Source organism: Billgrantia gudaonensis (genome assembly GCF_900100195.1).
Lineage (GTDB): Bacteria > Pseudomonadota > Gammaproteobacteria > Pseudomonadales > Halomonadaceae > Halomonas > Halomonas gudaonensis.
The window spans coordinates 170,564-228,234 of sequence record NZ_FNES01000001.1 but is presented as its reverse complement, the minus strand read 5'-3'; the positions used below and the strand labels follow the sequence as shown (position 1 = coordinate 228,234).

48 protein-coding genes, 3 tRNA genes and 1 other RNA gene (1 of these 52 cut by a window edge) are annotated in these 57,671 nt (G+C 64.4%); 34 read left to right on the top strand and 18 right to left on the bottom strand.

Annotation, left to right across the window (positions count from 1 at the left end):
* A protein-coding gene (locus BLP96_RS01015; RefSeq protein WP_245682114.1) for a DNA recombination protein RmuC crosses the window boundary here: on the top strand, positions 1–1,256 show its 3' portion. 172 nt of this gene lie to the left of the window's left edge; 1,256 of the gene's 1,428 nt are visible here — the last part of the coding sequence; the start codon falls outside the window, past its left edge; the stop codon is at positions 1,254–1,256.
* A 9-nt stretch (positions 1,257–1,265) separates the two neighbouring features.
* Here the strand turns inward: BLP96_RS01015 and cysK are convergent, their stop codons facing one another.
* On the bottom strand, positions 1,266–2,237 hold the full coding sequence (cysK, locus tag BLP96_RS01010) for a cysteine synthase A (RefSeq protein WP_089682180.1): 972 nt from the start codon (positions 2,235–2,237) through the stop codon (positions 1,266–1,268).
* A 285-nt stretch (positions 2,238–2,522) separates the two neighbouring features.
* On the opposite strand from cysK, the gene BLP96_RS01005 reads away from it, so the two are divergent.
* A complete protein-coding gene (locus BLP96_RS01005; RefSeq protein ID WP_089682178.1) occupies positions 2,523–4,214 on the top strand; it encodes a methyl-accepting chemotaxis protein in 1,692 nt (563 codons plus the stop codon).
* 37 nt (positions 4,215–4,251) lie between these two features.
* On the opposite strand, the gene BLP96_RS01000 is transcribed toward BLP96_RS01005, so the two are convergent.
* Entirely contained in the window at positions 4,252–5,157 is a 906-nt protein-coding gene (locus BLP96_RS01000) for a LysR family transcriptional regulator (RefSeq protein ID WP_089682176.1), read from the bottom strand.
* A 121-nt stretch (positions 5,158–5,278) separates the two neighbouring features.
* Here BLP96_RS01000 and BLP96_RS00995 point away from each other — a divergent pair, with 121 nt between their 5' ends.
* The 9 genes from BLP96_RS00995 to BLP96_RS00955 all read left to right on the top strand — a co-directional run bounded on the left by BLP96_RS00995 (position 5,279) and on the right by BLP96_RS00955 (position 13,681).
* Entirely contained in the window at positions 5,279–6,637 is a 1,359-nt protein-coding gene (locus BLP96_RS00995) for an aminotransferase family protein (RefSeq protein WP_089682175.1), read from the top strand.
* 34 nt (positions 6,638–6,671) lie between these two features.
* Positions 6,672–7,373 (top strand): CoA transferase subunit A, encoded by a 702-nt coding sequence (locus BLP96_RS00990; protein ID WP_089682173.1) that lies wholly within the window; start codon positions 6,672–6,674, stop codon positions 7,371–7,373.
* A complete protein-coding gene (locus BLP96_RS00985) occupies positions 7,363–8,016 on the top strand; it encodes a 3-oxoacid CoA-transferase subunit B (RefSeq protein WP_089682171.1) in 654 nt (217 codons plus the stop codon). Before BLP96_RS00990 ends, BLP96_RS00985 begins: the two co-directional genes overlap by 11 nt.
* A complete protein-coding gene (locus tag BLP96_RS00980) occupies positions 8,016–9,299 on the top strand; it encodes an ArgE/DapE family deacylase (protein ID WP_089682167.1) in 1,284 nt (427 codons plus the stop codon). Before BLP96_RS00985 ends, BLP96_RS00980 begins: the two co-directional genes overlap by 1 nt.
* Positions 9,296–10,486 (top strand): acetyl-CoA C-acyltransferase, encoded by a 1,191-nt coding sequence (locus BLP96_RS00975; protein ID WP_089682166.1) that lies wholly within the window; start codon positions 9,296–9,298, stop codon positions 10,484–10,486. Before BLP96_RS00980 ends, BLP96_RS00975 begins: the two co-directional genes overlap by 4 nt.
* 175 nt (positions 10,487–10,661) lie before the next feature.
* Positions 10,662–11,465, top strand: coding sequence for a transporter substrate-binding domain-containing protein (locus BLP96_RS00970; RefSeq protein WP_089682164.1), 804 nt, complete (start codon positions 10,662–10,664; stop codon positions 11,463–11,465).
* 92 nt (positions 11,466–11,557) lie between these two features.
* Complete coding sequence (locus tag BLP96_RS00965; RefSeq protein WP_245682113.1) at positions 11,558–12,199, top strand: amino acid ABC transporter permease; 642 nt, start codon at positions 11,558–11,560, stop codon at positions 12,197–12,199.
* 36 nt (positions 12,200–12,235) lie between these two features.
* Complete coding sequence (locus BLP96_RS00960; protein ID WP_089682160.1) at positions 12,236–12,889, top strand: amino acid ABC transporter permease; 654 nt, start codon at positions 12,236–12,238, stop codon at positions 12,887–12,889.
* 12 nt (positions 12,890–12,901) lie between these two features.
* On the top strand, positions 12,902–13,681 hold the full coding sequence (locus tag BLP96_RS00955; RefSeq protein ID WP_479688544.1) for an amino acid ABC transporter ATP-binding protein: 780 nt from the start codon (positions 12,902–12,904) through the stop codon (positions 13,679–13,681).
* 64 nt (positions 13,682–13,745) lie between these two features.
* Here BLP96_RS00955 and BLP96_RS00950 read toward each other — a convergent pair whose 3' ends face one another.
* Positions 13,746–14,051, bottom strand: a complete 306-nt coding sequence (locus BLP96_RS00950) for a hypothetical protein (RefSeq protein WP_089682156.1) — start codon at positions 14,049–14,051, stop codon at positions 13,746–13,748.
* A 130-nt stretch (positions 14,052–14,181) separates the two neighbouring features.
* Positions 14,182–14,278: signal recognition particle sRNA small type (gene ffs, locus BLP96_RS00945), an RNA gene on the bottom strand.
* Positions 14,279–14,640: 362 nt separating this feature from the next.
* Between ffs and BLP96_RS00940 the strand changes: the two genes are divergently transcribed.
* Genes BLP96_RS00940 through BLP96_RS00925 form a run of 4 tightly spaced genes read left to right on the top strand, consistent with a single transcriptional unit; the run spans position 14,641 to position 16,849 of the window.
* The gene (locus tag BLP96_RS00940) at positions 14,641–15,192 is read left to right on the top strand and encodes a sigma-70 family RNA polymerase sigma factor (RefSeq protein WP_089682154.1); all 552 of its coding nucleotides are present in this window, start codon (positions 14,641–14,643) and stop codon (positions 15,190–15,192) included.
* Complete coding sequence (locus BLP96_RS00935) at positions 15,192–16,181, top strand: FecR domain-containing protein (protein WP_089682152.1); 990 nt, start codon at positions 15,192–15,194, stop codon at positions 16,179–16,181. The genes BLP96_RS00940 and BLP96_RS00935 overlap by 1 nt, the downstream gene beginning before the upstream one ends.
* Before the next feature lie 39 nt (positions 16,182–16,220).
* A complete protein-coding gene (locus BLP96_RS00930) occupies positions 16,221–16,478 on the top strand; it encodes a type II toxin-antitoxin system HicA family toxin (protein ID WP_089682150.1) in 258 nt (85 codons plus the stop codon).
* On the top strand, positions 16,475–16,849 hold the full coding sequence (locus BLP96_RS00925) for a type II toxin-antitoxin system HicB family antitoxin (RefSeq protein WP_089682148.1): 375 nt from the start codon (positions 16,475–16,477) through the stop codon (positions 16,847–16,849). The genes BLP96_RS00930 and BLP96_RS00925 overlap by 4 nt, the downstream gene beginning before the upstream one ends.
* A 214-nt stretch (positions 16,850–17,063) precedes the next feature.
* Here BLP96_RS00925 and BLP96_RS00920 read toward each other — a convergent pair whose 3' ends face one another.
* The gene (locus BLP96_RS00920; protein ID WP_089682146.1) at positions 17,064–17,501 is read right to left on the bottom strand and encodes a hypothetical protein; all 438 of its coding nucleotides are present in this window, start codon (positions 17,499–17,501) and stop codon (positions 17,064–17,066) included.
* A gap of 338 nt (positions 17,502–17,839) precedes the next feature.
* On the opposite strand from BLP96_RS00920, the gene BLP96_RS00915 reads away from it, so the two are divergent.
* From BLP96_RS00915 to BLP96_RS00895, 5 genes are all read left to right on the top strand, one after another.
* Complete coding sequence (locus tag BLP96_RS00915; RefSeq protein WP_089682144.1) at positions 17,840–21,352, top strand: TonB-dependent receptor; 3,513 nt, start codon at positions 17,840–17,842, stop codon at positions 21,350–21,352.
* 66 nt (positions 21,353–21,418) lie between these two features.
* Positions 21,419–22,354: a Slam-dependent surface lipoprotein gene (locus tag BLP96_RS00910; RefSeq protein WP_089682142.1), complete on the top strand. Its 936-nt coding sequence runs from the start codon at positions 21,419–21,421 to the stop codon at positions 22,352–22,354.
* A 144-nt stretch (positions 22,355–22,498) separates the two neighbouring features.
* On the top strand, positions 22,499–24,016 hold the full coding sequence (locus BLP96_RS00905; RefSeq protein WP_176761422.1) for a surface lipoprotein assembly modifier: 1,518 nt from the start codon (positions 22,499–22,501) through the stop codon (positions 24,014–24,016).
* A gap of 119 nt (positions 24,017–24,135) precedes the next feature.
* Positions 24,136–25,359: an ATP-grasp domain-containing protein gene (locus BLP96_RS00900; protein ID WP_089682138.1), complete on the top strand. Its 1,224-nt coding sequence runs from the start codon at positions 24,136–24,138 to the stop codon at positions 25,357–25,359.
* Positions 25,360–25,424: 65 nt separating this feature from the next.
* Positions 25,425–27,470 (top strand): transporter permease, encoded by a 2,046-nt coding sequence (locus tag BLP96_RS00895; protein WP_089682135.1) that lies wholly within the window; start codon positions 25,425–25,427, stop codon positions 27,468–27,470.
* Here BLP96_RS00895 and BLP96_RS00890 read toward each other — a convergent pair whose 3' ends face one another.
* Positions 27,471–28,490, bottom strand: a complete 1,020-nt coding sequence (locus BLP96_RS00890; RefSeq protein ID WP_089682563.1) for an AbrB family transcriptional regulator — start codon at positions 28,488–28,490, stop codon at positions 27,471–27,473. It lies immediately after the preceding gene.
* Positions 28,491–28,601: 111 nt separating this feature from the next.
* On the opposite strand from BLP96_RS00890, the gene BLP96_RS00885 reads away from it, so the two are divergent.
* Complete coding sequence (locus BLP96_RS00885; protein ID WP_089682133.1) at positions 28,602–29,369, top strand: TlyA family RNA methyltransferase; 768 nt, start codon at positions 28,602–28,604, stop codon at positions 29,367–29,369.
* Between the two features lie 83 nt (positions 29,370–29,452).
* Here the strand turns inward: BLP96_RS00885 and mscK are convergent, their stop codons facing one another.
* Entirely contained in the window at positions 29,453–32,854 is a 3,402-nt protein-coding gene (mscK, locus tag BLP96_RS00880; protein ID WP_089682132.1) for a mechanosensitive channel MscK, read from the bottom strand.
* Between the two features lie 143 nt (positions 32,855–32,997).
* Here mscK and BLP96_RS00875 point away from each other — a divergent pair, with 143 nt between their 5' ends.
* The 5 genes from BLP96_RS00875 (at position 32,998) to BLP96_RS00855 (ending at position 35,599) form a co-directional block, all read left to right on the top strand.
* Positions 32,998–34,020 (top strand): phospholipase A, encoded by a 1,023-nt coding sequence (locus BLP96_RS00875; RefSeq protein WP_422666795.1) that lies wholly within the window; start codon positions 32,998–33,000, stop codon positions 34,018–34,020.
* A 67-nt stretch (positions 34,021–34,087) separates the two neighbouring features.
* On the top strand, positions 34,088–34,420 hold the full coding sequence (locus BLP96_RS00870; RefSeq protein WP_089682130.1) for an ElaB/YgaM/YqjD family protein: 333 nt from the start codon (positions 34,088–34,090) through the stop codon (positions 34,418–34,420).
* Positions 34,420–34,824: a phage holin family protein gene (locus BLP96_RS00865; protein ID WP_089682128.1), complete on the top strand. Its 405-nt coding sequence runs from the start codon at positions 34,420–34,422 to the stop codon at positions 34,822–34,824. Before BLP96_RS00870 ends, BLP96_RS00865 begins: the two co-directional genes overlap by 1 nt.
* Complete coding sequence (locus BLP96_RS00860) at positions 34,802–35,125, top strand: YqjK-like family protein (RefSeq protein WP_176761421.1); 324 nt, start codon at positions 34,802–34,804, stop codon at positions 35,123–35,125. The genes BLP96_RS00865 and BLP96_RS00860 overlap by 23 nt, the downstream gene beginning before the upstream one ends.
* A gap of 18 nt (positions 35,126–35,143) precedes the next feature.
* A complete protein-coding gene (locus tag BLP96_RS00855) occupies positions 35,144–35,599 on the top strand; it encodes a CopD family protein (protein ID WP_089682124.1) in 456 nt (151 codons plus the stop codon).
* 28 nt (positions 35,600–35,627) lie between these two features.
* Here the strand turns inward: BLP96_RS00855 and BLP96_RS00850 are convergent, their stop codons facing one another.
* Complete coding sequence (locus tag BLP96_RS00850) at positions 35,628–36,281, bottom strand: TetR/AcrR family transcriptional regulator (RefSeq protein WP_089682122.1); 654 nt, start codon at positions 36,279–36,281, stop codon at positions 35,628–35,630.
* Positions 36,282–36,345: 64 nt separating this feature from the next.
* Positions 36,346–37,521, bottom strand: a complete 1,176-nt coding sequence (locus tag BLP96_RS00845) for a BaiN/RdsA family NAD(P)/FAD-dependent oxidoreductase (RefSeq protein ID WP_245682112.1) — start codon at positions 37,519–37,521, stop codon at positions 36,346–36,348.
* Between the two features lie 219 nt (positions 37,522–37,740).
* Here BLP96_RS00845 and BLP96_RS00840 point away from each other — a divergent pair, with 219 nt between their 5' ends.
* Together BLP96_RS00840 and BLP96_RS00835 are read left to right on the top strand one after the other, a co-directional pair.
* Positions 37,741–38,853, top strand: coding sequence for an efflux RND transporter periplasmic adaptor subunit (locus tag BLP96_RS00840; protein WP_089682118.1), 1,113 nt, complete (start codon positions 37,741–37,743; stop codon positions 38,851–38,853).
* A complete protein-coding gene (locus BLP96_RS00835; protein WP_089682117.1) occupies positions 38,853–41,966 on the top strand; it encodes an efflux RND transporter permease subunit in 3,114 nt (1,037 codons plus the stop codon). The genes BLP96_RS00840 and BLP96_RS00835 overlap by 1 nt, the downstream gene beginning before the upstream one ends.
* 27 nt (positions 41,967–41,993) lie before the next feature.
* On the opposite strand, the gene BLP96_RS00830 is transcribed toward BLP96_RS00835, so the two are convergent.
* The gene (locus BLP96_RS00830) at positions 41,994–44,534 is read right to left on the bottom strand and encodes an EAL domain-containing protein (protein WP_089682115.1); all 2,541 of its coding nucleotides are present in this window, start codon (positions 44,532–44,534) and stop codon (positions 41,994–41,996) included.
* 395 nt (positions 44,535–44,929) lie between these two features.
* Here BLP96_RS00830 and BLP96_RS00825 point away from each other — a divergent pair, with 395 nt between their 5' ends.
* From BLP96_RS00825 to nhaC, 6 genes are all read left to right on the top strand, one after another.
* Complete coding sequence (locus tag BLP96_RS00825) at positions 44,930–45,865, top strand: 4-hydroxyproline epimerase (RefSeq protein ID WP_089682113.1); 936 nt, start codon at positions 44,930–44,932, stop codon at positions 45,863–45,865.
* Positions 45,866–45,979: 114 nt separating this feature from the next.
* Positions 45,980–46,927, top strand: coding sequence for a dihydrodipicolinate synthase family protein (locus tag BLP96_RS00820; RefSeq protein ID WP_089682112.1), 948 nt, complete (start codon positions 45,980–45,982; stop codon positions 46,925–46,927).
* Positions 46,928–47,055: 128 nt separating this feature from the next.
* The gene (locus BLP96_RS00815) at positions 47,056–48,636 is read left to right on the top strand and encodes an aldehyde dehydrogenase (NADP(+)) (RefSeq protein ID WP_089682110.1); all 1,581 of its coding nucleotides are present in this window, start codon (positions 47,056–47,058) and stop codon (positions 48,634–48,636) included.
* 242 nt (positions 48,637–48,878) lie between these two features.
* Positions 48,879–49,553 (top strand): GntR family transcriptional regulator, encoded by a 675-nt coding sequence (locus BLP96_RS00810; protein WP_089682108.1) that lies wholly within the window; start codon positions 48,879–48,881, stop codon positions 49,551–49,553.
* 436 nt (positions 49,554–49,989) lie between these two features.
* The gene (locus BLP96_RS00805) at positions 49,990–51,306 is read left to right on the top strand and encodes an NAD(P)/FAD-dependent oxidoreductase (protein WP_089682106.1); all 1,317 of its coding nucleotides are present in this window, start codon (positions 49,990–49,992) and stop codon (positions 51,304–51,306) included.
* 43 nt (positions 51,307–51,349) lie between these two features.
* Positions 51,350–52,792 (top strand): Na+/H+ antiporter NhaC, encoded by a 1,443-nt coding sequence (gene nhaC / locus BLP96_RS00800; protein ID WP_089682104.1) that lies wholly within the window; start codon positions 51,350–51,352, stop codon positions 52,790–52,792.
* Between the two features lie 598 nt (positions 52,793–53,390).
* Here the strand turns inward: nhaC and BLP96_RS00795 are convergent.
* The 8 genes from BLP96_RS00795 to BLP96_RS00760 all read right to left on the bottom strand — a co-directional run bounded on the left by BLP96_RS00795 (position 53,391) and on the right by BLP96_RS00760 (position 57,671).
* Positions 53,391–53,478 (bottom strand) — tRNA-Ser (locus tag BLP96_RS00795).
* A 106-nt stretch (positions 53,479–53,584) separates the two neighbouring features.
* The gene (locus BLP96_RS00790) at positions 53,585–54,088 is read right to left on the bottom strand and encodes a YiiD C-terminal domain-containing protein (protein WP_089682102.1); all 504 of its coding nucleotides are present in this window, start codon (positions 54,086–54,088) and stop codon (positions 53,585–53,587) included.
* Positions 54,089–54,091: 3 nt separating this feature from the next.
* Positions 54,092–54,652 carry a nitroreductase family protein gene (locus tag BLP96_RS00785; RefSeq protein ID WP_089682100.1) on the bottom strand — a complete coding sequence of 187 codons (561 nt, stop codon included), beginning with the start codon at positions 54,650–54,652 and terminating at the stop codon, positions 54,092–54,094.
* 42 nt (positions 54,653–54,694) lie between these two features.
* The gene (gene queF / locus BLP96_RS00780; protein WP_089682099.1) at positions 54,695–55,531 is read right to left on the bottom strand and encodes an NADPH-dependent 7-cyano-7-deazaguanine reductase QueF; all 837 of its coding nucleotides are present in this window, start codon (positions 55,529–55,531) and stop codon (positions 54,695–54,697) included.
* Positions 55,532–55,534: 3 nt separating this feature from the next.
* Positions 55,535–56,308: an ABC transporter permease gene (locus BLP96_RS00775; protein WP_089682097.1), complete on the bottom strand. Its 774-nt coding sequence runs from the start codon at positions 56,306–56,308 to the stop codon at positions 55,535–55,537.
* Complete coding sequence (locus tag BLP96_RS00770) at positions 56,305–57,270, bottom strand: ABC transporter ATP-binding protein (protein ID WP_089682095.1); 966 nt, start codon at positions 57,268–57,270, stop codon at positions 56,305–56,307. Before BLP96_RS00770 ends, BLP96_RS00775 begins: the two co-directional genes overlap by 4 nt.
* 159 nt (positions 57,271–57,429) lie before the next feature.
* A tRNA-Glu gene (locus BLP96_RS00765) sits at positions 57,430–57,505 on the bottom strand.
* Between the two features lie 91 nt (positions 57,506–57,596).
* A tRNA-Gly gene (locus BLP96_RS00760) sits at positions 57,597–57,671 on the bottom strand.

Sequence of the window (57,671 nt, the reverse complement as noted above, 5' to 3'; positions counted from 1 at the left end):
CCGCCGCCCAGGCGCACCAGGAAGCCGCCCGGGAGACGCGTGACCGCTACCATCAGTGGTGGCAGGAAGAGAAAGCCGCTCGCGAACGGGTGGCGGCGGAACTCGGCGAGCTGAACGCCCGCCACGCCGAGCTCGCCACCACGCTCGAGCAGAAGCAGCACCACTTCGCCGAGCAGCTCAGGTTGCTACGCGAGAGTCGCGACCAGCTCAAGCAGGAGTTCGAAACTCTCGCCAACGATATCCTCGAACGCAAGGGCAAGGCGTTTTCCGAACAGTCGCAGCAGCACATCCAGGGGCTGCTGCAGCCGTTGCACAGCGAGGTCAAGGGCTTTCGTCAGCAAGTGGAGACGCTGCATCGTGCCGATACCGAACAGCGCGCCAGCCTGCGCACCGAACTCCAGCACCTGCAGGCACTCAATCGCGAGATCACCGACCAGGCAGGCCGACTCACCGAAGCCCTGCAGGGACAGAAGAAGATCCAGGGCAACTGGGGCGAGCTGATGCTCGAAAACGTGCTGGAAGGCTCCGGGCTACGCCCGGGCAAGGACTACCAGCGCGAGCCCAGCTTCGCCACCGATACCGGACGCCGGCGCCCCGATGCCATCGTCTACCTGCCCCAGGGCAAGCACCTGGTGATCGACGCCAAGACCTCGCTTGCCGCCTACGTGCGCTACGTCAATGCCGAAGACGAGGTAGAGCGCCACCGGGCATTGGCCGATCATGCCCGGGCAGTGAGCGAGCGCATCACCGAGCTGGCCGACAAGCACTACTACGCCCTGCCCGGCCTCAACTCGCCCGAAGTGGTGGTGATGTTCATCCCGGTGGAGTCGGCCTACGTCGAGGCGCTGAAGCACGACGAGACGCTCTACCAGCGCGCCATCGAGAGCAACGTGCTGGTCGCCACGCCCACCACCCTGCTGACCAGCCTCAACATCGTGCGCCAGCTGTGGCGCTTCGAGGATCAGAGCCGGCACAGCGCCGAACTCGCCGACCGTGCCGAGAGGGTCTACAACAAGCTGCGCCTGTTCGTGGAGAGCCTGCAGGAGGTGGGCAAGAAGCTCGACGGCGCCCGCGAAAGCTACGACGAGGCGATGAACCGCCTGGTCAGCGGCCGCGGCAACCTGATCAAGCAGGCCGCCGAGTTCCGGGAACTCGGCGTTGCCGTCAAGAAGGAACTGCCCGGCGAACTGGTGGAGCGCGCCGAGCTGGAGCTCGACACCCGCCGCGAGCGGGAGGCCTCGCGCGACGAGGAGTGACGCAAAGGCTCACTGCACCATTTCCTGCTCGCCGAAGCGACCCTCGAAGAGCGCCGTGGAGAGGTAACGCTCGGCGCTGTCGGGCAGGATCACCACGATGTTCTTGCCACGGTGCTCGGGCTGCCGACCCACGCGCACGGCAGCCACCACGGCAGCGCCGCAGGAAATGCCCGCCAGAATGCCCTCCTCCTGCATCAGGCGATGCGCCATGGCCATGGCCTCCTCGTTGCTCACCGTCTCGGCCTGGTCGACCAGCGACAGATCGAGGTTGGCGGGGATGAAGCCGGCGCCGATGCCCTGAATCTTGTGGGGTGCATGAGTCAGCGCTTCGCCCTTGCGCGTCTGGCTGATCAGCGGCGAGTCGCTGGGCTCGACCGCCACGGTGGTGATCGCCTTGCCCTGAGTGTGCTTGATGTAGCGCGAGACGCCGGTGAGCGTGCCCCCGGTGCCCACGCCGGACACCAGGATGTCCACCGCTCCGTCGCTGTCCGCCCAGATCTCCGGCCCGGTGGTGGTTTCGTGGATCCGCGGGTTGGCCGGATTCTCGAACTGCTGCGGCATGAAGTAGGTTTCCGGCGCGCTGGCGGCGATCTCTTCGGCCTTGGCGATGGCGCCCGGCATGCCCTTGGCCGGCTCGGTGAGCACCAGTTCGGCGCCCAGCGCCTTTAGCACCTTGCGCCGCTCCAGGCTCATCGAGGCGGGCATGGTCAGTACCAGCGGATAGCCCCGGGCCGCAGCCACGAAGGCCAAGGCGATGCCGGTGTTGCCGCTGGTGGGCTCGATGATGCGCATGCCGGGCCTCAGCACGCCGCGTTCCTCGGCGTCCCAGATCATCGCCGCGCCGATGCGGCACTTCACGGAGTAGGCCGGGTTGCGCCCCTCGATCTTGGCCCAGATGGTCGCCCCCTCGTTGACTCGATTGAGCTGGACCAGCGGCGTATTGCCGATGGAGCGGGAATTGTCGGAATGGATTCTTGCCATGAAAGTTCTCCAAGCGGAATTGGGGTGGGACCGAGCAGGCCATCGACGCCTGATGCGGCGATGGTAGCACTGGCTTTCGCCGCCTGCTCCGCCCGCCTGGCCATGCCCCATGCCCGGCAGGTGAGAGCTGGCGTTCGCGGCTGGCGAGCACTCACTCTAGCTAAAGAAAACCCGCCATTCGCCGAAGGAGGTATTGATGGCGCGCCCAGGCGTGCGTCGCACAACAAAGCAAGGGGTACCTCGATGCCCCCGACCGCACAAGACCGGACACGCAGAGGCCCACACATGCTCGAGAAACTGCACCGCATCAACGTCAAGTATACGCTGGCTTTCATCGGCGTCGCCGTGGCCCTGGTCATCGTCGTGATCGCCGATGCCCTGCTGGTAGGCAGCGTCCGACAACGCATGACCGAATTCAGCGGTGCCTTCAACCCGGCCGTCTCTGCCGTGCTCAACGCCGACCGCGACCTCTACCAGGCCCGCGTGGCCGAGTTCGCCGTGCTCGACGAAGAGCCGGGCAGCGACGCTGCCGAAGCGCACTATGCCGACTATCGGGAGAACGCCGAGCAGGCCTACGACCGCATGCACGACTTCATGTCCCATCTCGACGCCTACCCCGACGTCATGCAGGGGCTCGACGACTACGAGACACGCTTCGATAACTGGCGCTCCGCTTCGGAAGCGGTCTTCGAAAGGCATCGCGATGGCGATGTCGGAGCCGCCCAGGCACAGTTGATGGGCGAGTCGCAAGCCACCTTCGGTGCACTGCGCGACCTCTACGACATCGCCGGACAGAACGCCGACGCCAGCGGCGAGCGGCTGGAAGCGGACACCATCGCCACCGTTCGCGTGCAGCAACGCTGGGTATTCGGCTTCGTCGGCCTGGTTTTCATCACCGCCCTGGCCATCGCCCTGGTCGGCCCCAACCTGATGTCGCGCGCCCTGCGCCAGGTGAGCGGGCGCATCCGCGACATCACCGAGGGTGAAGGCGACCTGACCGCCCGCATCCACAGCCAGCGCAAGGACGAGATCGGCGAACTGGCCACCGAATTCGATGCCTTCATCGCGCGCATGGACCGCAGCTTCAGCGCGGTGAGCCGCAGCGCCCAGAGCGTACGCGTGGCCTCCCGCGAGATCGCCACCGGCAGCGAGGATCTCGCCTCGCGCACCGAGCAGCAGGCCTCGGCCCTGCAGCAGACGGCTTCCAGCATGGAAGAGATGTCCTCCATCGTGCGCCAGAACAGCGAATCGGCCTCTTCGGCCGACACCCTCTCCACCCAAGCCGCCGACCAGGCCGAATCGGGCACCAGAGAAGTACGCCGCACCGTGGAGCTGATGCGCGAACTCGAGGCCAACTCGCGCCAGGTGGCCGAGATCGTCGAAGTGATCGACGGCATCGCCTTCCAGACCAACATCCTGGCGCTCAACGCCTCGGTGGAGGCCGCCCGCGCCGGCGAACATGGCCGCGGCTTCGCCGTGGTCGCCGAGGAGGTGCGCAAGCTGTCCACCCGCACCACCGAGTCCTCCCAGCAGATTCGCACCATGATCGAGGGAATCACCCAGCGCATCGCCCAGGGTGCCGAGCAGGCCGTACGCAGCGGTGAAGGCATCGAGGAGACCGTCGAGGCCATCCGCCGGGTCTCCGGGCTGATGAACGAGATCTCCGCGGCGGTCAAGGAGCAGGAATCCGGCATCGATCAGGTGAGCACGGCCGTCAACCAGATGGACTCGGCCACCCAGCAGAACGTCTCGCTGGTGGAGGAAACCAGCGTCTCCGCCGCCTCGCTGCGCGAGGAGGCCGAGCGCCTGACCACCCTGGTACAGGCCTTCCGCCTCAGCGAGGGCCATGACGAGCGGGATCCGACCCCGCACACGGCGCGTGCCGCCAGGCCGCAACGCCAAGACGCGGCACGCCCTGCCAAGCCACGGCAGCTGAGCCACGCCGCCCAGGCAGAGGGCGAGTGGCAAGCCTTCTGAGGGTTCGCCGCCCGGGCCGCGCCATTCGGCGCGGCCCTCAATATCCTGCCAGCAAAGCCCGACCCCGATCGCGCACGAAATCGAGCACCCTGGCGTGCTTCCAGTTGTCGCGATACACCAGCCCGAAACGAAACGCCATGGCCGGCGCGAAGGGGCGCATGACCACCTCATCGTGCGGTGCGAGCTGATCCTTTGCAGTAATGGGGTTCATCACCGTGATGCCCACCCGGTTGGCCACCAGCGCCGCGATGGTACCGATGTTGGCCTCTGTCTTGCCGGCAATGTGCACGCCGTGCTGGGCGATGAGTTCGAGCAGCGGATTGTGACTCAAGCTCGGCTGGTTGCTGATCACCACGTGCTGCTCGGCAAGATCGGCCACCTCGATGCTCTCGCGCTCGGCCAGCGGATGTCCGCCGGGCAGCAGGCACACCGCCTCGGTTTCCAACCACGGCTCCACCCGTAGCACCGGCGAAGCCACCGGCAGGGTCACCAGACCGATGTCGGCGTGGCTCGACTCCACCGCCATCTGCACCTCATGACTCGAGAGCATGTCGAGGCTGACGCTGACGCTCGGATGAGTGGCCAGCAGCCCGGCCACCAGCCGCGGCACGAAACCGAACGACAGCCCGGGAATGGCCGCGATGCGCAGCCGCGAAGTGCCGAACTCCTTGAGCGCCAGCACGCTGTGACGCAACTCCTCGATGTTGCCCATCAGGCGCAGGATCTCCTCGTAGAGCTCCTTGGCCTCGGGCGTGGCGACCAGCCGATTCTTCTCGCGCAGGAAGAGCTGCAGCCCCAGGTTGTGCTCGAGCTGCGACAGCGAACGGCTCACCCCCGACTGGGTGATGCCCAGGATGCGCGCCGCCTGCGAAGCGCTGCCCGCCTCGTAAAGCGTCTTGAACACCGCCAGCGCCTTGAGCGAATGGATGTTGACGTCTGCCATGATCAAAAATCATCAAATTCGTAAAAAAGATCATATATTGAAATACACTGTCACCCCTACCTAGACTGCAGTCAACCGCACGGGATCGCTTCCCGACGATAACGACAACACGGACACTGCCATGAACCACTCCCCCCTGTTCTATCAGGCGGGCACGGCCCTGCCCGAAGTGAGCCATGCCGATGGCGTCAGGCTATGGGATGCCCACGGCCACGAGTATCTCGACGGCTGTGCCGGCGCCATCGCCTGCAACCTGGGCCACGGCCGACGCGACATCCGCGACGCCATGCTCGCCCAGTTGGACCGAGTCGCTTTCACCTACCGCACCCAGTTCGAGAACGCCCCGGCCGTGGCGCTGGGCCGGGCGCTGGTCGAACTCACCGCGGGCCAGCTCGACAAGGTGTTCTTCGTTTCCAGCGGCTCGGAGGCGGTGGAGTCGGCGCTCAAGCTCGCCCGCCAGTACTTCGTGGCTCGCGGCGAGACGCAGCGCCGGCGCTTCGTCTCGCTGCGCCCCTCCTATCACGGCAGCACCCTGGGCGCCCTGGGCGTGACCGGCTACCGGCCGCTCGAGGCCGCCTTCGACGCGCTCATCACAGCCTCGCTCAAGGTGGCCGGCCCCGACTTCTACCGCCACGGCGATGCGGACGACGCCAGCCATGTCGACCGCGTGCTGGCCGAGACCCGCCAGGCCATCGAAGCCGCCGGGCCCGAGTCGATCGTCGCCTTCGTACTGGAACCCATCGGCGGCGCCAGCACCGGCGCACGGGTACTCGGGCAGCGCTACCTGCAAGGCATTCGCGCCCTGTGCGACGAGTTCGGCTGCCTCTTGATCCTCGACGAGGTACTCACCGGCGTCGGCCGCACCGGCGACTGGTTCGCCTATCAGCACTACGCCATCACCCCCGACCTGCTGGCCACCGCCAAGGGACTCGGCGCCGGCTACTACCCGGTGGGCGCACTCCTTGCCCGTACCGATATCGTCGACGCCGTGATGGCCGCCGGCGGCTTCCAGCACGGCCACACCTATGCCGGCAACCCGTTGGCCTGCGCTACCGGGCTCGCCGTGATCGAGGCCATGCAGCGCGAGAACGTGCTCGACAACGTGGCCGCCCGCGGCCGCGAGCTCGAGGCCGGTCTCGCTGTGCTTCAAGCACGCTTTCCGTGGCTCGGCGACGTACGCGGCCGCGGGCTCCTGTGGGGCGTGGAACTGGTAGCCGATCCCGACACCAAGGCGCCCTTCCCCGCCGAGGAGAACCGCTTCGCTCGGATCACCGCGCTGGCCAGGGCGGAAGGTCTGCTGATCTATCCGCGGCGCACGCTCGACGGCGTGGCCGGTGACCATTTCCTGGTGGCGCCGCCGCTGACCATCGGTGCCGACGATACTGCCGAGCTGCTCGAGCGGCTCTCGCGCGCCCTGGTGCGCTTCGACCGCGAGGTGGCCGCGCCGGCCTCTGCCGAGGCGCTCGGCGTCGCCCGCTGACCCTGCCGAAAGAATGCGACGAGAAAGGCCCTACATGACATTGCTCACCCACAAGCATCGCACCATCGAGGCGGCCATCGCCGCCATTCCCCATGGCGCCTCGATCATGGTCGGCGGCTTCGGCTCGCCGGGCACCCCCTTCGCTCTGATCGACGAACTGCTGGCACAGGGCCAGCACGATCTCACCCTGATCAAGAACGACGCCAACGAGCCGGGCATCGGCATCGGCAAACTGATCGAAGCCGGCCGCGTGACCCGCTTGGTCACCTCGCACGTCGGCCTCAACCGCCGCGCCATCGACGCCATGAACCGTGGCGAGCTCGACGTGACGCTGGTCCCCCAGGGGCTGCTCGCCGAAAAGATCCGCAGTGCCGGCGCCGGTCATCACGCCTTTCTGACCGACATCGGCCAGGGCACCGAGATCGCCGCCGAGCGCCGCGAGATCGAACTGGACGGTCGCGTCTGGGGCATCGAGCCGGCGCTCTACGCCGATTTCGCCCTGGTCCACGCCGAGCGCGCCGACCGCTACGGCAACCTGATCTATCGCGCCACCGCCAGCAACTTCAATCCGCTGATGGCCATGGCCGCCGACACCGTCATCGCCCAGGCCTACCGCGTCGACGAGCCGGGCCGCCTAGCGCCCGAGGCGATCCACACGCCCTGTGCCTTCGTTAGTCAGGTGGTTCGCGTCGACCCCGCCACCGCTGAGCAGGGGAGGCGCGCCCATGTCGGCTGATCAAACACGCATTCTCGCCCGCGCCGCCCGCGAGGTTCTTCCCGGGCAGATCGTCAACCTGGGCATCGGCCTACCCACCCGGCTCTTCCATTACCTGCCGGCAGAAATGGAGGTGCTGGTGCACTCGGAGAACGGGGTGCTGGGCTGTCGCCCGCGGGCCGAGGGCGAAGCGCCGGACTACGACATGATCGACTCCGGCGGCACCTACATCGCCACTCGCCCCGGCGCCAGCGTGTTCGACAGCGCCACCTCTTTCGCCATGATCCGCCGCAGCCGCGTGGATCTCACCTTCATGGGCGCCTTCGAGGTGGATGCCGAAGGCAACCTGGCCAACTGGAAGATCCCCGGCCAGTTTTCGCCGGGCATCGGCGGCGCCATGGAGCTGGCGCAGAAGGTCAGGCGCCTGGTGATCCTGTGCTCGCACAACGACAAGCACGGCAACCCCAAGGTCCTCGAGCACTGTCGCCTGCCGCTCACCGCACCGCGCTGCGTGTCGCGCATCATCACCGACAAGGCGGTGATGGACGTGACACCGCAGGGGCTCGCCGTGGTGGACATCGCCGAGGGGCTGAGCGTTGCCGAGCTGCGTGAGGCCACCGAAGCCGAGCTGAACATCGACGAACGGCAGCTGGGGAGGTTCTGATGCTCACCGCCACCGAGAAACGCATCGTCGCCGAGTGCGAGGCGCTGATGGATGATGCCCTCGCCATGACCTGCGACCTGGTGCGCGGCTACAGCGTGCTGGGCCGCGAGCACGGCGCACTGGATACCATGGAGCGCTGGTTCGAGCGCCTGGGCCTACCGACGACCCGTGTGCCGCTCGACGCTCCCGGCTTCGCCGAGAACCCGCACCGCGCCCCCACCGAGTGGGACCCCACCGGACGCTATAACCTGGTGTCGCGGCTCAACCCCGAAGCCAGCGGCCCCCATCTGGTATTCAACGGCCATCTGGACGTGGTGCCCGCCGAACCCACCGACATGTGGACCCGGCCACCCTGGGAACCCTGGGAGCGAGACGGCTGGCTCTACGGTCGAGGCGCCGGCGACATGAAAGCCGGCATCGCCGCCATGACCCTGGCCGTGCAGGCCGTACGCCGAGCCGGCGAAACCATCGACTTCCCGCTCACCCTGCAGACGGTGATCGAGGAAGAGTGCACCGGCAACGGTGCCCTGGCCTGCCTGCATCAAGGCCATGGCGGCGACTTCGTGCTGATTCCCGAGCCCTTTGGCGCGCAGATCTACAGCGGCCAGGTAGGCGTACTATGGTTCCGCCTGCGCCTCGACGGCGTGCCGGCCCACGTGCTCGACACCGGAGCCGGAAGCAACGCCATCGAGGCGATCGTCGACTATCTGCCCGCCTTCGAGACGCTGGAGGCGGAGATCAACGCCCTTCCCCGCCCGGCGCTCTACGCCGAACATCCGCACCCCTTCAACCTGAGCATCGGCAAGATCGAAGGCGGCAACTGGGCCTCCAGCGTACCGGCCCATGCGGTACTCGAAGGCCGGGTCGGCTTCCCGCCGGGCATGACGACGGGCGAGGTGATGACCCGGGTCAGACGCACCGTCGAGCATCGCCATGCCCAGCTCGCCAATGGCAGCCCGCTGCCACGACTCGATTTCCACGGATTCCGCTCCGAGGGGCATCAAGTCGATCTCGACACGCCGGGCATCCGCCTGCTCTCGGCGTGCCACGAGGCGTTGCTCGGCGCCCCACCGTCCCACTACCTCTCCACCTGCACCACCGACCTGCGGGCCTTCCACGTCAGTGGCGGGATCAATGGCACCTGCTACGGCCCGGTGGCCGAACGCATCCACGGCGTCGACGAATGTGTCTCCATCGACTCCATCCGCCACGTGCTGACCACCTACGCCCTGTTCCTGCACCGCTGGTCACGGCTGGCCGACTCCGGAGAACGCGACGCATGAAGAACGTCTATCTCGCCGACTACGCTCGCAGCGCCTTCACCCGCGCCCATCCTCGCAAACCGGAGGTCGACGCCTGGGCCGGCACCCGCGGCGATGTACTGCTCGCCCAGGTGCTCGACGGCCTGCTGGCGCGCTGCGACATCGATCCCGAACGGGTGGAAGACCTCAGCGTCGGCTGCGCCCTGCCGGTCAAGGAGCAGTGGAGCTTCGGCGGGCGCTACCCGCTGTGGCTGTCGCAACGCCTCGGCCCCAGTGGGCGAGGCTGCGCCACCCGCCAGCTCGACCAGCAGTGCGGCTCGGGGCTTGCCGCCCTACGCAGCGCCGCCCGGGAGATCCAGGCCGGCGGTGTGGAAGTCGCCGTCGCCGGCGGCTACGAAAACATGAGCCGGGTGCCCATGGGCCCCAGCCTCTTCGAGGAGGGCGTTCTGACCGCCCCAGCAGCGCTGCAAGCGGCGCCCTGGCTCGAGCTCGAGGTGGCACTGAACATGGGCCTCACCGCCGAGCGCCTGGCCGAGGCTACCGGCATCGAACGCGACGCCATGGACGCCTTTGCCCTCGAATCCCACCGCCGAGCGGCACGCGCCGAGGCCGAAGGGCGTTTCACCGGAGAGCGCCTGGCGCTGGCCACCCCTGCCGGAGACATCATCGACCGGGACACCAACATTCGTGCCGACGCCAGCCTGGAGCGGCTCACCGGGCTCGACCCGGTGTTCGTCGAGGGCGGTCGCATCACCGCCGGCAACAGCTCGCCGCTCACCTCCGGAGCCGGCGCTGCACTGCTCATGTCCGAGAGCGCCCTGGCCCATCACGACCTCTCGCCGTTGGCACGCATCATCGACATCGCCGACGTGGGCGTGGCTCCGGAGCGGATGGGCGCCGGCGCGGCCGCCGCGGCCGAACTGGCACTGGCCCGCAACGGCCTCGCAGTGGACCGGATCGACGCCTGGGAAATCAACGAAGCCTTCGCTGCCGTGCCGCTGCACGCCATCGCCACGCTCGGGCTCGATCCGGCACGCGTCAACCGTTGGGGTGGTGCCCTGGCACTGGGCCACCCACTGGGCGCAACCGGCGTACGCCTGGCCGGCTCCCTGGCGCGCATTCTCGAACATACCGACGGCCGCTATGGCTGCGCCGCCGCCTGCATCGGCGGCGGGCAGGGCATCGCCGTGATACTCGAGCGCATATGACGGCGCCAACAAGGCTTGCTAATGTCGAACATTCAACTTCAAGAAAATAACGGGAGGTGATAGCGCAGCAAGGCCCGGACCCGCTTCGAAAGCGTGAAGCATCAATGCGACATGCCGCGACACGGAACGTGTCGCAAGCCTCACAAAAACGAACCAACATCGAGCAGGAATCGACATGACAATTCACAACAAGCCATTCCATCGCCCTCTCATCGGGGCCATCACCTTGATCGGCGCCATTACCATGGCAAGCCTGCCCGCCCAGGCGCGGGACTTCGCCGAGATTCAGGACGACGTCTTTCAGGTCGCCAACTCCGGTGCTTATCCGCCTTTCAGCTACGTCGACACGGATGGGAACCTGGTCGGCTTCGATGTAGACATCGCCGAAGCGCTGGCAGACAGGATGGGAGTCGAGGTCAATATTCAAACCTCTCCGTGGAACGGCATCGTTGCAGCTCTTGCCGGCGGCCGATTCGACGCCTGCATTTGCAGCATGAGCGTGACCGAAGAGCGTCAGCAAGCCGTCGACTTCACCGACAGTTATTACAGCTCGGGACTCTCCATCTGGGTTCAGGAGGGCACCGATGACGTCAACAGCATCGACGATTTCTCCGGCAAGCGGGTCGGCTCGACTCTCGGCGAAACCGGCAATCAATGGGCCACCGAGAACGGCGACGGGAAATGGCGCAATCAGACCTTCCAGGGCCTTCCCGACATGCTCAATGCGCTCACCACGGGTCGAATCGATGTGATGATCGCCGATGACATTCCTGTCTACGTGGCACTCAACAACGAGGACATCGACATCAAGCAGGTCGATGTGGGCGAGCTCCCCAGCTGGCCTGCAGCCATTTCCATTCAGAAAGACAAGCCTCAGCTCAAGGAAGCCCTCAATACCGCACTGGCCGAAATCAAGGAAGATGGCACCTATCAGGAGATCGTCGACAGGTGGATCGGCGAAGGGGTCGAGTTCGACTGACCCATCCTGGACCAGCAGGGCGAGAGCCCTGCTGACCTGAACCGGCTTCTTATCGCAACAACTGAGTAAAGGGGCTCATGGACATCAACTTGATGATCGATATAACGCCGCTGCTGGTGAAGGCGGCCTGGGTCACGATCGACATATCGGCTCGTGCCCTTTTCTTCGGTTTCTTCATCGCCTCCGCGCTGGTGGCGATGCGAACCTCACGAATTCCGCCCGTCCGCTGGCTCGCACGCGCCTATATCAGCGTCGTTCGCGGCACTCCCTATTTCGTACAGCTGCTGCTGGTGTTCTACGGCGGGCCCGCGATCGGCCTGCGCCTGGACCCGTTCACCTGCGGCGTGGTAGTCGGCGCCTTCAACATTGGCGCCTACATGAGCGAAGCCATACGCGGCGCCATCGAATCCGTCGACAGCGGGCAACACGAAGCGTCTCGGTCGCTCGGGTTCGGCCGCTTCGCGACGCTACAGCACATCGTTCTGCCTCAAGCGGCCGGCTTGATGATTCGCTCCATCGGCGTGCTCGCCATCATCCTGGTCAAGAACTCCTCGCTGGTATCCATCATCTCGGTGGTCGAACTGACCTACCAGGCTCAGCGCCTGATCGGCTCCACCTACAAGCCCCTGGAAGTCTTCTCGGTAAGTGCCCTGATGTACATCGTCATCATCTATGCCGTCATGGGCATCGTCGAGTTCCTCTATCGTCGCGCCACGCGATACACCTATCTGTAGAACTTCCAGGCCATGACACAACCAGGGTAAGCCATCATGGAATTCGACTTCAGCCCCGTCATCACCTACTTTCCAACTCTCATCAAGGGTATAGGAGCCACGCTCCTGATTGGCCTGGTGGTTGCCATCATGTCGATCATCGGCGGCCAGATCGTCGCCGTAATCACCCTCTACACGAAAAAAACCGTTAACTGGCCGCTGCGTTTCTTCATCTGGCTCTTCATGACGACGCCGCTCCTTCTCCAGCTTTACTTCCTGTACTTCGGCATGGGGCAATGGATATTGATCCCGGCCATCGTGGTAGGCGTTCTGGGGCTAGGCTTCCACTATATGGCCTATAACGCCGATATCTTCATTGCCACCATCAAGTCGGTATCGAGCGGACAGTACGAAGCCTCGCGATCGTTGGGGTTCGGCCATCTCGCCACCCTCTTTTACATCATCATTCCGCAGGCCTTCTATCGCGCCATTCCCCAGCTCGGTAACAACATGATCATCATGGTCAAGGACATCTCGGTACTCTCCGCCATCGGCATCGCCGAGCTGGTCTATCTCTCGCAGTATGCCATCAGCGTGACGTTTCGCCCCTTCGAATTCTATATCACGATCGCGGTCATCTATTACCTGATCAACGTTCTGATGGAAACCGGTCAAGCCTGGGTAGAACGTCGTGCCGCCATTCGCCGCTAACGAGGAACACACATGACACAAGCGACAGACACTTCCATGGTCGAGCTCCAGGGAGTCAAGAAGCGATTCGGTGACCTCGAGGTGCTCAAGGGCATCGATCTCCGGGTCGACCGCGGCAAGATCATCTCCATCATCGGCCCGTCGGGATCGGGAAAAAGCACGTTGCTACGGTCCATCAACAACCTGGAAGCGATCGACGATGGCCGCATCCTGCTGGATGGCGTCCAGGTCAACCGACCCGACTTGAAGGGCCTTGCCTTCGAGCGACACATCAACCATATACGCCAGAACATGGGCATGGTGTTCCAGCACTTCAATCTGTTCCCTCACCTTTCGACGCTGGAGAACGTGACGCTGGCGCCCAGGAAACTCAAAGGAATGGATGCCAAGAGCGCGCGGGAGCTGGGCATGGAACTGCTGGAGAGAGTGGGGCTGGCGGATAAGGCCGCGGTCTATCCCAGCTCCCTGTCGGGCGGCCAGAAACAGCGCGTCGCCATCGCTCGCGCCCTGGCCATGCGTCCCAAGGTCATGCTCTTCGACGAGGCGACCTCGGCGCTGGACCCCGAGCTGGTGGAAGAGGTGAACCAGGTCATGAAGAGCCTCGCCGAAGAGCACATGACCATGCTCATCGTCACTCACGAAATGGCCTTCGCCCGCGACGTGTCCGACTGGGCGATGTTCATGGACGGCGGCGTGGTGGTGGAGGAGAACACGCCCGACGACCTGTTCACCCAGCCCGATCAGGAACGCACTCGCAATTTCCTGCGCAAGCACCTGGCAAGCCAGGCCTGACCCTCCAACGCAAGCGGGGAGGCCCATGGCCTCCCCGCTTGCATGACAGGAATCGAAACGCGCGTCAGGCGCAGTCCGCCGCCCCTTCACCGAACATGTCGAACAGCAACTCGCGCCCCATGGGGGTGAGGATGAAACGCCCCTGATCGTTGTAGGTGGCCGCCTCGCTGCGCTCGAGCACCTGCTGGCAGGTGTCCCACTCGGCGGCGTTGCGGCGTAGCTGACCAAGGGCGGCACGATCCAGACCGCGGTGCGAAACGGTCACCGTCTCCAGCACGTGTCCATTGTGGTAGAGCAGCGCCGCCACGTTCGACAGGCACTGACGGAGGCTGCGCTGAATGCCTGCCGTGCTGGAGGTATCGATGGCCATGCGTCGTTTCTCCCTGTCGCGTAGTTTGCTGCAGTGCATGATAACACCGCGGCAAGAATTAGACAAAGGTAGAATATCGACGAAGGACTAATACGACGGGAATGGCGCCATGGCCCCGAAATGGAGGCGGCCCCGACAGCCACATCCCGGCACACGCGGCCACCGCTACCGTTGCTCCCTTCCGGGCCTGGCGGGGTTCGCGGTTTAGCGTTGCGGGAGGACCGACGGGGCCACCACAGCGCGATGCTCTCGGCATCGAACTCGACCTGCCTTCAACGACTTGCCGAGCGCAGCGCACTATACCAGTGCCACCACTGGCCAGCAACCGTTCGGCCGATCGACGAGCCTGCACTGATCGGCTCACGCACGATACGGGCATTTGCCCTTCGGCTCCCGAATCAGTCAGTCGCTCCGCTCCAGCGGTAGCCCAGATGCGTGCCGCCATGAGACTGCAAGTAAAACACCTGATACCAGGGTATTGATGCGCATCAACTCAACCCTCGACCCAACAAGGTAACGATAATTGTTTTTATTTGATACAGGCTTTAGACTCATCGGACTCGCTGGGGAACCCGAGGGTCGACGAGTCATGCAAACGCTGGGGGCAACCGCACCGACCATCAGCATCGAGACGGTGTACGGTCAGCATCACGACTGGTTGCGAAGCTGGCTGTGCCGACGCCTGGGCAACGCCAGCGACGCCGCCGACCTGGCCCACGACGCCTTTCTGCGCCTCATGCTCAAGCCCGCCTCCCGCGGTTTCGCCAGCCACGGCGAGGCCCGCGGCTATCTGCGTACCATGGCCAATGGCATGTGCATCAACCTGTGGCGGCGTCGAGAGGTCGAGCGGGCCTGGCTGGATACCCTGGCCGCTCGCCCGCAGGAGCATGCGCCCTCCGCGGAACGGCAGGCGATGATACTGGAGGCGCTGAACGAGATCAGTGCCATGCTCCTCGAACTGCCCCCCAAGGCGGCGCGCGCCTTCTTCCTGGCCGCCGCCTGTCAACTGACCGACCGGGAAGCGGCGGAAGAGCTGGGCATCAGCCCGCGCATGGTGCGCAAGTACGTTGCCCGGGGCATGCTGCGCTGCATGCAACTGCAGGCCAGGGAAACCCTCGATGCGCTGCACGGCACCGACTGATGGGCCACGCCAGCGAACCCTCCCACGAGAGCCTGGAGCAGGCGGCCGAATGGTACGCCCTGCTGCGTTCGGAAGAAGCCGACGCCGGCGATCGCGAACGCTGGCAGGCCTGGATGGCCGCCGCTGTGGAGCACCGCCGTGCCTGGGGCTACGTGGAGTCGGTCAGCCGCCATTTCGCCACCCTGCAGACGACCCCCGATCCGCGCGGCACCGCGGAGGAGCTGTGGAAGGCGAATGACCGGGTGATGCAGCGCCGGCGCGCCCTGGGCAGCCTCGTTGCCGTGGTCGGTATCGGGCTGGCCGGCTGGCTCACCTGGCGCAGCACGCCGCTGCCCTACCTGACACGCACCAGGAACGCCGACTACCGCACGGCCACCGGGGAGATCCGCGAGATCGCCCTGCCGGACGGCAGTCGGGTCTGGCTCAATACCGCCACCGCCATCCACGAAGCCTATGATGCCCGGTACAGGACTCTCTCGCTGATCGAAGGGGAAATCCTCATCGACACCGCCAGCGATCCGTCACGCCCTTTCGTCGTCGAAACGCCCCAGGGCCGGCTGCGTGCACTCGGCACTCGCTTCACCGTCCGGCGGCGCGGCGAGAGCAGCGAACTCAGCGTCCATGCCGGCGCCGTGGAAATCGCCACCCAGTCGGGGGCCTGGAACGTCGTGCCTGCCGGCCGCCGAACCCGCTTCACCCATGACGGCATCGCACCGCTGGCGCCGACCGACAGCGCCCGCGAGGCCTGGAGCCGGGGCGTGCTGATCGTCGAGGACATGCGGCTCGGCGAACTGGTCGAGGAGCTGCGCCGCTACCGCAGCGGCCACCTGGGCCTCTCCCCCACCGTCGCCGACCTGAAGGTGTTCGGCAGCTTTCCCATCGACGACACCGACGCCACCCTCGACATGCTGGCCTCGGCCCTGCCCATCCGCATCCAGCGCCGCCTGCCTTGGTGGGTCAGCATCGAGCCCCAGGCCGACAGCGACTGAGCGTTGCGCCATGATATCACTCAAAGATACTATCCTCTTATGAAGGCCAAGCACCGCAGAATCCTCAAGGCCCTCTATCGCCATCCCACGGCCAGCGGGATCGTGTTCGCCGACATTGAAGCGCTTGTCATCGCCTTGGGCGGTGACGTTCGTGAAGGCGATGGGTCGCGTGTGGCTTTTGAACTGGGTGCCGGCGGCCGGCTTTACTTGCACCGCCCGCACCCTGGCAAGGAGGCCAAGAAATATCAGGTCGAGGATGTACGCGCCTGGCTAGACGAGAGAGGAATCAGGCCATGACCAACGTACTCACGTATCAAGGCTATACCGCCCGTATCGAATTCGACGCCGAGGACGAGGTATTCGTGGGACACGTGCTCGGAATCGCCGACCGGATCAGTTTCCACGGCGACAGCGTGGCCGAACTGACCGATGCCTTCCATGCAGCCGTCGATCACTATCTGGAAGACTGCCGCACCACCGGGCGTCAACCGCTCAAGCCCGCATCCGGCCGCGTACTGCTGCGCATCCCCCCCGAGGTACATGCCGCCGCCAACGTTGCCGCCCAGGCATCCGGCAAGAGCCTCAACCAATGGGTCGCCGACACCATCGCCCGCGCCGCCAACGAGGCTGGATCGCTACCTGTCGAACACTCTGGATCAAGCAGTTGAAGGCCTCACGGCCAGACGTTTCGACCGCAACCAGACCCGACGCCTGATGCACGAGAATGCCGGCCTCAAAACAGGCGGAATCAGCGGCGCTGGGCGCGCTATGAGCACGGCAATGCGCGTCAGCATTGAAATTTGCATCGATAAGGTTCTATGGCGCCAGCCTTGCACTTGAAACAGTGACTGAGCGTTGCGAACTCTCGGTCCCCGCCACCCCTCACACATGAAACATGAATTTGGCCAGGATCACGATCAGCACCATATGGGCGAACACGCTGTAGTGGGTCAGCTTGAAGCGGCGCGAGGTCATGGTGCTGCATAGCGAAGCCCGAATGGCGGTGACGAAATGCACCAGCACGCTGAGGGCCAACAGGATCTTGAGGCTTAGCAGGGTCGAGAACGGGCTCGAAAACGCAGGGTACCAGGCATCCCAGTAGACCCGCCCCACCAGCGCGGCACCCGAGACGAACAGCAGACCGACCACCCAGGGCATGAACCGGCGGGCCCGGGTATGAATGCCCGCCTCCACCCGCTCCATCATGCCGTCCGGCAAATGGTTGCGGATGGGTTCCAGAAAAAGCACCTCGAACGCCACCACACCGATGAACAGGATGGCGCAGCCCAGGTGAAGCACCAGCAGGACGGGGTATTCCATGAGCGAATGTCGACTCCATCGTTGTCGATCTCACGCATTTGAGATCGAATATCATTTCTGATTATATTTTTGCCGATGCCGATTGGCAATGCAGCTGCCGGAACGCTGCCGCTAGAGGAAGCACGGGCTCCCTCCTGGCCGACCCCGAGACCGTGACGCACGATCCATGCTCGCCACCAATGCGAAACGCCCGCATTTTTTTTCGCATCACGGTTCCGCTTTTAGGCCCCTCGCGTGATTAGGGAGGTAGACGAGCGACACGCATCGCCCGGCCAGCCCGCCGGGCGGCGGAGAAGCGCTCGCCGAAGCCAACCTTTCATTCAGGGAGCCATCCTTCCATGCAACGCCGTCGCACCCTTTCGGTCACTCCATCGCCCCGAACGCTCGCCCTTCCCTTCCCGCCCGGCCCGCTGCCCCTGGCCGTGAAGGCGATCATGACGGGCAGCCTGCTGGCCCTCTCCGCCTGGCCCATGGCCGCCCAGGCGCAGTCTTCCAGCGAGCCGGCGGCGGTACAAAGCGGCGCCACGGAGGATGCCACGCGGCACTACGACATTCCCGCCGGGCCGCTGGCACAGGCCCTGAACCGCTTCTCCAGCGAGGCGGGCATCTTCCTGGTGGGCGCCAGCGAGCTTGCCGAAGGCAAGCGCAGCCCCGGCGTGCAGGGCCGGTTCAACGTCTCCGCAGCACTCGACGAGCTGCTGGCCGACACCGGGCTCAGCGCACAGCGCACCGCCCCGGGGCGCTACCGCCTGCAAGGCCGCACGGCAAGCGGCGAATCCGATCTCTCGGTGGTCACGGTCACCGCCGCGGCGCCGGACGAAGACCAGGAGCAATACGACGACGTCTACGACCAGAACGTCACCAACCTCTATATCGACCGGGAATACCTGGAGCGCTACCAAACCGCCAACCCTGCCGATGTCTTCAAGGGCATGAACGGCGTCTACAGCATGGATGCCCGTAACGGCCACTCGATCACGCCGAACATCCGCGGGCTGTCGGGCGAGGGCCGGATACCGCTCACCGTCGACGGCACCGAACAGTCCACCAACGTCTGGCTGCAGGTGTATGGCGTCGGCAACCGCAACTACGTCGATCCGGCCCTGTTCCGCAGCATCGAGGTGGAAAAGGGCCCCTCGTTGAGCCGCGGCATCAAGAGCGGGGTGGGCGGAGCGGTCAATGTCAGGACCATCGAAGCCGACGACATCATCCCCGAAGGCGACAACTTCGGCATCGAAGTCAAAGTGGAAGGCTCCGGCAACACGGTGGACCCCCAGGTCGATGCCAACAGCTACTTCGGCATGGATTACCGCGACATTCCGGGGGCCGAACTGGGCGGCAGCAACAACGTCAACATCCCCCAGCCCGTGCCGCGCACCAAAGACAACGATGATCGGTTCAACTTCGACGACCATACGGAGATGCTCACCATCGCCGCCCGCAACGAGGTCACCGATTTTCTGATCTCGCACAGCCGGCGCAGCAAGGGCAACTACTTTGCCGGTACCCACGGCGCCGACAAGTACACCAACAACGATGCCTACGCCATCGATACCGAGGCCAACTTTCCCAACCTGACCAAGCTCTACTATCCCGGCAACGAGATCCTCAGCACCTCCAGCGACACCGAAACCACCCTGGTGAAGAACAACTGGTACCTGCCCGACGACCACGAGATCGGCCTGAGCTTCATGCGCCTGGACCTGGAGTTCGCCGAAACCGGGCCGGCGCAGGCGCTGAGCTCGCTGGGCTTTGCCGAACAGGAGCACCTGGACATCGACGGCCAGCTGGTGGCCGAATTCCCGCGCTCCGAACTGCGCCTGGACACCTACAAGCTCAGCCACGCCTGGAAGCCCGAAGGCTCGCGATGGATCGACCTGGAAAGCAGCCTGTGGATGACCAAGACCGACGGCGTGCGCCACCAGACCGGCAGCGGCGCCTACTACATACATGAAAGCCCCGCGCTGGACGCCTACAACGACCTCAAGGCGGACTGGGACTATTGCCGATCCGGCAACGTGGGCAACCTGCCCAGCGGCGCCCCCTACTTCAACTGCTTCACCGATCCCAGCCTCAACCCCAACCTGGGCGGAACCGAACCGGAAGAGCCGGACCACGACGGCACCATCTACCCCGGCAGCGCCCAGTGGACCGAGCACGACCGCGCCGGCTTCGATGTCAGCAACCGCATGCGGCTCACCGACAACCTGGCCATGACCGTGGCCGGCGCCTTCCAGGACGAGAGCCTCGACGAAAGGGTCGCCGAGATGGCCGCCAGCGGCGGCGGCATTGGCCCGGACGGCGCCATGTTCCACTACGCCACCGAAAACTACGGCCCGCGCTCCGGCGAACGGCGCGAATACAGCGGCTCCGTCAACTTCGAGTGGGAGCCCACATCCTGGCTGACCCTGACCGCCGGCACCCGCTACAACCGCTACTCCTCCTACGACGAAGGGCTGGCCGAACGCCGCCGCCAGCAGATCGCCAACGCCGCGGCCGATCGGGTCAAGACCGGGGTGGAGCTGAGCTACGGTGAGCTGCTAACGGAAGAAGAAAGGAACACGTACTACACCCTGGCAGAAAATTACTTGGACGCGGACGCTGCCCTCACTGACGCGGATTGGGATGCGTGGATTTACGACGACATTACCACCCCAGCCATGGCGGCGCGGAATGAAGCCCATGCTGCTGTCCAAGAGTTCAGAGGAGGGCCGGACGGCATTTTCCAAGACTACGCTGATGGCATCTGGTACTGGAACAAGGAGGTTGTCGTACCCATCGTCGACGGCAAACCGGATGCCTCGCAGAGCCCGTTCGGCGACGAGCCGCTAGATGAGACGGAAACGGTATCCACCGTCGACATTCACGGGCAGGCGGTGGAAGTTCCGATCAGGACCAGAGGAAATACACCCCGTACGGGTACCGCCGTCTATGAGGAGCTGGCCGCCGATCAGCGCTGGGCCGCTCCCGAGAAGCAGTCCGGCGAGGCTTGGTCACCCATGCTCTCGGCCACGCTCCAGGTGGCGTCGCACAGCACCCTATTTGCGCGCTATGCCCAGACCACCCGCTTCCCCAGCATCTTCGAGATTGCCTCCACCTCGGTGAACCTGGGCGGCACGGTCGGCACCCTCAGCACCCAGGGTGCCAGCAAGCCCGAGCGCAGCACCAACTGGGAGATCGGCTACGCCCACGACCTGACCCAGTTCTTCCCGTCCCTGTACCGGGCCGATGCGCGCCTGAGCTACTTCGACACCACCATCGACGACTTCATCGAGCGCACCTCGACGCTCGACGTCATCCAGTTCGACGAGAAGCGGCTCAGCGGTATCGAATTCCAGTCGCGCTTCGACAGCGGCCGCTTCTTCGGCAGCCTGGGGGCCACCTACCGCCTCGACCAGAAGCTGTGCGACGAAGACTACGCCTACGGCATGGACGTGTACTACAACCGCGTGCCCGAGTGCATGACCGGGGGCTTCCCCGACACCCTGACCGCCACCAGCCTGCAGCCCAAGTATTCCATCAATGCCGAGCTGGGCACCCGCCTGCTCGACCGGCGCCTGGAGCTGGGCTGGCGCACCACCTACCACGCCAAGGCCGAGAACGACCAACTGGACGACCTGCTCAACACCAGCTACGGCGCGGACGTCTGGCAGGAGAGCAGCATGCGCCAGCTGTTCTGGCACGAGACCCTGCTGCACGACGCCTACGCGCGCTTCCACGTGAACCCGCACCTGAGCATGAACCTGGGCGTCACCAACGTCACCGACGAGTACTACATGGACCCCATGTCCAAGATTCCCGTGCCCGGCCCGGGCCGCACCGTCACCGCCGGGCTGAAATTCCGCTTCTGATGCGCTTTTTTGCCGGTTTTTCATAAAAAACCGGAGATGTAACCAACTCAACCAAGGAGCAATACCATGAAGGCACAGCTAGTACTCACCAGCCTGCTGGCCGCCGCCATCGGCGCCACCCCGGCCCTTGCCGCCGACGTGGCAGGGGGCTCATCCGACCCGGACAACGTGGAGACGGGAGGCTCCACCCTGTTCGGTAGCGGCGATGCCGGCCTCAAGCTGGCCGGCTCTTCCGCCTACATCGACCTGGCCGGCGGCCCCATCGCCCAGTCCAACAACGCCATCAGCCGCGGCGCCGACGGCCTGGGCAACTACTACCTGAAGGGCGAGGACATCAACTTCCTGGCCGGACTGATCATGGGCGACACCAAGATCGCCCAGGTGTGGAAGAGCGACGTGGCCTACAACGGCAGCACCACCCGCATCAACAGCGTGCGCCAGATGATCGTGCCGCCCTCGGCAGTGTCGTCGTTCATGCCGAACTTCGGTGGCCTGGTGATCGGCCAGGTGGACGGCAGCTCGGTCTATTTCGGCGAATGGTCGCCCAAGGGCAGCGGCTACGCCGCGGAAGACAGCACCGACCTGAACATGTCGAGCAGCGAGCGCACCGTCTGGTACGTGGGTGACGATGCGGTAGACAGCGACAGCATGCCGACGGCCATCGACGCCACCTACAGCGTGGTGGGTATCCAGCAGACCGGCGTGGGCAGCAACCTGCCCGGCTCGCCGGACGTGTATACCGGCACGCTGGCCGCCAGCTACGCGTCCGGCTCCGGTTCGCTTTCCGGATCCATCGACCGGGGTACCGACACCGTCGACTTCACCGGTACCGACATCCTCGACAACGGCACCTTCACCCGTGCTAGCGGGAGCAGTCAGGATATCGAGGGCCGCTTCTATAACGGCGCCGAGGCCCTGGCCGGTATCTACACCGGCTCCAGTGGTGCCGCCGACGATGTCGCCTTCGGCGGCAGCAAGACCGGCGGCACCATCACGCCCTGAAGAAGAGTGCGCTTCACCGGCTGCCACTGGTGAAGCGCGCCGAACCGGCGGATATCGGGTCCGGTATCCGCTCGAGCCATGCCAACCCGGGGCCGGTTCGCCGGCCCCATTCTACTCAGCGTCAACCCATCCCGGAAGGCACCCATGTTCTGCTGTTTTCACCGCGGCACGGCCGCCCCCGCCCTGCCCGGGCGATATCGCCGCGCCGCCGCGTGGCTGCTGCTGGCCATGCTGGCCGCACCGGCAGCCCAGGCCGATGACGACGACACCCGCCGCCTGCTGGACGACGCCAGCCGCACCATGGAGCAGTTCGAGCGCCCCGAGTGGACCCCCTTGCAGCCGCAGGGCGAGCTCTCCGTCATCGTCGATGGCCAGCCCTATCGCCTGGAGCGAACCCTGCAAGACCTGGAGCCGGCGCTCTACATCGCCATCAATACCGGCCAGTGGAACACGGTTCGCGCCCTGGTCGAGGCATACCGCCAGCTCGACGGGCACGAGCCCCACCTGGCGCTGATGGCCGAGGGCCTGGCCGCGCGGCACGCCGGCGACTACGGCGCGGCGATCGAGCGGCTGGAGCGCGCCCACGACGCCGCCCCGGACGACATGCGCACCCAGATGGAACTGGCCCGCGCCTACGCCGAGGACAACCAGGACCGCGAGGCACGGCGACTGTTCGAACGGGCATTGAGCAACAGCCTGCCCGCCGATACCCGAGACCTGCTGCAGCAGTACGTCGACGCCGTGGACGAACGCGGCCGCTGGCAGGGCTCCATGGCCCTGGGCGTGGGCCATAGCGACAACGTCAACCAGGCCAACGGCTACCGGCAGTGCGCCTGGGACTTCGCCGGCCATTGCCTGGGGTGGCTCGAGCTGCCCGAGCCGATGGATTCTCCCTTCATGCGCTACGACCTGGTGGCCAGCAAGCGCATCGCTCTCGGCAGCCACCACAACCTGCTGATCCGCCCGGTGAGCCACGGCACCCTCTATCGCGAGCGCGCCGAGGCGAGCGCCACGCTCGAGAACTACAGCGACAACACCAGCCTGCTGTACCTGGGCTATCAGTTCGCCAACGCGCGGCTGACCGCCAATCTGCTGCCCTACGTGGAGAACTACTACCGCAACGGCCGCACCAGCTACCGCGCACCGGGGCTCCAGACGAACTGGCGCTACTTTCTGACCCCCAAGCTGCGGCTCAGCCTTCAGGCAGGCATCAAGCGCCTGCACTACCGCGGCGAGGACAGCGAGCTCTACGCCGACTACACCCGCAAGACCTCCTCCCTCACCGCCGCCTACTATCTCGGCGACAGCACCCAGCTGTACGGCGGCATCGACTTCCATCGCAACGACTATGCCAACGAGGTTCACAGCAGCGAGGAGCGCGCGTTTCGCGCCGGGGTCTTCCATCGCCGCCAGGACATCGGCGTCTTCGCCAACCTGATGGTGCAGCGCAAGCACTTCGAGAACGATGCCCACAATTTCTTCTACGGCGTGAGGCGCGAAGACACCCAGGATGCCGTCATCGCCACGCTGGGCTTCCCCAAGCTGTCGATCTTCGACGCCTACCCGGAGCTGCGCTTCAAGCACGTCGACAACGACAGCAACACCATCCATCACGGCTACCGGCAGAACGAGGTCACGCTGCAGTGGCGGCTCAATTTCTGATGATGACACCCCGGCATGGGTCTGCATTACCGACAGACGATATGCCGCCCGAGCATGAAGCCCCACCCCTCCTGGTGTATGGTGAAAGGAACTTTCCCCCCAACGACCGGAGGCACACCATGCAGAAGGATCCGAACAAGGGCTACATCGCCCTGCTGGGCTGGAGCCTCAACGCCATCGAGGCCGCCGAGAACTTCGACCGACGCTACGTGGTGGTGGCGCCGGACTGGGCGGAAGAGTACTGCCAGAAGCACGACATCCCCTACGTTTCCTGGAACTTCGAGCGCCTCAACGACCGTTCCATGGAGATCGCCGAGACCCTGCAGGAGATGGGCGTCGACGTGGCGATCCCGCTGTTCGAGGAAACCGTGGAGTGGGCCGGCGCCATCAATTCGCTGCTGCTCGACAACCCGCGTCTCTACGGCCAGTCGCTGCTGCTGCGCGACAAGGCGTTGATGAAGCGCCGCGCCCAGCTGGGCGGCATCCGCGTGGGCATCTTCGAAGAGGCCCACGACAAGGAAGACGTCATCCGCTTCCTCAAGCGGGTCAACCAGACCCTGCTGAAGCTCGACGGCGACCCCAACGACCCCATCCACCTCAAGGCCTTCGACAAGGCCGGCTGCCTGGGGCACCGGGTGATCCGCACCCCGGACGAGGTCGACACCATTCCCGAGGAGGAATTCCCGGTGCTGATGGAGTCGCACCTGGACGGCTGGGAATTCGCCGTGGAGGCGTGGATCCACAAGGGAAAGATCGTCTTTCTCAACATCTCCGAGTACGTGACGCTGGGCTACTCGGTCTTCGTGCCGGCCTCGCCGGAGCTGGAGCAGTACCGCCCGCAGATCACCGCCCAGATCGAGAAGCTGATCAAGGCCTTCGACATCGAGTTCGGCCTGATCCACCCCGAATACTTCGTCACCAATGACGGCGAGATGTACTTCGGCGAGGTGGCCTACCGGCCGCCCGGCTTCAAGGTGTTCGAGCTGCTGGAGCGGGTCTACGGTTTCAATGCCTACCAGGCTTCCATGCTGGTGTTCGACCCGAAATCCACCGTGGAGGAGGTCGAGGCCTTCTTCCCGAAGGAAGTGGAGGATGCCGACGGCTATGCCGGCTGCTTCGGCGTCTATCCGCGTCGCCGCGTGGTCAGCAAGCTGGAGATTCCCGAGGAGGTCGAGGACGACCCCTACTTCGAGTCCCACGAACTGACGGCGCCCATGGAGGAGACGGTGACCAAGCGGACCGCTTTCGGCACCCACTGGGGGCTGATCTACTTCAAGGGCGACGAGGCAGCGCGCATGAAGGAGCTGCTCAAGCACATGGAAGACCTGGATTTCTATATCTAAGCTTGATTTCCCTAGCCGTCCAAGGCGTCATGACGACAATGACAGCCTGACGACGAGGAGTCGGTGTGACGACGCATGATGAAACGAGCCCGGGCAGCGCCGCCGATGATGGCAAGCTGCTCGGTCTGCTCGACAAGCTGGACGAGGCGATCAACCTGCTGGCGCAGGCCCGCGAATTCGCCAAGCCCGGCAAGCTGCCCCGTGTGCTCGACACCGCCCGGCGGGTGATGCTGCAGACCGGGGGGTGTGCGGCCATCGAACAGCGGGCCCGTACCCTCGAAGAGGCCGGCGTGTTCCTGGGCTCGGACTGGGAGACCCCACAATACCTGGTGCCGACCCTGACCACCCATGCGCTGAAAAGCCCCGACCCCAACACCGTGGTGATCGAGGCGCTCAGCGAACTGCGGCTATTGGCGGTCGCCAAGGGCGACTATCTGCACCCGCAGATGTCGGCGGAACAGGCGCACCACTACCTGACCCAGACGCTGGCCATCAACCTGTGGCTACTGTTCGGAGCACCCACCGAGGCCGAGCGCGAAACCCAGGGTCGTCTGGCCCAGCTGCCGCGCAACCTGTTTCAGCACCTGGCCGAGCGCATCGGCTACGAGCACGTGATCGACCGGCTGATCGAGGAGATCTGGCGCATCCTCGAACAGCGCCCCATCCAGGTGGAGCCGGTCAAGCAGATGATCACCCAGATCGCCATCTGCCAGACCAACCCCGAGATCGACCTGGGCGCCAGCGGCCAGGGTGCCGACCGTCTGGTCAGCTCGCTGTTCGGCCCTACCCGGGCCTGCCGGGAAGACCCGGGGCTGGAGGTCTACCGCGAACGGCTGTCGAGCATGGACGCCACTGCGCTGCAGGGCGAGGCCACCGGCTTCGCCCGCGCCATGCACGACACCGGGCTGGTCTCCGCTTATCATCCGGTGCTGCTGCGCCACCTGCTGGACCACAGCGATCATCTGCTTTCCGAGGCGCTGGGGCTCTCCTCCACCGGCCGCGACTGCCTGATGTGCTACCGCGAGCTGACCCACGCCCTGATTCGCAGCGGCGTGCATCCCAGCACGCCCCAGGCCGCCTACGGGCTGGCGCTGATGCTGGAACGCGGCATCCTCTACCAGCCACCGGTGGCGCCGGCCATGTGGCGCCAGTTGGGGCTGACGCTCTCCGAGTGGTCCCAGGCACGCCTCAACCTCGCCTACGGCGAGGCCGTCTCGCCTCGTGCCCGGCTGCTGGAAGGCGTGCTGTGCATGCTGGGGTTGCCACTGGGCGTGGGCCAGGGCAACAACCCCACCTGCCAGTCGGCCCGGGCACTCTCCATGTGGGCCTACAACGATCCCGACTACCTGCTGCAGATGGTGGCCTGGGCGGCGCGTGACGACGAGATCATCATGCACTTCGAGGGCATGCCGCTCTCCTCCATGGCCAGCCTGTCGGGCGTCGCCCAGACCCTGCCCATGGACCTCGACCCGGTGTCGCTGATCGTGGTGCCCCACCTCGACCGCATCTACGCCGAGATGGGGCGGCGCTGCATCGGCCGCGAAGGCGACCCGCACCGCTGGGTCAACCCGGAGTTCCACGGCTGGTGGGCCGGTCGCGGCTTTCGCATCAACGTCGACGTGGCCACCGGCCAGTTGGAAGACCTGGACGCTTTCCTGCGCCACTTCTACGCCAGCTATCACCCCTACTACAACGGCAACCAGCCGCTGATTCATCCGCAGCCGGCGGGCATCGCGGTGACCGACAGCGCGGCGCGTTTCATCGGGTGGCACGCGATCACCATCCTGCGGGTCAACCTCGACCCCCAGGACACCATGCGAGTCTACTTCTTCAACCCCAACAACGACAGCGGCCAGGACTGGGGAGACGGCATCAAGGTGAGCACCGCGGACCACGGCGAGCGCTTCGGCGAATCGTCGCTGCCCTTCGAACAGTTCGCCTCGCGGCTCTACATCTTCCATTACGACCCGCTGGAGCGCGGCGAACTGGCTCAGGTCACCCAGGAGGAGCTCGACCGGGTCACAGGCTACCTCCAGCGCAGTTGGGGCGCCGACCGGATTCCGCCGACCGGCCTGCAGGCGGATGCCGGCCAGGATTCCAGGGAGGAGTGATCACCTGCCGCGCGCATGGCGGCGCTGCAGGAATCGCGCCCAAAAGGGCGCGAACAGCATCAGTGCCACCATGCGTAGCAGATGATGGAAGGCAACGAAGACCGGGTCGATGTCCAACGCCACGGCGAGGATCGCCATCTCGCCGATCCCCCCGGGGGCCAGCGCCAGCAGTGCCACATCGCGCGGAACCTCGAGCAGTTGGTGGATCAACTCGGCGAACGCCGCCAGTACGGCCAATGCCACCAACGTCGCCACTCCGGCCTGAAACAGGTACTTGCCGAAGCGCCCACGCGATAAGCCCTTGAACCGCGAACCGATGGCACTGCCCAGCACCCACAGCATCAGGTTCATTCCCCAGTCGGGTAACCTCAGGCTGGCGATATCGAAGCCGGACAACAGTGCCGCTACGGCCAGCGGCGCCAGTAGACCCGGGCTCGGCAGTTTCAGGATACGCCCCACGGGTATCAGCGCCGGCAGCGCCAGCAGCAGCCATGGATCCTGCGTCGTTGGCACCAGCGTCTGGCCATTCCCCGCCCCGCCTTCATAGGCCCAGAACAGTGGCGGCAGAATCATGATCACCAGCACGATACGCAACGACTGGGCAATGGCGATGCGTTGAGGCTCCCCACCGCACTTGTCTCCCAGCATGATCATCGCGGTCATCGCTCCGGGGGCCGAGGCGAACCAGGCGCTCACCGAATCGAACCCGCAGCGCCGATACCAGGCCGCCGCCGCACTCGTGGAAACCGCCACCCCGGCCAGTAGCAGTGCCGCCGACAGCGGCCAGTCGAACACACGCTCGGCCAGTTGCGGCGTCACCTGACTGCCCAGCACCAGGCCCAGCACGCCCAGGAATGCCTCTCGCAATGGCTCCGGCACCCGCACATCGACGCCTCTGGCCGAAGCGATCAGGTTGGCGACTAGCGGCCCCAGCATCCAGGCCAGCGGCAAACCCATGAAGTGAAATACCGCCCCGCCCACGACACCGACTGCCAATGCCGTACCCAGTGCCCACGCCATGGTCTGCCGCACATCCCGTTCCTTCGATTAACCGGCTAACGATTCGGCCATTATCGCACGCCCTGCCCGGGCAGCTATAATGCCGGCTCACTTTCACGCTCCGGTGTCGTCATGCCGCGCCTCGACCAACTGCTCGTCGCCCAGGGCCTGGCCCGCTCGCGCACCCGCGCCCAACGGCTGATCCGCCACGGTCGGGTCAGCCTGGCCGACACGGGTCGGGTGCTCGCCAAGCCCGGCGAGAGGCTTCCCGAGGAGGCGGCGCTCAGCGTGGCGGTGGACCCGGAGGAGCGCTACGTCTCGCGCGCCGGGCTCAAGCTCGAGGCGCTGATCGAGGCCCTTGACCTCGACCTCGCCGGCCAACTGGTGCTCGACGTCGGCCAGTCCACCGGCGGCTTCACCGACTGCGCCCTACGCGCCGGGGCCCGCCACGTGATCGGCGTGGAGGTCGGCCACGACCAGCTCGACGCCGAGCTACGCACCGACCCGCGAGTCACCTGCCTGGAGGGGCTCAATGCCCGGTCCATGAGCATTGATCCTCGCCTGCGCGAAGCGCTGACGGCCCAACACGCCGACGGGCCCGATCTCGCCGTGATGGACGTCTCCTTCATCTCCCAGACGCTGATTCTGCCCGAGCTCGCGGCCTTGCTGCCGCCCGGCGGCGCGCTGGCGAGTCTGGTCAAGCCGCAGTTCGAGGTAGGGCCGGAAGGCGTCAACGCCCGTGGGTTGGTCATCGATCCCGCCCGCTACGCCGAGGTGGAGGCGCGCATCCGCGCCGGCTGCGCGGAGCACGGCCTGGAAATCCGCCACTGGCGGGAGAGTCCGCTGCGCGGTGGCGATGGTAACCGCGAGTTTCTGCTGCACGCCGTGAGAGGGCGTTGACAAACGACTGCGCTCGTAACGCGTGTAAAGTGCCCTCTGAACTTATCGGCGCCCTCCGCCCCTGTACCCGCCGTCCGACGCAATCAACGCCCCGCATCCCCCGCATCGATGTCGCCGGGATCGCCCTTGGCGCCGGGCGGTGGATGGGCCGGATCGATCACCTGCCCGCTAGGCGAGCTTTCCACGCGTTTGGCCGTGCCGTCGGCTCTGTGCAGCCAGACGTCGAGCTGGTTGAAGGCGATGTCGATGCCATGCTCGGCGAACAGCTCGCCCACCCGGCAGTTGATCTCGTCTGTGGCGAAGAGTCGGTCGCCGAGGCTGTTGACGAAGATGCGTAGCTCGAAGTCCAGGGTGCTCTCCCCGTAGCTCATGAAGAATACCTGCGGCTCCGGGTCGCCGAGCACCCGCGGGTTCTCGTCGGCGGCCTCACGCAACAGACGATGCACCAGGCGATGGTCGGAACCGTAGGCCACGCCGTAGTTGAGCACCACGCGGGTGATGGTGTCCGACAGCGACCAGTTGATCAGTTGGTCGGTGACGAAGGTCTTGTTGGGGATGATGATCTCCTTGCGATCGAAGTCGGTCACCGTGGTGGCGCGGATGCGGATCTTGCTCACCGTACCGGTGAGGTTGCCGAGCGTGATGGTGTCGCCGATGCGCACCGGGCGCTCGAAGAGGATGATCAGCCCCGAAACGAAGTTGGCGAAGATCTCCTGCAGGCCGAAGCCCAGGCCCACGCCGAGCGCCGCCACCAGCCACTGCAGCTGGCTCCAGGCCACGCCCAGGGTGGCCAGCGCCGTGACCACGCCAGTACCGATGATGGTGTAGGAGAGCAACGAGCTAATGGCGTAGGCACTGCCCTGCTTGAGCTCGAGACGCGAGAGCACGCTCACTTCCAGCAGGCCCGGCAGGTTACGCGCCATCATCAGCGTGAGCAGCACGACCATCAGCGCCGTGAAGAGGTCGGCCACGGAAAGCATGCTGTCGACCACCTCGGCGCCCTCGCCCTCGGCGGGTTCCAGCAGGGTGACCTGCTCCAGGTAGCCGAGCACCGCAAAGAGGTCGGACCACACCAGATAGAGCACGACGAAGAAGCCGATCATCAGGATCAGCTTGGAGAGTCGCAGCGACTGCTGGTTGACCTGTTCCATGTCCAGTGGTGGCTCTTCGACCACCTCCGGGCCACCCTCGGCACCTTCCTGTACCTGGGCACGCCGCCTCGCCAGCGCACGGCGGTAGGCCAGGCGCCGCGCCGCCACGGCCAGCCCGCGCACCACCGATGCCTCCACCAGAATCCACAGTGCCAGCAGATAGAGCGTGATGACGAAGCGCCCTACCAGGCTGAGGGCGGTGTACTCGTAGCCATAGGCGATCAGTCCAGCCAGCACCAGAGGCACTGCCGCCATGGCAAGCCCGAGCACCAAACGGAACAGCTTGACGCCGAAGAAGGGCGTATGGGCGAGGATCAGCTTGGCCAGCACCACGCTCAGTGCAACGAGGCCAGTGAACAGCAGCCCAAGCGCCACGGGGCGTTGGGAGAGTTCGATCTCGGCCCCACGCGACAACGGCGCGATGAGCAGCACCGGCACCAGCGCCATTGCCAGCCACAGTAGCCACCGACGCAGGGCGGCCGCATAGCCGGCCGGCCAGTAGAAGTGCCGTGTCGCCACACCGTCGGCCACCAGCAGACGACGCGCCCAGGCGATCACCGCCCAGGCCAAGGCAAGGTGCAACAGCGCTTCGCCGATTCCGGTTGCCAGCCCCTGGCCGCCCAACAGCAGTCCAGCCCCTGCCGCCAGCAGGCAGAGCGGACCGGGCAGTGCGAGTAGCGCATTGAGGACGATCGCCTGAGGCGTATGCCCCTGGGAGTCGCGCTTGAGGTGGCCGACCTCCTGATGCAGCCGGGCCAGCCGACGCTGGATGCGGCCCCGACTGAACGCCAGAAGCACCGCCAACAGCAGGGCAGGCAATCCCGCCAGGCCACCGGCATCGGGCACTCGCCAGTGGGCGGGAAGCACGCCACGCCACTCGCCCTCGCGCCACTCCAGCAGGAGCTTGTCAGGCAGGCTGCGCAGCCAGGCGAGATCCAGGGGCCTCGCATTGGCGATCCAGAACAGCTGCTCGTCGATGGTGGTACGCAGCTCACGACTCGTGTCCAGCAACTGCTGCTGGTTGAGCTGCAGGTCGATGGCGGCGCTGAGCATTTCGCCATACGCCTGCTCGAGTTGATCCACCAGCTCGCGGCGGCCCTGGTAGAGAGTCAGCAGCGATTCGACCAGTACCGGCGAAGATTGTGCATCGGCTTCTTCCAACCGCTGACGAGCCAGCTGTTCGCTCTCGCGCAGCCGATCGCGCTGGCGACCGAGTTCGAACTGCTTGAGGCGCAGGTCGGCGATCTCATCCTGCAACTCGCCGCGTACCTCCACCCGCGGCAGCGACTGGCGTTGCTCGCGTAGAATTCGTGACAGCAGAATGCTGCCGCGAATGGCATCGATCTGCTCGTTGAGACTGCGCTGCAGCTGGCGCACCCGCTCGAGCTGGCGACGGACTTCGAGGCCCTCGCGTACCATTCGGTTGCCCCGTTCGGTGGCCTGCAGCAGGTCGAGGCTCATGTCGCGGTTGATTTCCTGAGCTCGGGTCACCACCGGGTGGCCGACCACACCCTCCTCGTCGCGCACCGCCTCGGCAATGGCCTGCTCCGACTGCTCGCGCTGTCGCCGGTCGATGACTCCCTGCAGCAGGGTCAGCCGCGCCTCCTGGCTGGCCACCCGGCGTTCCAGCAGGTTGCGGTGCTCCTGGTCCAGCTCGCGAACCCGAGTATTGGTCGCCAGTTCCCGCTGATGCAGCTGCAGCGTCTGCTCGGCGAGTTCGCGTTCGATGCGCAGCCGCACGCGCCGCGGATCGTCCTCGGCGACCTGGCTCTCGCTCAGTTCCGCCAACTGGCGACGTACCTCATCCTGGCGCTGCATGGCCTCGCTGATCGCCTGCTGAGCACGCTCCGGCAACGTCTGTGCGTTGAGCAGCCGAGAGGAAACATCCGCCAGCCTGTCCTGGAGGCGCGACAGCTCGGCACTCACCTCCTCACGGCGGGCCTGCAGCGCCTCCAGGGAGAGTTCCTCGAGCTCCTCGATCGCCTCGTCCTGCGAACTGCGCTCCATGCTCTGCAGCTCCTGCTGCAGGCGCTGCAGTTCGTCGGGCGCCTCACGGACTCGCGTCTCGAGCTGCTCGCGCTGCTCGCGCACCGCCTCTAGACGATCCAGGGCATCCACTGCCGCCTGGAGGGTATCGATATCGGCCTGGGTCGATTCGCTCGGCGTTTCGCCCTCTTCCGGCTCGAGTGCCTCGAGACGCGATGTCAGGGAGTCGCGCGTGGGCAGTTCCTGCGCCAGGACACCAACGGCAGGCACGAGCCACGCAAGAGCGACGAGCGACACGCCGAGAAGGCGTAACGACAGCGAATGACGTAAGGCGAGACGGACGTTCAAGTCGGCAACCTCGAAAGGGGATCACTGCGCCACGATTCTCGGCCCGTTGAGCCGACGAGGCAATCACCTGTCGCCAACTGCGCACGGTTGACTTGGCTCACCGGCGTGTTAGAACGTCCTTTTGACGCTCGGAGGCGTATGCCATGACCTTCGCCCGCCCTTCCACGCTGGCCGTCGCGATGCTCGTCGCGACGGGTACCGTGCAAGCTGCTGAAACGTCCGCAGGGACCGAGCGGGCCGAGATCGAGGCCCGCATCGAGGCACTCAATGCCGAGCTGGCCGAGCTGAACCGCCAGCTCGAATCCCTGCCCGAAGAGACCGTGGTTCCCGTCGACCTGGAAGAGCAGGAAGCCCGCGCAGAAGCCGCCCAGCGCCGCCAGCTCGAAGAGGAATCGACGCGCAACCCTCTGGCCATCACGACCCACCGCCGCAACTACCTGCTGCCCATCAGCTACAACAGCAACCCGGAAACCGACAACTTCAGCACCGTGGCCAACGGCAACGGCCCCGACGACATCGAGGTGAAATACCAGTTCAGCGTCAAGGTGAACATCCTCGAGGACCTGTTCGGCGACCGGGGCGATTTGTTTTTCGCCTACACCCAGCGCAGTTGGTGGCAGGCCTACAACGCGGAGTCCTCGTCGCCGTTCCGCGAGACCAACTACGAACCGGAGCTGTTTTTCTCCTTCGACAATGACTGGGACGTCCTGGGCTGGACCAATGCCAACAACCGCATCGGCTTCAACCACCAGTCGAACGGCCAGTCCGGAGATCTCTCGCGCAGCTGGAACCGCCTCTACCTGGAGAGCGTGTTCCTGCGCGGTGACTGGGCGATCAGCGTCGCTCCCCACTGGCGGGTGCCCGAATCGGCGGAAGATGACGACAACCCCGACATCCACCGCTACATGGGGTATGGCGACATCACTCTGGCACGGCGCTTCGAGGACGACGCCGAAGCCAGCTTGATGGTGCGCGGCAATCCCGGGGCCGGCAACATGGGTGCGCAAGCCGACTACTCGTGGCCACTGTTCGGTAACATCCGCGGTCACGTGCAGTACTATCACGGTTATGGCGAAAGCCTCATCGACTACGATCACCGCAACCAGCGCCTGAGCCTCGGTTTCAGCCTCAACCCACTGTTCTCGGGCAGCAGCTCGGTGCAGTGAGTGCGATTGAACTCGTTATGGCGGCTGCTATGCTGAGAACGTCATTCATCGTCACAGGAAGACTGCCATGGCATCACGTACCCCCAACACCGACGCGACCACCCAGCAGCTGAAGGACGACCTGCACCATCTGTCGCGTACCGTCGAGGAGTTGGTCAGCGCCACCGCCGACGACTCCCGCAGCAACATCAAGGAGCTGCGTGAGCGTGCCGAACAGCGCCTCAAGGATACCCGAGAGCGACTCGAGGCCCGCGGCGAACGCCTTTACGGCGAGGCCCGCGACACCGTCACCCACCAGGCCGACGCCTGCGACCGTTACGTTCACGAAAACCCCTGGACCAGCATCGGCATCGGCGCTGCCGTGGGCATGGTCATCGGCATGCTGATCGGGCGGCGCTGATGGCATCCGGCCAGGGACCGGCACAACGACTGTTCGAGGCCGCCAAACGGCTGCTAGCCAGCCTCATCGCCGCCGGCGAAACGCGTCTGCGTCTCGCCGTTCTCGAGCTCGAGGAAGAACGCGCGCGGCTGGTCACCCTACTTCTGCTCATCGGGGCGAGTCTGGTCATGCTGCTACTGGGCTTGGCCGTGCTCGCCCTGCTGGTGGCGGTGATCTTCTGGGACAGCCACCGTCTGGCGGCGATGGCCATCAGCGCCGGCGTACTGCTGGGCGGCAGCCTGCTGCTGGCCCTGCTGGCGCGCTACCAGGCCCGCCGTCACACGTTGCTCAAAAGCACCTTGGCCCAGCTCGCCACCGACCGTGAGCTGGCGGAGAGACGCCGTGACGACACGCCTTCCCGCTGAGCCGTCTTCCCGGCACCCGGCCGTGAGCCGTGCCGACCGCAAGGCCCAGCTCATCGACACCATCGAACGGCAGCGCATCGACATCCTGGTGGAAGCCCACCGCTGGCGCGAGGCGAGCCGCCCTCTGGACGAAGGCTGGCATCACCTGATGCGCTTCAAGACGGCCTTCATCGCGGCGGGTGGCGTGGCGCTGTACCAGGGAGCCCGGCATCCGCACTCACTGATCCGGCTGGCACGCCGCGGGCTGGCGGGCGCGCTGCTGGTCAACCGCGCACGACGCCTGCTTCGACTCGTTCGCTGATCATCCAGGAGGCCGCCCATGCCGCTTGCCATCGCGCTGCACCTGATCGCCGCCGTCATCTGGGTAGGCGGCATGTTCCTGGCCTGGATGGTTCTGCGACCGGTCGCGGCCGGGCTGCTCGCCCCGCCCGAGCGTCTGGCACTGTGGTCACGCGTTTTCCAGCGCTTCTTCCCCTGGGTATGGGCGGCGGTGGCCGTGCTGTTCGGCACTGGACTGTGGATGCTGTTCGCCGTATTCGGCGGCATGGCGAGGGCAGGCTGGCACATCCACTCGATGCTGGGCTTCGGCCTGGCGATGACGACGATCTTCGCTTACATCTGGTTCGTCCCCTACCCACGCCTGCTTGCCACGGTACAAGTCGAAGCCTGGCCGGAGGGCGGCAACCATCTGAGCCGCATCCGTCGGCTGATCGGCACCAACCTGATATTGGGACTGGCGACCGTGGTGATCGCCAGCGCCGGCCGCTACCTCTGAGTGGGGCTTACACACGACGGCGCTCGGTCTACAGCATCGCTGAGGTCGGCGTTCGCGCCTTGTGGAAAGGCATCGGCACCCACTTCATGCAACGCTCGCCGTGGGCCAGCCGCTTCGCCACGAACCGCCGCGTGCGGCGCTGGCCTTCGCTATCGTCGTTGGCCCACACGCCGAGGGTGGCTAGAAACAGGCCGGTCAGCGCCACTTCTTCGGTCTGAGCACGCCGGGTACCGTAGCGTGCCTCGAGCCGTGCCGCTTCGCGCAGCCACTGCACGGTGCGCGACAGGTCGAATGGCAGAGGTAACCAGGTGTGGAGGTGTGGTAGGTGAGCCTTGGTGCGCAGCATTTCCAACGTGACGCGACGATGTGCGGCGAAGGTATCGAACCACGCCATCAGGCAGTGCTCGATGCGCACGCGTTCGGGCCAGTCGGCGAAGGTATCCGGTTTCTCGGCGAGCATCGCCCGCCAGCCACGCTGAAACCAGGCATTCGCCACGGCATCCAGGTCGTGGAAGGTTTCTAGCACCACCGACATCGGCAACTCGAGCGCCTGGGCGACCTCGGTCAGGCGCACTGCCTGCCAACCCTGGGTTGTGGCCTGGTGCACTGCCTCGTCGACGATCCTCTCGGCAAGGGATGCCGCCTCGGCACTCGACGCCCGATCAACGGCGATCATGGTCATGGCTTGGTTCTCCCTCGAGTGTGACTCTTCCTGATGAAGAGCATAGACCAGGGAGCTGGCCCAGCTACACGGCATTACCGCAAGCCACCCCACTGGCCCATGCCCACTGGAAGTTGTGGCCGCCCAGTTCGCCGGTGACGTCCAGCACCTCGCCGATGAAGCGCAGCTGTGGCAGTCCATTGACGGCAAAGGTTTTCGACGATAGCTCGCGGGTATCGATCCCGCCCAGGGTCACTTCCGCGGTGCGCCAGCCCTCGGTACCGGCCGGCTTGATGCGCCAATCGCTCAGCGCCGCAGCCCAGCTCTGCAGGCGGGCATTGCCGTAATCGGCCAGGGCGCCGTCGTCGTCGTGCCATTCGACCAGCGCCTGCGCCAGGCGCTTGGGAAGCCGCTCACCCAGCCAGGAGGAGAGACGACGCCGGGGCGTTTCACGGCGCGCCCGGCACAGTGAATCGAAGACCGCCTCGCCGGGCAGCAAGTCGATGGACAGGGTTTCGCCGCCCCGCCAATGACTGGATATCTGCAGCATTGCCGGACCGGACAGGCCACGATGGGTGAACAGCAGCGGTTCGCGATAGTGTCCCTCGCGACAGCTGACGGCCACCTCGCAGCTGACGCCGGCCAGCGAGGCGGCTCGCTCTTTCCAGGGCGGGGAGAGGGTGAACGGTACCAGCGCCGGGCGGGTCTCGGTCACCGGGAGGCCGAACTGCCGGGCAAGGTCGTAGCCGAAGCCGGAGGCGCCCAGCGTGGGGATGGAGAGGCCACCGGTGGCCACCACTACGGCTCCGGCATGGATCCGGCCCAGCGAAGTGACCAGGCGCATGCCGTCGCCGAGGGGAGCGACTGCCTCGACAGAGGTCTTCAAGCGCACCTGGACGCCGGCCCAGTCGCACTCGGTGAGCAGCACCCCCAGCAGTTCCTTGGCGGAGTGGGCGCAGAAGAGCTGACCTGGCGCCTTCTCCACGGTCTCCACTCCATGGCGCTCCACCAGCTCGACGAAGTGCTCGGGCCGATAGCGCTTCAACGCCGAGATGCAAAAGTGCGGGTTGTCGGAGAAGAAGTTGGCCGGCGTGCACGCGAGGTTGGTGAAATTGCACCGACCGCCGCCGGACATCAGAATCTTCTTGCCCGCCTTGTTGGCATGATCCACGACCAGTACCCGCCGCCCGGCATGGCCGGCCGTGAGCGCACACATCAGCCCTGCCGCTCCGGCACCAATGATCACCACGTCATACGTCACGCAGCCAATCCCCGCTGTGTCTGAAAGGCGCGCATTGTAACAGCCCAGTTGGGGAAGCGCGCCGAGAGGAAACTGGCCATACATGTACAAAAGTTGTACGTTGAAATGGCCAGGACAACTTGTGCATTCTTGTCACACTTCTCCACGGCATAACCGTTAGGCTGTGAAGATTCCCGACGGACCGGCCATCAACCATCGCACATCGACGACATCGCACCCATGCCACCCGTACTTCACTCTGTGCTACTACGCTGCGCGTTCGGCCTGCTCATGCTGGCCTGTTCCGCTCCCCTCTTGGCTCAACAGCCCACCGCAGTGATCGCCGCTCGGGCTTCACTGATGCCCTGGTCCGACCCGCTGTCGTCGCTGGGCACCCTACGCGCCGACGAAAGCGTGACCCTCTCCGCCACGGTGACCGAAACCGTGCGCGAGCTGAATTTTCAGGATGGACAGGCCGTGGTGGCCGATCGGCTGCTGGTGCGACTGGCCGACGACGAAGCCCAAGCCAACCTGCGTGCCGCCGAGGCGCAGCGTGACGAAAGGCGCAATGCCGTGAATCGCCTTTCTCAACTGCAGGACCGCAACCTTGCACCACGCGCCGATGTGGAGGACGCCCGGGCACGATTGCGCCAGATCGAAGCGGAAATACAGGCGCTCGAGGCCCAGCTCGCCGACTACCGCATTCATGCCCCCTTCGACGGCGTAGTGGGCTTTCGCAACGTCAGCGTGGGTACCCTGGTCACCCCTGGCACGGAACTGGTGACCCTGGACAAGCTGGACGTCATGAAACTCGACTTCACGCTGCCCGAGATCGCCCTGGGCCAGATCGCCCCCGGCCTGCCGCTGACGGCCACCAGCGCGGCCTATCCGGACACCATCTTCGAAGGCGAGATCGCCAGCATCGGCACCCGGGTCGACCCGACCAGCCGCAGCGTCACGGTGCGGGCCGAGCTGGACAACCCGGCGCTACGGCTGCGCCCCGGCATGCTCATGAACGTCGAGGTGCTGCGCGAGCCCCGCGAAGCGCTGGTGATTCCCGAATCGGCACTGATCCCGGAGGGGCGCCGCCAATACGTCCTGGTTCTCGACGAGGCCGACCAGTACCGCGTGGCCCGCCGCGAGATCGCCATCGGCGCTCGCCGCGAGGGCGAGGTGGAAGTTCTCGACGGGCTGAGCGCAGACGACCTGGTGGTGGCTCATGGCACTGAGCGAGTCCGCGACGGACAGCCGGCCCGGCTGCTCGGCATCCTCGACGACGACACCAGCGTGCCTGAGCTGCTTCGCCAAGACCGCGAGCGCGATGCCATCAACGACGAAGAGGTAGGCGGCTGATGCGTCTGTCGGACATTTCGGTCCAGCGGCCCGTACTGGCCACGGTGCTGGCCGCACTGATCGTCGCCTTCGGCCTGTTGGCCCTGCAGCGCTTGCCGCTGCAGGAGTATCCCACCATCGATCCCCCCATCGTCAGCGTGAATACCGAGTACCCGGGCGCATCGGCCAGCATCGTGGAAACCCGCATCACCCAAGTGCTGGAAGACCGCATCGCCGGAGTCTCCGGTATCGAGGCGATTTCGTCGTCCAGCGAGGATGGAGACTCCAGGATCACCATCGAATTCGGCCTGGACCGGGACATCGACTCGGCGGCCAACGACATACGCGACCGTGTCTCGGATGCCATGGGCAACCTTCCCGAAGAAGCCGATCCGCCCGAGGTCGAGAAAGCCGATTCCAGCTCCGATGTGGTGCTGTGGCTCGCATTGACCGGCGACGGCTACTCCATGGCCGAGCTGACCGACTATGCCAACCGCTACCTGGTCGACCGTTTCTCGGTGCAGAACGGGGTATCGCGAGTCATCATCGGCGGCGGACGCGACTACGCCATGCGAGTATGGCTGGACGCCGACGCCCTGGCCGCCCGCGAGCTCACCGCCGGCGATGTCGAAGATGCGCTACGCGCCGAGAACGTCGAGCTTCCGGGGGGGTCCATCGAGTCCGATTCGCGCCAGTTCATCGTGCGCTTGCCGCGCGGTTTCTCGACCCCCGAGGACTTTCGTCAGTTGGCACTTGCCGAGGGCGGCGACGGCTATCTCGTGCGACTGGGCGACGTGGCCCAGGTGGAGATCGGCGCCGTGGAAGAACGCACCATCTTCCGCGGCAACGGCGTACCCATGGTCGGACTGGGCATGATGAAGCAGTCCACCGCCAACGTACTGGAGATATCCGACGGAGTGCTGGCGGAGATGGAGCGTATCCGGGACACCCTGCCCGATGGCATGGACCTGCGCCTGAATTACGACTCCTCGGTTTTCGTCTCGGGGGCCATTTCCCAGGTGGTACAGACACTGTTCATCGCCATGGGACTGGTAGTGGTGGCCATTTTCGTCTTTCTCGGCAACCTGCGTACCACGCTGATTCCCGCGGTCACCGTCCCCATCGCCCTGATCGGCACCTTCGCCGCGTTGTCCGTGATGGGCTTCACCATCAACCTGCTGACGCTGCTCGCCCTGGTGCTCGCCATCGGGCTGATCGTCGATGACGCCATCGTGGTGCTGGAGAACATCCACCGCCGCATGCACGACCACGGCGAGACGCCGCTGGTGGCGGCGTTCCGCGGCACACGGCAGATCGCCTTCGCCGTCATCGCCACCACCCTGGTGCTGATTGCCGTGTTCGTGCCGCTGAGTTTCCTGCAGGGCGATATCGGCCGGCTGTTCTCGGAGTTCGCCCTGACGCTGGCCGCTTCCGTAGCCATTTCCAGCCTGTTGGCGCTGACGCTGACACCGATGATGGCTTCGAAGATTCTCCGCTCGGGCATGACCGAAGGCCGCCTGGCCCGCGCCGTGCAATGGGCCCTGGAACACTCTCGCTGCGTGTACCGCCGCCTGCTGGAACGCGTCCTCAAGTTGCGCTGGCTGGTATTGGCGCTGTTCCTGGGGATCGTTGGCGGCATGGTCTGGCTCAATGAGCAGTTGCCCAACGAGTACACGCCCAGCGAGGACCGTGGCAATTTCTGGGTGCTGGTCAACGGCCCTCCCGGCGCCACCTACGATTACATGCTCGACTACATGGACGAGATCGAGACCCGTCTGCTATCGATGGTCGACGATGGCGACATCGAAAAGGTCGTCGTGCGCGCCCCGCGCGGCTGGGGCAACATCGAGACCTTCAACAGCGGCTTCGTCATCGTCAACCTGGCCGACTGGGGCAGCCGTCGCGACGCCTGGGCGATCATGGACGATGTCCGCCAACAGCTCGCCGACCTGCCCGGCGTGCGCGCCTTCCCGGTGATGCGACAGGGGTTCGGCGCCAGCGTGGAGAAGCCGGTGCAGTTCGTGCTGGGTGGCGGCACGTACGACGAGCTGGCCGAATGGCGGGACACCCTGATTGCCCACGTTCGTGAACACAACCCCCGCATTACCGGCCTGGAAAGCGACTACGAAGAAAACCAGCCCCAGTTGCAGGTCGACATCGACTACCAGCGCGCCGCCCAGCTGGGCGTTACCGTCAGCGAGATCGGACGAACGCTGGAAACCCTGCTGGGCGGGCGCACCGTGACGCGCTACGTCGACGACGGCGAGGAGTACGACGTCATTCTCGAAGGCGAACCCGGGGCCCGTCCCAGCCCCGCCAGCCTCGAGAGCCTGCGCGTACGCTCCGAGCGCAGCGGCGAGCTGATAGCGCTGGCCAGCCTGGTCTCCATCAGCGACTTTGCCGGGCCCAGCACCCTCAACCGCTTCAACCGGCTGCGAGCCATCACCATCCAGGCCGACCTGGCCGATGGCTATGCACTGGGCGAGGCGCTCAGCTACCTGGAAGACACGGTGGCCGAGATACTGCCCGCCGAGGCCCAAACCGACGTGAAGGGCGCCTCACGGGACTACCAGGAAGCCAGCGGCGCCACCGTCTTTCTTCTCGGGATGGGCATTCTCGTGGTCTTTCTGGTGCTGGCCGGGCAGTTCGAGAGCTTCGTGCACCCCTTCGTGATCATGCTCACGGTGCCGCTGGCGATCTGCGGCGCCCTGCTAGGGCTCTACCTGACCGGACAGACCCTGAACATCTACAGCCAGGTCGGCCTGGTGATGCTGGTGGGCCTGGCCGCCAAGAACGGCATCCTGATCGTGGAGTTCGTCAATCAGCTGCGCGACCAGGGGTATGCCTTCCACGATGCCCTGGTGGAAGCCGCCGTGACCCGCCTGCGCCCCATCGTCATGACCGCCGTGACCACCATGGCGGGCGCCGTTCCGCTGATCCTTTCCGGCGGTGCCGGCTCCGAGACCCGTCTGGTGATCGGCACGGTGATTCTCTGCGGCCTGGCGGCCGCCACGCTGTTCACCCTGTTCGTAGTGCCGGTGGCCTACGATCTGCTGGCACGCCGCACGAGCTCGCCTGGCGAGGTGGCACGCCGCCTGGAGCATGAAATGGGTGATGCGCCGGCCAGCCATTGACGGTGCCCGACCGTCGCGCAGGGCGGTTCAGTGATCGAGCGGCAACGGCAGCACTCCAAGTACCAGCTCGTCGATGGGCACGGGCCGGCTGTAGAAATAGCCCTGGAAGGAGTGACAGCCCCGTCCCTTGAGCCACTCATGCTGCTCGGCGGTTTCCACGCCCTCAGCCGTGACTTCGAGCCCCAGGCTGTTGGCCAGGGTGATGGTGGTTTCGACGATGGCAGCGTCCACCGGGTCGTCGAGCAGGTCGTGCACGAAGGATTGGTCGATCTTGAGCTGATGCAACGGCAGACGCTTGAGGTAATTGAGCGACGAGTAGCCGGTTCCGAAGTCGTCCAGCCCGAAGCGAATGCCCAGCTCGCTCAGCGCCGTCATGGTATCGCGAACGCGTTCGGGATCGTCCATGAGCAGGCTTTCGGTCACCTCCATGATCAATCGCTCGGGACGTGCCCCGGTCTCATCGAGCAAGCGCTCCACCTGGGCCACGAAATCGGCCTGCTGGAACTGCACGGAACTCACGTTCACCGAGATCGTCAGCGCTTCGGTCCGCTTCGATTCGGACCACCTCGCCAGCTGACGGCAGGCGCTCTGCAACACCCAGTGGCCGATGGGCAGTATCAGTTGGCTGGACTCGGCCAGGGGTATGAACACCCCGGGCGAGACCATGCCGCGTCGGGGATGATGCCAGCGCAGCAGCGCTTCCACCCCAGTGACATGGGTGTCGCCATCGACCTGCACCTGATAGTGCAGAGCCAGCTCGTCACGCTGCAGCGCCTGATGCAGGTCGGCTTCCAGATGCACCCTGGCCATCACTGCCGACTGCATCTCGCTGCTGAAAAAGCGCAGAGAATTGCCCCCCGCACTCTTGGCCTGCTGCAGAGCGATATCGGCCTGCTGCATCGCCATGTCGACGCTGGCCTCCCTGCCACTGAACAGGGTGATACCGATGCTGCCCGTGGTGGGCAAGCCGCTACTCTCGACGTCGCGAGCATCCAGAATGGCAGCGAGCAGCTTTTCCGCCACGCGTTCGGCCGCGCTCGCTGCACGCGACATGTCCTCCCCCAGGTCGTGGAGCAGCAGCACGAACTCGTCGGCTCCCAGGCGAGCCAGGGTATCGCTCTCGCGAACCGCCTCGCTGAGCCGCTCGGCCACTCGGTGCAAGAGCTCATCACCGCGATGCAGCCCCTGAAGATCGTTGACCACCTTGAAGTTGTCGAGATCGATGAACAGCAGCGCCGCATAGTGGTTGGAGCGATGGACGGATTTGGTGACCAGCTCCAGATGATCGAGCAATTGCCGACGGTTAGGCAGTCCGGTCAAGGGGTCATAGAAGGTCAAACGGTGGTTGTGCGCCTGTATCTCGCGATAATCGGTAATGTCGGTGGAGATCCCGCACAGCGACTGGATGTCGCCCTGATTATTACGTAGCGGCATCTTGGCGGAGAGGAAGGTGAAGGCTCGGCTGCCGTCCTTGAAGATCTTGACCTCCTCGGTCACGACCTTCTCTCCCTGGTCGATCACGCGCAGGTCATTGCGGTGCAGACTGGCGACGGTCTCGGCATCGAAGAAATCGCTGTCGCGCTTGCCGATCACCTGCTCGGCCGGTAGTTCGAGGAATTCGCATACCTTGCGGTTGGCGTACTCGTAGCGCAGGTCCGGCGTCTTGATGTAGATGTAGGCCTCCACGCTGTCGAGGATGGTCGACAGGCGGTCCTTGACCTTTTCCAGGTCGGCCGTGCGGGAGGCCACGCGACGCTTGAGCAGGAGGTTCCCTCCCAGTGCGACGGCCAACAGCAGAACGAGCGCCGCCATGCCCCACCACACCACGGGTGGCACCAGCGCACTGCCCGATGCGGGCCCGCGCCAGCGCTGCAAGGCGGCATAGTACGGCGAGTCGCCATCGGCCTTCCAGCGCTTCAGGTACTCGTCGATGCGCGCCAGTACCTGCGCTTGCCGTCCGCCGCTACTGGCATAGAACAGCCGTGCCGGCTGGAACATGATGGGCGTACCGCGCAGGCCATACTCCGAGCCCTGCCAGCCACCGAAGAAGTGGTTGCTGACCGCGACATCGGCCTCGCCATCTTGCACCGCTTCGAAGGCCGCAGAGTAGCTCGGCACCTCCACCCAGACGGCACCCGCATCGAAGCTATCCAGCAGTTGCTGCAGGTAGTCGTGCTGCATGGAACCTTGCAGCACGGCAATGCGTTTGCCATCCAGGTCCATCGCCGTCTCTACCCTCTCGCCGCGGCCCTGGTATGCCTGCGACCAGCTGTGCAGCGCCGGCACCCGATGAAAATCCAGACGTTCGGCCCGCTCTTCGCTCCAGCCGACATCGGGTAGCAGGTCGATCTCGCCGCGTTGCAGGGCTTGCAAGCAATCCTGCCACTGGCAGGCGATAGGCTCCAATTGCCAACCTTCACGGCTCGCCATCGCTGCAAGCAGATCACCCAGGATGCCCGACACGCGCTCGGCCTCACCCAACTGCAATTTGGGGGGGTTGTGATAGATTCCGACGCGCAGCGTTTCGCCGGCTACCGTCAACGGCAGAGCCAGCAGCGCCACAAACATCGCTCCTTGTCGCAGGCGCGACAGGCTAGCAGGAGGAAAGGGCATCCCGTCACCAATCCGAAAAGTCCCCCACACTTATAGCAGATTGTGCCGATTTACCACACCGGGGACATTAGCGGCATCCAACAGGCTCCCTCTTCGCTACTGAGTCATCTCATACAAGCAAGCGATCATATACTTTAGTCCAATCAAGGCATTCCCACCCGAGAGTCATGGAACGACGACGAACCCGCCATTGACCGGGGGCAGCACGAAAAAAACCAACCTCGAAGCGGTCCCTAGCTCTACCACACGCCTTCACAAAGCGCTTTGAAGATTGTATAAAATATAAAACCATATACTTGGCTCTGCACTCGCCCAGTTGCCAGGACGCGATCAACGACAACAGGTGCCCCATGAAACGTGTACATGTGATCGACAGCCACACCGGTGGCGAACCGACGAGACTGGTCATGGAGGGTTTTCCCGCACTGCCTGGAACGACCATGGCGGAAAGACGTGATGACTTGTGCAATAACCATGACAGATGGCGTCGTGCCTGCATGCTCGAACCGCGTGGCCACGACGTGCTGGTCGGCGCGCTGTATTGCGAACCACAATCGCCGGATGCGAGCTGTGGCGTCATTTTCTTCAATAACTCGGGCTATCTGGGCATGTGCGGGCACGGCATCATCGGGCTGGTCGCCTCCCTGCACCACCTCGGCAAGCTGTCGCCCGGATCGCACCAGATCGACACACCGGTAGGGCCAGTCAGTGCCACCTTGCATGACGACGGCGCCGTGACGGTTCGCAACGTGCTTTCCTGGCGCTATCGCAAGGACGTCACCGTCAATGTTCCCCGTTTCGGTCCAGTCCAGGGCGATATTGCCTGGGGCGGCAACTGGTTCTTCCTCGTCAGCGATCACGACCAATCCCTGACACTGGACAATGTTGACGCGCTGACCGATTTCACCTGGGCCATTCGCCAGGCGCTAGAGGCGCAATCCATCACTGGCAAGGGCGGTAGCCTGATCGATCACATCGAGCTGTTTACCAGCGATACCTTGGCGGATAGCCGCAACTTCGTGCTCTGCCCCGGCAAGGCCTACGACCGCTCTCCCTGCGGCACCGGGACCAGCGCCAAACTCGCTTGCCTCGCCGCGGACGGCAAGCTGGCTCCCGGAGAGCCATGGACACAGGCGAGTATCACCGGCAGCCAATTCAAGGGTTACTACGAGTGGGAAGGCGACGCCATTCGCCCCTACATCAAAGGGCGCGCCCACCTGAGTGCCGATACCACCCTGCTTATCGATGAGCAGGATGACTTTGCCTGGGGAATCACCCCCTTGTGAGCCGACACTACCGGCCCACCGCCAAGGCAAGGCCGGTATCTACCAGCCCCTCAAGCACAGATGAAGGGGCTCCGACCACCGTGCAACGACATGACACACCGTGAAGGACCCGACATGAACGACAACATCTTTACTGGATGCATCCCTGCCCTGATGACTCCCTGCAATGCCGACCGTCAGCCGAATTTCGATGCCTTGGTGACAAAGGGCCGGGAGCTCATCGATCTCGGCATGAGTGGCGTGGTGTACTGCGGTTCCATGGGTGACTGGCCGCTGCTGACCGAAGCCCAGCGTCAGGAAGGCGTCGCACGGCTGGTCGAAGCCGGTATACCGACGATCGTCGGTACCGGTGCGGTCAATTCCAAAGAGGCGGTATCTCACGCCGCTCATGCCGCCAAGGTTGGTGCCGACGGTCTGATGGTCATTCCTCGCGTGCTGTCCCGCGGCACTTCCGTGGCTGCTCAGAAAGCCCACTTCTCGGCCATTCTCGAGGCTGCTCCCAAGCTGCCGGCAGTGATCTACAACAGCCCCTACTACGGCTTTGCGACTCGCGCCGACCTGTTCTTCGAATTGCGCGCCCGCCATCCGAACCTGATCGGCTTCAAGGAGTTCGGCGGTGCGGACGATCTGCGCTATGCCGCAGAACACATAACCTCCCAAGACGATGAGGTCACGCTGATGGTCGGCGTCGACACCACGGTCTTTCATGGCTTCGTCAACTGTGGCGCAACCGGCGCCATCACCGGTATCGGCAACGCTCTGCCGAGGGAAGTGCTGCACCTGGTGGCATTGAGCAAGAAAGCCGCTCAGGGCGACGTCAAGGCACGCCGCCAGGCGCTGGAGCTGGAAAGGGCGCTGCAAGTGCTCTCGTCCTTCGACGAGGGGGCGGACCTGGTGCTCTATTACAAGCACCTGATGGTACTCAATGGGGACGAGGAGTACTCCCTGCACTTCAATGAGAGTGACGCACTCAGCGACGCACAACGCCACTACGTGGAAACGCAATATCAGTTGTTCCGCACCTGGTACCGCAACTGGCTGACCACGCTCAACGCAGAGTAATCCCCTACGCACCGTCGTCCGCAACGCACTTGAGCCCCTGGGGACGCCTGCTTGCCGACTCGAGACTGGCACGCCCGGCCGGCAGGTGCATGCCCCTTACCGACTCCCCGCTTATCAAGGAGACGATCATGACATTGGAAGGCAAGATGCTGATCGGCCAACAGGCCATAGCAGGAACGCAAGATCCCATCCATGCCATCAATCCGGCCACCAACGCGCGTCTCGATCCAACCTACCCGGGCGGTAGTCGTGAAGACGTTGGACGCGCCTGCGCACTGGCCTGGGAAGCCTTCGACGAGTACCGCGAGACCACGCTGGAGAACCGGGCGGGCTTCCTCGAGACGATAGCCGATGAGATCGAAGCCATCGGCGACACCCTGATCGAGCGCGCCGTGGCCGAGACCGGCTTGCCACAGGCGCGCATTCGAGGCGAAAGCGGCCGCACCTGCAACCAGTTGCGCCTTTTTGCTCGCACCGTGCGTGCCGGCGAATGGCTGGACGTGCGCATCGATCCGGCCCTCCCGGAACGCCAGCCACTGCCGCGCGCCGACCTGCGCCAGCGCCATGTGGCTCTCGGTCCGGTCGCCGTGTTTGCCGCCAGCAACTTCCCGCTGGCCTTCTCGGTAGCGGGGGGAGACACCGCTTCTGCTTTGGCCGCCGGTTGCCCGGTGATCGTCAAGGCCCACTCGGCCCATCCCGGCACCAGCGAGTTGGTCGGAAAAGCCATTCGGGCAGCCGTGACCAAGAGCGGATTGCCACAGGGTGTCTTCTCGCTGATCTTCGGCGCCGGCCGCGAAGTCGGCCATGCCCTGGTGATCGACGCCAGGATCAAGGCCGCTGGTTTTACCGGTTCACGTAGCGGCGGCCTGGCCCTGTGGCAGGCGGCACAATCTCGCCCGGAGCCGATCCCCTTCTACGCCGAGATGAGCTCCATCAACCCAGTATTCCCGCTTCCCGCGGCGCTCGAAGCACGCGGCAAGGCCATGGGCGAGGCCTTCATCAGCTCATTGACCATGGGGGCAGGCCAGTTCTGTACCAACCCGGGTCTGGTGATCGCGATAAAGGGGCCGGAACTCGATACCTTCATTGCTGCGGCGAAGGAAGCCGTGGAGGCCAGTGCTGCGCAAACCATGCTGACGCCCGGCATCTGCGAGGCCTACGCAGGTGGCGTCAACGCCTTCGCCAACAGCGGCCAGGTCCGCGAGATTGCACGCGGCCAGCAGGGCGACGCCCCCAATCAATGTCAGGCGAGCCTGTTCGCCACCGCAGCCCGTGATTTCATGGCCAGCGAGGCGCTACAGGCCGAGGTCTTCGGTTCGACCTCGCTGATTGTGGAGTGCAACGATAGCGCCGAGCTGAAGCAGGTCGCCGAACACCTCGAAGGGCAACTGACGGCAACCCTGCAGATGGAGGCGGATGATACCGACGCTGCACGCGCCCTGCTGCCAACACTGGAGCGCAAGGCAGGCCGGATTCTCGTCAATGGCTGGCCAACTGGCGTTGAGGTCTGCGACAGCATGGTGCACGGCGGCCCATTCCCGGCCACATCGGACTCGCGCACGACTTCCGTCGGCACGGCAGCAATCTTCCGCTTCCTGCGCCCCGTCTGCTATCAGGATCTGCCGGAGGCGCTACTGCCGGAAGCGCTGCATACCAACAATCCGCTGTCACTCAATCGCCTGGTCGACGGCCAACGCGAAGAACAGTAACCACTGCCCCGAGCTGCTGCCAGGCAGCAGCTCGGGCATGACTCGCGGCCTCGCCGGCCGTTCGTGCCCGTCTTCCTGTCTCATCCCAGCCCTCTTCACAGCGCTATGCCCACCCGCATGGTATGCGCCCGGCAGTGATCTAACCTGCTCTCCTACCTCAGGAAATGATACCGTGTTTGCCACATGGACATTTATTGCAGGTTGTATACAATATGCATTGTGACGATTGAGGGGCATGGGCAATGGCTACTTACAAGACACGGGCACAATTTGTCGCCGACGACCTGCGCCAAAGGATTCTTGGCGGCGAATTCCAGGGCGGCACTCAGCTGCGTCAGGATGCCCTGGCCCGGGATTATGAGGTCAGCCGCATTCCCGTACGTGAAGCCCTGCTGACCCTCGAGTCGGAAGGACTGGTGGAATTTCACGCACACCGTGGTGCCTTCACCACGGAGCTTTCCGTCAGCAAGATCCGGGAGCTGTTCGAGCTGCGCGTATTGCTCGAAACTCACGTTCTCCGGCGTGCCATTGCCAACCTGACCGAAGCAGACCTGGACGAGGCCGAGAGCATTCTGATCAAGTATGATGAGGCGCTGAATTCCGGTGGTGAAATCGGCAACTGGAGTGAATACAACTTTGCCTTCCACAAGGCACTGTATGCGCCCGCCAAGCTGCCCGAAACCATGGCACTCATCAGCCAGCTGAATACCAAGTCGGACCGCTACATCCGCATGCAGCTGCTGTATACCCAAGAGATAGAGAAAGCCGAGAAGGAGCATCACGGCCTTCTCGACTTTGCTCGCCAGGGCGATGCCGACCAGGCCTGTGCGCTGTTGGAAACGCACATCCAGGAAGCCTGCGAAGGTATCGTTGCCGTGCTGGAAAATCGAGCCAAGACCATGATGCAGCAAGCCTGACGTCGACGCTCCCTCATCACCTCACGGTTCGCACGCCCGCGACGGTAGCACTGCCAGCCGTTGTCGGCGAGGCGTGCATGTCGGCGGCTCGTAGCGTTCTCACGCCCCTTGTATCCGCTCCTTCGCAGTCCTGCTCATAAATAGAGGGCCTTGTACGGACTCTCATACCCGCCGTGCGGTCGTCTCCTCTCTGCTCTTGCGTTCTTCTCGTTTTCGTCGCGCTTTCAGCCCTTCCCCGCTCGCTCTAATACCCGTTTGGCCATCTGTGACGGATAACGCCATCGACCTCGACTTTAGTCGAGGTTGTGCTGCACATTCGCGTATCTTATATTTTATACAATCTTCAAAATAGCAGACGCCGCCGGGACACCTTCCCCAGAGACGATGTCCCAGCTGCCCGGATGACACTCAGGCTGCAGCCAGACAACGAGGCCCCATGCCCGATAGCAAAAACGCCATTAACTCCGCTACCGATAGCCAATCCACCGATGCCGATATCGTCGTCGTCGGCGCGGGCATCGTAGGCGTAGCCTGCGCCCTGGCATTGAGCCGTGAGGAACAACGAGTCCTGGTGCTGGACGAGGAAGAATCCGGCATGGGGGCTTCCTGGGGCAATGCCGGGCACATGGCCACCGAGCAGGTATTTCCGATTGCCGATGCCTCGATTCTGACGCACTTGCCCCGCATGCTGATGGACCCCATGGGCCCCCTGCGCCTGGACTGGCGGTACTTACCTCAGGCATTGCCCTGGTTCAGCCGCTTGCTGTGGAACCTGAGACCCAAACCTTACTGGGCCAGCGTCGCGGGTATTCGCGCCCTCAATGAGCGTAGCCTGGGCGCCTGGCAGCACCTGTTAGCCAGCCTCGATCGATCCGAGCTGCTGAAGGCAGACGGCTCTTTCCTCGTCTATGAAAAACCGGAATCCCAGGATCTCATCACCGCCCTGTGCTCGCGCATGTCACATCAGGGTGTAGACGCCGAGGCCTGGCACGGCGAAGCCATCCGCGAGCGGGCACCGAAACTGTCGGAACGCATTCTCGGTGGGCTCTTCTTTCCGCGTACCGGGCACGTCGTGGATCCCGGGAATGTGGTCAACACTCTGATCGCGGCCGCCAAGCATCACGGCGCCATTTTCGTGCGGGAACACCTCGCCACGGCGGAAACAACGGCGCAGGGCGTAAAGCTTGTTACCCATAGCGGCAAACGTATCGATACACGCAAAGTGCTATTGGCAGCCGGCGCACACTCAGCACCACTGGCCAGACAGCTCACCGGCGTCAAGGTGCCACTGGATACTGAGCGTGGCTACCACCTGATGCTTCCGAAGGAGCAAGAGCGCCTGCCGGTTGCAGTCACCTCTTTTGAGCGCCGCTTCATCATGACCCCCATGGCAGAGGGCTTGCGTCTGGCAGGCACCGTTGAGTTCGCCGGTCTCCAGCGCCCCGCCAGAATGCAGCGTGCCTGGCAGCTTCACCGCTTGAGCCAGGGGCTCTTCAAGACCGACCTCGACGTTTCTGATGCTACGCCCTGGATGGGTTTCCGCCCTTCCCTTCCCGACTCGCTGCCCATCATCGACAGCGTCAACGATGGCAAGGTGCTGCTGGCTTTCGGCCATCATCATCTTGGGCTGACCCAAGCTGCCATCACCGCCGACATCATCTCCCACCTGACCAACCACGGAGAGCGCAGCAAGAAAAACACCAGCCATTCACTCCCTGATCTGATGCCATACCGACTAAACCGTTTCTCTTGAACGCAACTCGAAACCACTTCAAAACAACTCACAAGGAGTAATCATGTCTTTGCAGACGGGTACCACGAGACTCCCCAGCATGGCCGAAGTCCTTGCTGTCATGATCGGCTTCATTGCCATCATGTTCTTCAGCATCAACGTGCTGAACCTTCCCATTCAGCTTGCACTCTTCGCATCCTGGTTCTTGGTCATGGCCTTGGGAGTAAGGCTCAATATCTCATATGAAAACATGCAGAGTGGCTTGATTGATGGTATACACAATGGTATGGAAGCCGTGCTTGTGCTAACCACGGTGGGCGCTCTCATTGGCACCTGGATTGCCGGGGGCATTGTTCCCAGCATCATCTACTATGGTCTGTCGGTCATGAATCCGCAGATCTTCTTGTTCGCTGCCTTCATTATCTGTGCCCTGACCTCGCTATCGACCGGCACCTCTTTCGGCACGGCCGGCACTGCGGGTGTTGCCATGATGGGTATTGGTCACAGCTTCGGCATCCCTCTTCCCCTGGTAGCCGGCGCTGTCATCTCCGGCGCCTATGTCGGCGACAAGATGTCTCCACTTTCCGACACGACGGTCATGACGGCATCGCTGTGCAAGGTGAATCTTGTGGATCACATTCGCTCGATGTCGTTGGTCAGTGCACCGGCCATCCTGATCGCCTCGGTTCTATTCATTGTCGTTGGCTTTTTCTATGTCAGCGATAGTGTCGACACCTCTCGCACAGCCATTGCCATGCAGGCACTGGACAGCCACTTCACTATCAGCCTGTGGTTGCTGCTGCCGGCAGTCGTCGTGATCGCGCTGTTGACTCGTCGTTTTCCTGCCATTCCCGTCATCACCTTCGGCGCAGTGCTTGGCATCATCTGCGCCTGGCTGGCACAGGGAGTCAGCCCTGTCGAGGCCATCCGGGTCGCCTATGTCGGCAACGCCATGCAATCCGACGTGGAGTTTCTCAATACCCTCCTGAATCGAGGTGGTATCGCCTCCATGCTCGGCGTTGTGGCCCTGATCCTGTTTGCTCTCGGCCTCGGCGGCCTGATGGAGCGAGTCGGCATTCTGAAAGCCATCAGCAACGGCTTCCTGCGCTGGGCCAATAATCCCGGACGATTGACTGTCTCCACCATGCTTGGCGGTTTCTTCGGTAACTTCTTCGGTGGCGCGGCCTATGTCTCTCTGATCACCGCCAGCACCATTACCGAAAAGAACTACGACGATCAAGGCGTGGATCGCCGGGTTTTATCACGCAACGCCGAAGCCGGCGGCACCATTACCACTCCAATGGTGCCCTGGACCGATGGCGGCGTGTTCATGGCCACGACTCTGGGCGTTTCCACTCTCGGTTATCTGCCGTTCCTCTGGTATCACATGCTGGTTATCGCCATTACCATCTTCTACGGCTACGCCAACATAGCTATCTGGCGCACTGCCGACAATAGCGACAACATCTCATCTTCATCAGCTGCTAGAAGCCTCCACACGAGCTGATAACTCAAACTCGATCACCATGATTCCATGTAGCAAAGAAGTTCCTGATGCACAGGGCTTCTTTGCTTCATATCGGCCCTGGAAAAATATTCCTTGCATTCACCGCAGAACGCGGCACGGGCTGCCCCTCCCGGCACCGACCGGTAAGACATGACGATCGGGGCTGGCCGCAACCGCCCTTGGGCCATTGCTCACATACAAAGGAGGCCGCCGATCATGGATCGGCGGCCTGGGGCTTGCGTCAGTGCGGCCCGCGGGCCAAGGCTTACTTGGCCTTGGATGCGGTTTCCATGACCGTCTTGGTCGCAGTCTCGGTGGCCTGGGGCCTTCTTAGGCCTGATTGACACCGCTCACGGTCAGCTTCAGGCTTTCCTGGACTGCATCTGCGGCAGAACCACAACCTTCTCGGCATCGCTCTTCAGACGCTCGGTGAGCTCCTTAGCGACGGCCTGCAGGCCTTTCAGGTTGCTCTTCATGTCTGCGGCGTCTTTGGCCTCAACCAGGCTGCGCAGCTGCGCCAGGAGGGCGCCTCTACCAGTTGCCGGTCGAGCTATAAAAAGAAAAAGCCGCTGAAATCAGCGGCTTTTTTCTATATTCGTGGCGGAGGGGGAGGGATTCGAACCCTCGAAGCCTTTCGACTTACACACTTTCCAGGCGTGCTCCTTCGACCACTCGGACACCCCTCCGCATTGTGGTTCCCACGCCTGGCTGAAAACGCCTTTGTGCGTCAGAACGGCGCACATGCTATCGGCTTAAGTGCGCGATTGCAAGCCGTTTTCCGGACGGCTCGGCTCATCGAGCGGGCAGCACGACGTAGTCACCGCGGGCTTCCAGGCAGAGGGTATCACCGCACCACAGGCGCTGCACCAAGGCGATACGGCCCTTGCCGCGGGCCTTGAGCTGCTTCTCCAGCAGCGCGGGGCCGGCCTCGCTTTCCGGCGTGCAGATCAGCCGGTAGTCGCCGGTAACCGGAGCCAGAAAGCGTTGGCTGGCCTCGGCCACGACCACGTCGCGGGCGTATCCCAGTCTACGCAGTCGCAGCGTGGTCCAGCACCAGCCAAGCAGCGTGGTCTGGGCGGTGAGCGCCCCACCGAAGCCGGTGCCCTTGTCGTTGAGATTGGGGGCCAGCGTCACGTCCCAGCTCAGGGCATCGTCCTCCCGCTGCATGGCGAGAATGCCGAGATGCTCGACCAGCGGGATGGCCTCGGTCAGCCAGCCGAGAAAAGTTGCCAGGTCATCTGCTTGCCCGGTTGTCGGCAGCGGTAGACGTGGGTGGGGGACGCCGATTTCGCGCATCGCTCAGTTCCAGTGCTCGACGAAATCGGAGATGCGCTGCTCGGCGACCGGCTTGTGCCGCCCGCCGGGCTGTCCGAGGTAGACGAAGGCAACGATCTCGTCGTGCTCCCCGAGTCCCAGCCCCTTGCGCACAGTAGGATCGAAGGCGTACTTGCCGCTGCGCCACATCGCCCCCAATCCCTGGGCATGGGCGGCCAGCAGAATGCCATGGGCAGCGCAGCCTGCGGAAACCACCTGTTCCACCTTGGGCACCTTCGCCACGTCCGGCGTGACCTTGGCGATCACCGCGATGATCATCGGCGCCCGCCGTGGCTTCTTGCGTGCCGCCTCCAGCACGCTGTCATCGGCATGGGGATCTTCGCGGTACTCCGCCTCGGCGTAGAGCTCGCCCAGGCGCTCGAGCCCCTCGCCGGTGAACTCGATGAAGCGCCACGGCCGCAGCTCGCCGTGATCCGGCGCGCGCAGTGCTGCGCGGTAGATGGCCTCGAGCTGCTCGGGACTCGGCGGCGGCCCCATCAGCTTGCCCATGGAGCTTCGCTCGTGCAGCAGGTTCATGGCTTCCATGTTGCTCTCCTCTCGGTCTTGTCGGGCACTCTACCCAAGGCGCTACTGACGCGCCAGGCGCAGCGGCTGGGGCGGGCGTTCGCCGGGAGTCGCCCGCCAGGGACTGATGTCAAGCCCACCGCGTCGCACGTAGCGTGCCAGCACCAGCAGCCGTTCGGGCCGAGCACGCGCCATCAGGTCCATGAAGACATGCTCTACGCAGTGCTCGTGGAAGTCCTGATGCTGGCGATAGCCGATCAGATAGCGCAGCAGCCCCTCGCGATCCAGCTTCGGGCCACGATAGCGGATCAGTACGCTCCCCCAGTCGGGTTGGCCGGTGACTGGGCAGTTGGACTTCAGCAGATGCGAATGCAACGTCTCTTCGACGACCTCGTCGCCCACGCCGATCACTTCGGCACTCGGCGTATAGGAGGGCACCTCGATGTCCAGATCATCGAGACATTCGCCCGGTAGCCGCCGAGGCATGAGTGCGTCGTCGTCGACGCCGAACAGCTCGACCGAGACCGGCGCGCCGGCTGCCATGGACAGGTCGTGTTCGAGCGCCTCGAGCACGTGCTCGCGGCTGGCGAAACGGCTCTGGTTGAACCCGTTGAGGTAGAGCTTCCACGACTTGGACTCGATCAGATTGGGCGACTCGGCCGGCAGACGGAAACGCGCCACCGCCACTAGCGGCTTGCCCCGGTCGTTTAGCCAGGACACCTCGAAGGCGTGCCACTCGTCCTCGCCGACGAACGGCAGTCGACCTTCTTGGATGCCCAGCGGCACGCGGTTGGCCGCACGCGGCATGGGGTAAAGCAGCCCGGCATCGTAGCGCTCCGGGTAGTCGGTTTCGCGCCCCAGCGGAGCCTGTTGCAAGGTATTCGGACGTTTGCGGTTCATGATTCAGCTTCTGATGCCTTTCCCGCTCTCCAGCATCCACAGGGCAATGGAGAAAAGAATGAGGATGAAGACGACGATGGCCGCCAATGCCCAGCCCACGGGAATGTCCGAGACGCCCAGGAAGCCGTGACGGAAAACGTTGACCATGTAGAGGATGGGATTGAGCAGCGAGACACCCTGCCAGACGGGCGGCAGCAGCGAAATGGAATAGAACACCCCACCCAGGTAGGTCAGCGGCGTGAGCACGAAGGTGGGCACGATGGAAACGTCGTCGAACTTGTCGGCAAGCAGCGCATTGATGAAGCCACCGATCGAGAACAGCGCTGCAGTGAGCACCACCACGCCGACGGTGAGCAGCGGGTGGGCGACATTCAGGCGAGTGAAGAAGAGCGACACCAGGGTGACGATCAGCCCCACGCCCAGGCCGCGAGCCATGCCGCCCAGCACGAAACCGGTGAGGATCACCCAGTTGGGCATCGGCGAGACCATCATCTCCTCGACCGAGCGCTGGAACTTGTTGGAAAAGAAACTCGATGCCACGTTGGAGTAGCTGTTGGTGATCACCGCCATCATGATCAGCCCGGGCACGATGAAGTCCATGTAGGTGAAGCCGTCCATCTCGCCGATACGCGAGCCGATCAAGCTTCCGAAGATGATGAAGTACATCGACATGGTGATCGAAGGCGGCAGCAGGGTCTGCGGCCAGATTCGCGTGAAGCGCTTGATCTCCTTGAGGACCAGCGTCCACAAGGCGATGGCGGTCTGGGTGGGACTCATGTGCGCACCTCCAGCGACTCCGCCTCGTTCGTCATGGCCCCGCTACCCCGCTCCACCATCGACACGAACATCTCCTCGAGGCGATTGGCACGGTTGCGCATGGAGACGACTTGAATCCCCCTTTCGCTGAGCGTTGCAAAGAGGTCGTTGAGCCGCTGGCCGCGATGCACCACCACGGCGAGCTGTGCCGGCTCCACGCGACTCACCTCGAAGCCCTCGATGTGCGGCACCGACTCGACCGGGCGTGCCAGATCGAGCAGGAAGGTTTCGGTATTGAGCTCGGAAAGCAGGTCGCGGACGCTGGTGTTGCGAACGATCTCGCCGTGATCGATGATCGCTACCTGACGACACAGGCTTTCCGCCTCCTCCAGATAGTGAGTGGTGAGGATGATGGTGGTGCCCTCATCGCGGTTGATGCGGCGCATGTACTCCCACATGCTGCGGCGCAGCTCGATATCCACCCCGGCAGTGGGCTCGTCGAGAATCAACAGCCTGGGCCGGTGCATCAACGCCCGGGCGATCATCAGGCGGCGCTTCATGCCCCCGGAGAGCATGCGCGCACTGCCGTTGCGCTTGTCCCACAGCCCCAGGTCGGTGAGCAGTTCGCGAGCACGCGGCAGTGCCTCGCGCCTCGGCATGCCGTAGTAGCCGGCCTGTGCGAGCACGATGTCGAGCACCTTCTCGAACTGATTGAAGTTGAACTCCTGAGGCACCACGCCCAGATGGTACTTCGCACGAGCGAAGTCCCGATCGATGTCGATGCCGAATATCTCGACCTTGCCGGCCGTTTTCTGCACCAGCGAGCAGACCACCCCCAGCGTCGTCGACTTGCCGGCACCGTTGGGCCCGAGCAGGGCGAAGAAATCGCCCTGCACGACATCCAGATCGATACCCTTCAGGGCATGAAAGCCGTTGCCGTAGACCTTGGTCAGCCCACGGATCGACAGCGCCGGTTCAGCCATGCGAACTCCTCGCAACGGATGGATCGAAGCGGACATGCCGCAAAGGCATGGAACTATGGGGGCGGGCCTGCACCACTTCAAGGCGGTGCGGCATACCGCTCGATGCACGTGCAACATCACCGCGCGACGAGGTGGCGCAGCGCATGAAAGGACAGCGAGTGGCGTCCCATAGGGGGTTCGAACCCCTGTTACCGCCGTGAAAGGGCGGTGTCCTAGGCCACTAGACGAATGGGACGAAGAGGAGATTGGAGCGGGAAAGGAGATCGATCTGACCGGCGCACCGGCTCATGATCCTAGCCTTGGCCCGCAAACGCTGGCATAAACGTTGGAGCGGGAAAGGAGATTCGAACTCCCGACCCTCGCCTTGGCAAGGCGATGCTCTACCACTGAGCTATTCCCGC

Coding starts and splice junctions, on each gene's coding strand:
- cysK (WP_089682180.1), bottom strand. CDS start 2,237: ATGGCAAGAATCCATTCCGACAATTCCCGCTCCATCGGCAATACGCCG.
- BLP96_RS01005 (WP_089682178.1), top strand. CDS start 2,523: ATGCTCGAGAAACTGCACCGCATCAACGTCAAGTATACGCTGGCTTTC.
- BLP96_RS01000 (WP_089682176.1), bottom strand. CDS start 5,157: ATGGCAGACGTCAACATCCATTCGCTCAAGGCGCTGGCGGTGTTCAAG.
- BLP96_RS00995 (WP_089682175.1), top strand. CDS start 5,279: ATGAACCACTCCCCCCTGTTCTATCAGGCGGGCACGGCCCTGCCCGAA.
- BLP96_RS00990 (WP_089682173.1), top strand. CDS start 6,672: ATGACATTGCTCACCCACAAGCATCGCACCATCGAGGCGGCCATCGCC.
- BLP96_RS00985 (WP_089682171.1), top strand. CDS start 7,363: ATGTCGGCTGATCAAACACGCATTCTCGCCCGCGCCGCCCGCGAGGTT.
- BLP96_RS00980 (WP_089682167.1), top strand. CDS start 8,016: ATGCTCACCGCCACCGAGAAACGCATCGTCGCCGAGTGCGAGGCGCTG.
- BLP96_RS00975 (WP_089682166.1), top strand. CDS start 9,296: ATGAAGAACGTCTATCTCGCCGACTACGCTCGCAGCGCCTTCACCCGC.
- BLP96_RS00970 (WP_089682164.1), top strand. CDS start 10,662: ATGACAATTCACAACAAGCCATTCCATCGCCCTCTCATCGGGGCCATC.
- BLP96_RS00965 (WP_245682113.1), top strand. CDS start 11,558: ATGATCGATATAACGCCGCTGCTGGTGAAGGCGGCCTGGGTCACGATC.
- BLP96_RS00960 (WP_089682160.1), top strand. CDS start 12,236: ATGGAATTCGACTTCAGCCCCGTCATCACCTACTTTCCAACTCTCATC.
- BLP96_RS00955 (WP_479688544.1), top strand. CDS start 12,902: ATGACACAAGCGACAGACACTTCCATGGTCGAGCTCCAGGGAGTCAAG.
- BLP96_RS00950 (WP_089682156.1), bottom strand. CDS start 14,051: ATGGCCATCGATACCTCCAGCACGGCAGGCATTCAGCGCAGCCTCCGT.
- BLP96_RS00940 (WP_089682154.1), top strand. CDS start 14,641: ATGCAAACGCTGGGGGCAACCGCACCGACCATCAGCATCGAGACGGTG.
- BLP96_RS00935 (WP_089682152.1), top strand. CDS start 15,192: ATGGGCCACGCCAGCGAACCCTCCCACGAGAGCCTGGAGCAGGCGGCC.
- BLP96_RS00930 (WP_089682150.1), top strand. CDS start 16,221: ATGAAGGCCAAGCACCGCAGAATCCTCAAGGCCCTCTATCGCCATCCC.
- BLP96_RS00925 (WP_089682148.1), top strand. CDS start 16,475: ATGACCAACGTACTCACGTATCAAGGCTATACCGCCCGTATCGAATTC.
- BLP96_RS00920 (WP_089682146.1), bottom strand. CDS start 17,501: ATGGAATACCCCGTCCTGCTGGTGCTTCACCTGGGCTGCGCCATCCTG.
- BLP96_RS00915 (WP_089682144.1), top strand. CDS start 17,840: ATGCAACGCCGTCGCACCCTTTCGGTCACTCCATCGCCCCGAACGCTC.
- BLP96_RS00910 (WP_089682142.1), top strand. CDS start 21,419: ATGAAGGCACAGCTAGTACTCACCAGCCTGCTGGCCGCCGCCATCGGC.
- BLP96_RS00905 (WP_176761422.1), top strand. CDS start 22,499: ATGTTCTGCTGTTTTCACCGCGGCACGGCCGCCCCCGCCCTGCCCGGG.
- BLP96_RS00900 (WP_089682138.1), top strand. CDS start 24,136: ATGCAGAAGGATCCGAACAAGGGCTACATCGCCCTGCTGGGCTGGAGC.
- BLP96_RS00890 (WP_089682563.1), bottom strand. CDS start 28,490: ATGGCGTGGGCACTGGGTACGGCATTGGCAGTCGGTGTCGTGGGCGGG.
- BLP96_RS00885 (WP_089682133.1), top strand. CDS start 28,602: ATGCCGCGCCTCGACCAACTGCTCGTCGCCCAGGGCCTGGCCCGCTCG.
- BLP96_RS00875 (WP_422666795.1), top strand. CDS start 32,998: ATGACCTTCGCCCGCCCTTCCACGCTGGCCGTCGCGATGCTCGTCGCG.
- BLP96_RS00870 (WP_089682130.1), top strand. CDS start 34,088: ATGGCATCACGTACCCCCAACACCGACGCGACCACCCAGCAGCTGAAG.
- BLP96_RS00865 (WP_089682128.1), top strand. CDS start 34,420: ATGGCATCCGGCCAGGGACCGGCACAACGACTGTTCGAGGCCGCCAAA.
- BLP96_RS00855 (WP_089682124.1), top strand. CDS start 35,144: ATGCCGCTTGCCATCGCGCTGCACCTGATCGCCGCCGTCATCTGGGTA.
- BLP96_RS00850 (WP_089682122.1), bottom strand. CDS start 36,281: ATGACCATGATCGCCGTTGATCGGGCGTCGAGTGCCGAGGCGGCATCC.
- BLP96_RS00840 (WP_089682118.1), top strand. CDS start 37,741: ATGCCACCCGTACTTCACTCTGTGCTACTACGCTGCGCGTTCGGCCTG.
- BLP96_RS00835 (WP_089682117.1), top strand. CDS start 38,853: ATGCGTCTGTCGGACATTTCGGTCCAGCGGCCCGTACTGGCCACGGTG.
- BLP96_RS00830 (WP_089682115.1), bottom strand. CDS start 44,534: ATGTTTGTGGCGCTGCTGGCTCTGCCGTTGACGGTAGCCGGCGAAACG.
- BLP96_RS00825 (WP_089682113.1), top strand. CDS start 44,930: ATGAAACGTGTACATGTGATCGACAGCCACACCGGTGGCGAACCGACG.
- BLP96_RS00820 (WP_089682112.1), top strand. CDS start 45,980: ATGAACGACAACATCTTTACTGGATGCATCCCTGCCCTGATGACTCCC.
- BLP96_RS00815 (WP_089682110.1), top strand. CDS start 47,056: ATGACATTGGAAGGCAAGATGCTGATCGGCCAACAGGCCATAGCAGGA.
- BLP96_RS00810 (WP_089682108.1), top strand. CDS start 48,879: ATGGCTACTTACAAGACACGGGCACAATTTGTCGCCGACGACCTGCGC.
- BLP96_RS00805 (WP_089682106.1), top strand. CDS start 49,990: ATGCCCGATAGCAAAAACGCCATTAACTCCGCTACCGATAGCCAATCC.
- nhaC (WP_089682104.1), top strand. CDS start 51,350: ATGTCTTTGCAGACGGGTACCACGAGACTCCCCAGCATGGCCGAAGTC.
- BLP96_RS00790 (WP_089682102.1), bottom strand. CDS start 54,088: ATGCGCGAAATCGGCGTCCCCCACCCACGTCTACCGCTGCCGACAACC.
- BLP96_RS00785 (WP_089682100.1), bottom strand. CDS start 54,652: ATGGAAGCCATGAACCTGCTGCACGAGCGAAGCTCCATGGGCAAGCTG.
- queF (WP_089682099.1), bottom strand. CDS start 55,531: ATGAACCGCAAACGTCCGAATACCTTGCAACAGGCTCCGCTGGGGCGC.
- BLP96_RS00775 (WP_089682097.1), bottom strand. CDS start 56,308: ATGAGTCCCACCCAGACCGCCATCGCCTTGTGGACGCTGGTCCTCAAG.
- BLP96_RS00770 (WP_089682095.1), bottom strand. CDS start 57,270: ATGGCTGAACCGGCGCTGTCGATCCGTGGGCTGACCAAGGTCTACGGC.